Source organism: Antarctobacter sp. (assembly GCF_034670325.1).
GTDB lineage: Bacteria > Pseudomonadota > Alphaproteobacteria > Rhodobacterales > Rhodobacteraceae > Antarctobacter.
The window spans coordinates 1-57,099 of record NZ_JAXMNR010000009.1 but is presented as its reverse complement, the minus strand read 5'-3'; the positions used below and the strand labels follow the sequence as shown (position 1 = coordinate 57,099).

Annotated in this window: 53 protein-coding genes, 2 tRNA genes and 1 pseudogene (1 of these 56 only partly in view); 28 read left to right on the top strand and 28 right to left on the bottom strand. The window is 60.6% G+C overall.

What is annotated here, in order from left to right; genetic code table 11:
• A protein-coding gene (locus tag VOI21_RS20220; RefSeq protein WP_323771768.1) for an NAD(P)-dependent oxidoreductase crosses the window boundary here: on the top strand, positions 1–654 show its 3' portion. It extends 336 nt beyond the left edge of the window; only the last 654 of its 990 coding nucleotides appear in the window; the start codon falls outside the window, past its left edge; it ends in the stop codon at positions 652–654.
• On the opposite strand, the gene VOI21_RS20215 is transcribed toward VOI21_RS20220, so the two are convergent.
• A complete protein-coding gene (locus VOI21_RS20215; RefSeq protein WP_323771767.1) occupies positions 620–1,561 on the bottom strand; it encodes a LysR family transcriptional regulator in 942 nt (313 codons plus the stop codon). The genes VOI21_RS20220 and VOI21_RS20215 overlap by 35 nt on opposite strands.
• Positions 1,562–1,623: 62 nt before the next feature.
• Between VOI21_RS20215 and VOI21_RS20210 the strand changes: the two genes are divergently transcribed.
• Together VOI21_RS20210 and VOI21_RS20205 are read left to right on the top strand one after the other, a co-directional pair.
• Positions 1,624–2,379 (top strand): sulfite exporter TauE/SafE family protein, encoded by a 756-nt coding sequence (locus VOI21_RS20210; protein WP_323771766.1) that lies wholly within the window; start codon positions 1,624–1,626, stop codon positions 2,377–2,379.
• Positions 2,380–2,498: 119 nt separating this feature from the next.
• Positions 2,499–3,503 (top strand): transporter substrate-binding domain-containing protein, encoded by a 1,005-nt coding sequence (locus tag VOI21_RS20205; RefSeq protein ID WP_323771765.1) that lies wholly within the window; start codon positions 2,499–2,501, stop codon positions 3,501–3,503.
• A gap of 595 nt (positions 3,504–4,098) precedes the next feature.
• Here the strand turns inward: VOI21_RS20205 and VOI21_RS20200 are convergent.
• Together VOI21_RS20200 and VOI21_RS20195 are read right to left on the bottom strand one after the other, a co-directional pair.
• The gene (locus VOI21_RS20200) at positions 4,099–4,425 is read right to left on the bottom strand and encodes a hypothetical protein (protein ID WP_323771764.1); all 327 of its coding nucleotides are present in this window, start codon (positions 4,423–4,425) and stop codon (positions 4,099–4,101) included.
• Between the two features lie 132 nt (positions 4,426–4,557).
• Positions 4,558–4,626: transfer RNA gene (locus tag VOI21_RS20195), tRNA-Ser, on the bottom strand.
• Positions 4,627–4,734: 108 nt separating this feature from the next.
• Between VOI21_RS20195 and VOI21_RS20190 the strand changes: the two genes are divergently transcribed.
• The 3 genes from VOI21_RS20190 (at position 4,735) to VOI21_RS20180 (ending at position 10,280) form a co-directional block, all read left to right on the top strand.
• Positions 4,735–5,880: a tyrosine-type recombinase/integrase gene (locus tag VOI21_RS20190; RefSeq protein ID WP_323771763.1), complete on the top strand. Its 1,146-nt coding sequence runs from the start codon at positions 4,735–4,737 to the stop codon at positions 5,878–5,880.
• A 62-nt stretch (positions 5,881–5,942) separates the two neighbouring features.
• Positions 5,943–6,140, top strand: coding sequence for a helix-turn-helix transcriptional regulator (locus VOI21_RS20185; RefSeq protein ID WP_323771762.1), 198 nt, complete (start codon positions 5,943–5,945; stop codon positions 6,138–6,140).
• 201 nt (positions 6,141–6,341) lie between these two features.
• Positions 6,342–10,280: a VWD domain-containing protein gene (locus VOI21_RS20180; protein ID WP_323771761.1), complete on the top strand. Its 3,939-nt coding sequence runs from the start codon at positions 6,342–6,344 to the stop codon at positions 10,278–10,280.
• Here the strand turns inward: VOI21_RS20180 and VOI21_RS20175 are convergent.
• The 3 genes from VOI21_RS20175 to VOI21_RS20165 all read right to left on the bottom strand — a co-directional run bounded on the left by VOI21_RS20175 (position 10,262) and on the right by VOI21_RS20165 (position 12,582).
• Entirely contained in the window at positions 10,262–11,041 is a 780-nt protein-coding gene (locus VOI21_RS20175; RefSeq protein ID WP_323771760.1) for a glycosyltransferase family 2 protein, read from the bottom strand. The genes VOI21_RS20180 and VOI21_RS20175 overlap by 19 nt on opposite strands.
• A gap of 108 nt (positions 11,042–11,149) precedes the next feature.
• Positions 11,150–12,034 carry a replication-relaxation family protein gene (locus VOI21_RS20170; RefSeq protein WP_323771759.1) on the bottom strand — a complete coding sequence of 295 codons (885 nt, stop codon included), beginning with the start codon at positions 12,032–12,034 and terminating at the stop codon, positions 11,150–11,152.
• Between the two features lie 20 nt (positions 12,035–12,054).
• Positions 12,055–12,582: a hypothetical protein gene (locus VOI21_RS20165; protein WP_323771758.1), complete on the bottom strand. Its 528-nt coding sequence runs from the start codon at positions 12,580–12,582 to the stop codon at positions 12,055–12,057.
• 206 nt (positions 12,583–12,788) lie between these two features.
• Here VOI21_RS20165 and istA point away from each other — a divergent pair, with 206 nt between their 5' ends.
• Positions 12,789–14,327, top strand: a complete 1,539-nt coding sequence (istA, locus tag VOI21_RS20160; protein ID WP_323771757.1) for an IS21 family transposase — start codon at positions 12,789–12,791, stop codon at positions 14,325–14,327.
• A 13-nt stretch (positions 14,328–14,340) separates the two neighbouring features.
• Entirely contained in the window at positions 14,341–15,105 is a 765-nt protein-coding gene (gene istB / locus VOI21_RS20155) for an IS21-like element helper ATPase IstB (RefSeq protein WP_323771756.1), read from the top strand.
• Positions 15,106–15,192: 87 nt separating this feature from the next.
• Here the strand turns inward: istB and VOI21_RS20150 are convergent, their stop codons facing one another.
• From VOI21_RS20150 to VOI21_RS20120, 7 genes are all read right to left on the bottom strand, one after another.
• Positions 15,193–16,704, bottom strand: a complete 1,512-nt coding sequence (locus tag VOI21_RS20150; RefSeq protein WP_323771755.1) for a helicase HerA domain-containing protein — start codon at positions 16,702–16,704, stop codon at positions 15,193–15,195.
• Between the two features lie 35 nt (positions 16,705–16,739).
• A complete protein-coding gene (locus VOI21_RS20145) occupies positions 16,740–17,099 on the bottom strand; it encodes a hypothetical protein (RefSeq protein WP_323771754.1) in 360 nt (119 codons plus the stop codon).
• Positions 17,100–17,265: 166 nt separating this feature from the next.
• Entirely contained in the window at positions 17,266–17,925 is a 660-nt protein-coding gene (locus tag VOI21_RS20140) for a hypothetical protein (RefSeq protein WP_323771753.1), read from the bottom strand.
• Between the two features lie 186 nt (positions 17,926–18,111).
• Entirely contained in the window at positions 18,112–18,603 is a 492-nt protein-coding gene (locus VOI21_RS20135; protein WP_323771752.1) for a hypothetical protein, read from the bottom strand.
• Positions 18,593–18,943, bottom strand: a complete 351-nt coding sequence (locus VOI21_RS20130; RefSeq protein ID WP_323771751.1) for a helix-turn-helix transcriptional regulator — start codon at positions 18,941–18,943, stop codon at positions 18,593–18,595. The genes VOI21_RS20135 and VOI21_RS20130 overlap by 11 nt, the downstream gene beginning before the upstream one ends.
• 367 nt (positions 18,944–19,310) lie before the next feature.
• Complete coding sequence (locus VOI21_RS20125; protein ID WP_323771750.1) at positions 19,311–20,018, bottom strand: DUF932 domain-containing protein; 708 nt, start codon at positions 20,016–20,018, stop codon at positions 19,311–19,313.
• Between the two features lie 80 nt (positions 20,019–20,098).
• Positions 20,099–20,626 (bottom strand): DUF3768 domain-containing protein, encoded by a 528-nt coding sequence (locus VOI21_RS20120; RefSeq protein ID WP_323771749.1) that lies wholly within the window; start codon positions 20,624–20,626, stop codon positions 20,099–20,101.
• A 196-nt stretch (positions 20,627–20,822) separates the two neighbouring features.
• Here VOI21_RS20120 and VOI21_RS20115 point away from each other — a divergent pair, with 196 nt between their 5' ends.
• A complete protein-coding gene (locus VOI21_RS20115) occupies positions 20,823–22,001 on the top strand; it encodes a hypothetical protein (RefSeq protein WP_323771748.1) in 1,179 nt (392 codons plus the stop codon).
• Between the two features lie 205 nt (positions 22,002–22,206).
• Positions 22,207–23,757, top strand: a complete 1,551-nt coding sequence (locus tag VOI21_RS20110; RefSeq protein ID WP_323771747.1) for a recombinase family protein — start codon at positions 22,207–22,209, stop codon at positions 23,755–23,757.
• 605 nt (positions 23,758–24,362) lie between these two features.
• Here the strand turns inward: VOI21_RS20110 and VOI21_RS20105 are convergent.
• From VOI21_RS20105 to VOI21_RS20085, 5 genes and pseudogenes are all read right to left on the bottom strand, one after another.
• Positions 24,363–27,506, bottom strand: coding sequence for an AAA family ATPase (locus VOI21_RS20105; RefSeq protein ID WP_323771746.1), 3,144 nt, complete (start codon positions 27,504–27,506; stop codon positions 24,363–24,365).
• On the bottom strand, positions 27,503–28,198 hold the full coding sequence (locus tag VOI21_RS20100; protein WP_323771745.1) for an ABC-three component system middle component 1: 696 nt from the start codon (positions 28,196–28,198) through the stop codon (positions 27,503–27,505). Before VOI21_RS20100 ends, VOI21_RS20105 begins: the two co-directional genes overlap by 4 nt.
• Positions 28,195–30,699: an ABC-three component system protein gene (locus VOI21_RS20095; protein ID WP_323771744.1), complete on the bottom strand. Its 2,505-nt coding sequence runs from the start codon at positions 30,697–30,699 to the stop codon at positions 28,195–28,197. Before VOI21_RS20095 ends, VOI21_RS20100 begins: the two co-directional genes overlap by 4 nt.
• A gap of 557 nt (positions 30,700–31,256) precedes the next feature.
• Positions 31,257–31,433: pseudogene (locus VOI21_RS20090) on the bottom strand (transposase); the annotation flags it as partial.
• Positions 31,434–31,781: 348 nt separating this feature from the next.
• On the bottom strand, positions 31,782–33,203 hold the full coding sequence (locus VOI21_RS20085; RefSeq protein WP_323771743.1) for an IS1380 family transposase: 1,422 nt from the start codon (positions 33,201–33,203) through the stop codon (positions 31,782–31,784).
• A gap of 104 nt (positions 33,204–33,307) precedes the next feature.
• On the opposite strand from VOI21_RS20085, the gene VOI21_RS20080 reads away from it, so the two are divergent.
• Complete coding sequence (locus VOI21_RS20080) at positions 33,308–34,666, top strand: IS5 family transposase (protein WP_323771742.1); 1,359 nt, start codon at positions 33,308–33,310, stop codon at positions 34,664–34,666.
• Positions 34,667–34,696: 30 nt separating this feature from the next.
• Here the strand turns inward: VOI21_RS20080 and VOI21_RS20075 are convergent, their stop codons facing one another.
• Positions 34,697–35,305 carry a helicase-related protein gene (locus VOI21_RS20075; protein WP_323771852.1) on the bottom strand — a complete coding sequence of 203 codons (609 nt, stop codon included), beginning with the start codon at positions 35,303–35,305 and terminating at the stop codon, positions 34,697–34,699.
• A 10-nt stretch (positions 35,306–35,315) separates the two neighbouring features.
• On the opposite strand from VOI21_RS20075, the gene VOI21_RS20070 reads away from it, so the two are divergent.
• Positions 35,316–35,639 carry a hypothetical protein gene (locus VOI21_RS20070; protein WP_323771741.1) on the top strand — a complete coding sequence of 108 codons (324 nt, stop codon included), beginning with the start codon at positions 35,316–35,318 and terminating at the stop codon, positions 35,637–35,639.
• 202 nt (positions 35,640–35,841) lie between these two features.
• On the opposite strand, the gene VOI21_RS20065 is transcribed toward VOI21_RS20070, so the two are convergent.
• Positions 35,842–35,917 (bottom strand) — tRNA-Thr (locus VOI21_RS20065).
• 185 nt (positions 35,918–36,102) lie between these two features.
• Here VOI21_RS20065 and VOI21_RS20060 point away from each other — a divergent pair.
• Positions 36,103–36,990, top strand: coding sequence for a hypothetical protein (locus tag VOI21_RS20060; RefSeq protein WP_323771740.1), 888 nt, complete (start codon positions 36,103–36,105; stop codon positions 36,988–36,990).
• 25 nt (positions 36,991–37,015) lie between these two features.
• Here the strand turns inward: VOI21_RS20060 and VOI21_RS20055 are convergent, their stop codons facing one another.
• Positions 37,016–37,231 (bottom strand): hypothetical protein, encoded by a 216-nt coding sequence (locus VOI21_RS20055; protein ID WP_323771739.1) that lies wholly within the window; start codon positions 37,229–37,231, stop codon positions 37,016–37,018.
• Positions 37,232–37,375: 144 nt separating this feature from the next.
• Here VOI21_RS20055 and VOI21_RS20050 point away from each other — a divergent pair, with 144 nt between their 5' ends.
• The 5 genes from VOI21_RS20050 to VOI21_RS20030 all read left to right on the top strand — a co-directional run bounded on the left by VOI21_RS20050 (position 37,376) and on the right by VOI21_RS20030 (position 41,808).
• Positions 37,376–37,633, top strand: coding sequence for a DUF2312 domain-containing protein (locus VOI21_RS20050; protein WP_089279990.1), 258 nt, complete (start codon positions 37,376–37,378; stop codon positions 37,631–37,633).
• 161 nt (positions 37,634–37,794) lie between these two features.
• Positions 37,795–39,228: a circularly permuted type 2 ATP-grasp protein gene (locus tag VOI21_RS20045; RefSeq protein ID WP_323771738.1), complete on the top strand. Its 1,434-nt coding sequence runs from the start codon at positions 37,795–37,797 to the stop codon at positions 39,226–39,228.
• 6 nt (positions 39,229–39,234) lie between these two features.
• Positions 39,235–40,176 (top strand): alpha-E domain-containing protein, encoded by a 942-nt coding sequence (locus tag VOI21_RS20040; RefSeq protein ID WP_323771737.1) that lies wholly within the window; start codon positions 39,235–39,237, stop codon positions 40,174–40,176.
• Between the two features lie 42 nt (positions 40,177–40,218).
• Entirely contained in the window at positions 40,219–41,016 is a 798-nt protein-coding gene (locus VOI21_RS20035) for a transglutaminase family protein (protein ID WP_323771736.1), read from the top strand.
• A gap of 48 nt (positions 41,017–41,064) precedes the next feature.
• A complete protein-coding gene (locus tag VOI21_RS20030; protein ID WP_323771735.1) occupies positions 41,065–41,808 on the top strand; it encodes a peptidase in 744 nt (247 codons plus the stop codon).
• A 116-nt stretch (positions 41,809–41,924) separates the two neighbouring features.
• Here the strand turns inward: VOI21_RS20030 and VOI21_RS20025 are convergent, their stop codons facing one another.
• Positions 41,925–42,143 (bottom strand): hypothetical protein, encoded by a 219-nt coding sequence (locus VOI21_RS20025; RefSeq protein ID WP_323771734.1) that lies wholly within the window; start codon positions 42,141–42,143, stop codon positions 41,925–41,927.
• Positions 42,144–42,177: 34 nt separating this feature from the next.
• The gene (locus VOI21_RS20020; RefSeq protein ID WP_323771733.1) at positions 42,178–42,498 is read right to left on the bottom strand and encodes a TraR/DksA C4-type zinc finger protein; all 321 of its coding nucleotides are present in this window, start codon (positions 42,496–42,498) and stop codon (positions 42,178–42,180) included.
• Between the two features lie 141 nt (positions 42,499–42,639).
• Here VOI21_RS20020 and VOI21_RS20015 point away from each other — a divergent pair, with 141 nt between their 5' ends.
• From VOI21_RS20015 to VOI21_RS20000, 4 genes are all read left to right on the top strand, one after another.
• Positions 42,640–43,503, top strand: coding sequence for an MBL fold metallo-hydrolase (locus VOI21_RS20015; RefSeq protein WP_323771732.1), 864 nt, complete (start codon positions 42,640–42,642; stop codon positions 43,501–43,503).
• 108 nt (positions 43,504–43,611) lie between these two features.
• Entirely contained in the window at positions 43,612–44,037 is a 426-nt protein-coding gene (locus VOI21_RS20010; RefSeq protein ID WP_323771731.1) for a YeeE/YedE family protein, read from the top strand.
• Between the two features lies 1 nt (position 44,038).
• A complete protein-coding gene (locus VOI21_RS20005) occupies positions 44,039–44,476 on the top strand; it encodes a DUF6691 family protein (protein ID WP_323771730.1) in 438 nt (145 codons plus the stop codon).
• Between the two features lie 9 nt (positions 44,477–44,485).
• The gene (locus tag VOI21_RS20000) at positions 44,486–44,911 is read left to right on the top strand and encodes a TIGR01244 family sulfur transferase (protein ID WP_323771851.1); all 426 of its coding nucleotides are present in this window, start codon (positions 44,486–44,488) and stop codon (positions 44,909–44,911) included.
• 33 nt (positions 44,912–44,944) lie between these two features.
• On the opposite strand, the gene VOI21_RS19995 is transcribed toward VOI21_RS20000, so the two are convergent.
• From VOI21_RS19995 to VOI21_RS19975, 5 genes are all read right to left on the bottom strand, one after another.
• Complete coding sequence (locus VOI21_RS19995; RefSeq protein WP_323771729.1) at positions 44,945–46,147, bottom strand: FliM/FliN family flagellar motor C-terminal domain-containing protein; 1,203 nt, start codon at positions 46,145–46,147, stop codon at positions 44,945–44,947.
• A 110-nt stretch (positions 46,148–46,257) separates the two neighbouring features.
• Positions 46,258–48,942 (bottom strand): ATP-binding protein, encoded by a 2,685-nt coding sequence (locus tag VOI21_RS19990; protein ID WP_323771728.1) that lies wholly within the window; start codon positions 48,940–48,942, stop codon positions 46,258–46,260.
• Positions 48,939–49,256 carry a hypothetical protein gene (locus VOI21_RS19985; protein WP_323771727.1) on the bottom strand — a complete coding sequence of 106 codons (318 nt, stop codon included), beginning with the start codon at positions 49,254–49,256 and terminating at the stop codon, positions 48,939–48,941. Before VOI21_RS19985 ends, VOI21_RS19990 begins: the two co-directional genes overlap by 4 nt.
• Positions 49,253–49,621 (bottom strand): response regulator, encoded by a 369-nt coding sequence (locus VOI21_RS19980; protein ID WP_323771726.1) that lies wholly within the window; start codon positions 49,619–49,621, stop codon positions 49,253–49,255. The genes VOI21_RS19985 and VOI21_RS19980 overlap by 4 nt, the downstream gene beginning before the upstream one ends.
• 238 nt (positions 49,622–49,859) lie before the next feature.
• Positions 49,860–51,170, bottom strand: coding sequence for a short-chain fatty acyl-CoA regulator family protein (locus tag VOI21_RS19975; protein ID WP_323771725.1), 1,311 nt, complete (start codon positions 51,168–51,170; stop codon positions 49,860–49,862).
• Positions 51,171–51,392: 222 nt separating this feature from the next.
• Between VOI21_RS19975 and VOI21_RS19970 the strand changes: the two genes are divergently transcribed.
• The 6 genes from VOI21_RS19970 to VOI21_RS19945 form a co-directional block, all read left to right on the top strand.
• Complete coding sequence (locus tag VOI21_RS19970) at positions 51,393–52,739, top strand: substrate-binding protein (RefSeq protein WP_323771724.1); 1,347 nt, start codon at positions 51,393–51,395, stop codon at positions 52,737–52,739.
• Between the two features lie 125 nt (positions 52,740–52,864).
• The gene (locus VOI21_RS19965) at positions 52,865–53,872 is read left to right on the top strand and encodes a branched-chain amino acid ABC transporter permease (protein ID WP_323771723.1); all 1,008 of its coding nucleotides are present in this window, start codon (positions 52,865–52,867) and stop codon (positions 53,870–53,872) included.
• Between the two features lie 6 nt (positions 53,873–53,878).
• Positions 53,879–55,078, top strand: a complete 1,200-nt coding sequence (locus VOI21_RS19960) for a branched-chain amino acid ABC transporter permease (protein WP_323771722.1) — start codon at positions 53,879–53,881, stop codon at positions 55,076–55,078.
• Positions 55,079–55,090: 12 nt separating this feature from the next.
• Positions 55,091–55,849: an ABC transporter ATP-binding protein gene (locus VOI21_RS19955; RefSeq protein ID WP_323771721.1), complete on the top strand. Its 759-nt coding sequence runs from the start codon at positions 55,091–55,093 to the stop codon at positions 55,847–55,849.
• 245 nt (positions 55,850–56,094) lie between these two features.
• A complete protein-coding gene (locus VOI21_RS19950; protein WP_323771720.1) occupies positions 56,095–56,850 on the top strand; it encodes an ABC transporter ATP-binding protein in 756 nt (251 codons plus the stop codon).
• A gap of 83 nt (positions 56,851–56,933) precedes the next feature.
• Positions 56,934–57,099 (top strand): acetyl-coenzyme A synthetase N-terminal domain-containing protein (locus tag VOI21_RS19945; RefSeq protein ID WP_323771850.1); only part of this gene is annotated, 166 nt, incomplete at its 3' end.

Here is a 57,099-nt window from a genome sequence, read left to right as displayed (position 1 = left end):
GGTCTGATCATTACCGCCCTGCGTTATCTGCCCGAACAGATCACATCGGCACGGGCCGGAGCGTGGCAAGGGGACGCCCCGCTGGGGCGCAATGTGGCGGGCAAGACACTTGGCCTTTACGGGTACGGCGCGATCGCGCGGGTCGTGGCCGGTTTCGCGCGCGCCTTTGGCATGCAGGTACAGTTCTGGGCTTCTGACGACAGCCGCGCCCGCGCCGTCGCAGACGGAGAAACCGTGCCCAACAGCCGCGCAGAATTCTTTGCGACCTCTGACGTCGTGTCGATCCACAAACGCCTGACATCCGACACGCGGGACGAGATCACCCGGGCCGACCTGATGGGGATGACGCCGGGTTCGGTGCTGGTGAACACCTCACGCGCCGGGCTGATCGAGGCGGGCGCAATCCTCGATGCGCTCAATTCCGACCGGATCGGGCGAGCCGCCCTTGACGTTTTCGCGGGCGAACCCGTCAGCGATCCTGCGGACCCGCTGTTGTCCCATCCGCGCGTCATCCCGACACCGCATGTCGGCTTTGTCACCGCCGAGGAACTCGACAGGCAATTTGGCGATATCTACGCGCTGGTGAACGCATACAGCAGCGCAAAACCCGTGGAGATGATCAATCCCGAGGTCTGGACGACCGGTCAGAGCTAGTTGCAATATGGGTGCGGAACTTGTCCAGCATTTCGCACTCGAGCAATTCGAGCAGAGCGCTTGCGTTGTTAGACAGCGGCACGCCGCGTCGGGACACGATCCCCAGCGTCCGCTGCAACCGCACCCCTCGGAACGGGAGCGCAACGAGCATCACCGGTGCCATTGCAATGGCGCTTTCAGGCAGGATTGTCAGTGCCACGCCAGCACGTACGAGGCGCATCGCCATCGTGGCATTCTGAACCTCGAACTGCCACTGGATGCGGTCGCGCATGTCTCCGAATGCGGCATCCAGCAACTGGCGGTTCTTGGACTGCGACCGGATGCGGGCCAGCTTTACCCCCACGATATCGTCCAGCGTGACATGATCCCGAGCGGCAAGAGCGTGCCCCTGCGGCACGAAGAGGTGGTAATCCTCTTCGACCAGTGGTCGCAAACGCAGATCCGACAGTTCCGCCGACACGATGGTCACGCCGAATTCCGCCACGCCGCTACGGACCGCACCGGAAATGCGGTCCACCGGGATATCGAACACTTCGTAAGCGATATCGGGCCGCTTGGCGCTCATCACCCCCAGGACCGACGGCAGGACAGCATTGGCAATCGAGGGCAGACAGGCAAAGGCGAGCTTTCGCGCCTGTCGCTGCGCCCCCGCACGCACCGACTCGTAGGTGTCGTGCAACGCCTTCAACAGCGCCCGCGCCTCAGGCAGCAACCCCTGCCCGGTGTCGGTCAGCGACACTTCGCGGCTGGACCGGATCAACAGCGCAGACCCCAGATCCTCTTCGATCTTGCGCAGCCTGTGAGACAGCGCCGCCTGACTCAGGTTCAGCGCCTCGGCCGCCCTTTGGAAAGAGCCGTAGTCGGCAATTGCCACAAACGCCTCAAGCCCCAGATAGTCCACGCGCATGTTAACCCCTCCTACGCGGTCGCGCCAAGGCTACAGCCCCGCCGGTCAGGAGCAAGCCCCGGATGATTCCGCCCCTTTTGCTGCCCGACGGGATGACAGAGATTGTCTTTGCCGTCCTCATTTTCACCAGCTTTGCAGCCTCCTTTATCACCGTCGCATTCGGCATCGGCGGTGGCGGCATCCTTCTGGCGGTCATGGCTACACTTGTGCCACCCGCCGCGCTGATCCCGACCCACGGCGTTATTCAGATCGGTTCGAACCTCGGGCGTGCCTTGCTGACATTTGCGCATGTCTACTGGCCTGCCCTTCCGGCCTTTGCGATTGGCTCTGTTGTCGGTGCGGCAGCAGGCGGTGCCATTGTGGTCAGCCTGCCGCCCGCATGGGTGCAGATCGGTGTCGGCGGCTTCGTCATCTGGAGCGTTCTTTCCAAGCCGCCCAAGGGCCTGCGGGATTGGCCGCTACTGGTGGGCGCGATATCGAGTTTCCTGACCATGTTCTTTGGCGCAACCGGGCTGTTTGTCGCCACCTACACCAAGTCCCACAAGCTTCCGCGCCATTCGCATGTCGCCACGCACGCCGCACTGATGACCGTTCAGCACGGCGTGAAAACCATCGCATTTGGCCTTTTGGGTTTCGCCTTTGCGCAGTGGTGGGCATTTATCATAGCGATGATCTGTGCGGGCTTTATCGGAACGCTGGCCGGCAAGCTGATGCTCAACCGGATAGATGACCGCCGCTTTCGGCTGGCGCTGGATACCATCCTGATCCTGTTATCGGTGCGGTTGATCTATGGTGGTCTGCGCGACCTTTTGTGGTAATCCGCCGCAAGCGGCGCGTCATATTTAGCGGCGCTGCCCCCCCTCAACGCCGTCACCCGTCAAAACCCGCGCGCCACCGCGGGATACAGCGTCAGCAGAAAACGTAGCACGGGCCCAAGATGCCGCGCCAAAAGACCACCAACCCACGCGGTGCCGGTCACAGCGTGTTTCACCAGACCTCTAAACCCCGCAAAGTACAGCGGCCCGTGAGGGGCCAGAATACCAAAACCATAAGGCAGGATCGTGCCACCCGAGGGCGCCCCGAAACACAACGCGAACCGCCAAGGCACAGTCGGCCCCTGCCCCGCAAAGCAATAGTCGGCCCCCCGATGCAATCTTGTCAATTTGCGCTGGCCCGCCCCATGCAGAGTTCAGCTTGCCAGCAGCGGTTTTCGCTGATGAAACTGCCAAAACCAGCCGTCAAACAATCGCACACAAAAAGGATCATCATGAGTCAGGCTTTAGAGGCGATCGCGCCCGGTTCATCTCTTCGGGCAGCTATTAATCTGGGCAACAGGGCGCTGGTGCAACAAGAAAACGGGACGCTGAAGGGGATCACGCCCCAGCTTGCCCGCCGGCTGGCGGAGGAGATCGGCAAACCCGTCGAATTTGTTCTCTATGAGGGCGCTGGCAAAACGTTCAACGATGCGGGCAAGGGGCTCTGGGACGTGGGCTTTTTGGCGATCGACCCTGCGCGCGCCAAAGCCGTGTCCTTCACCCGTCCCTACAAAGAGATTGTCGCCACCTACGCTGTGCGCAATGACAGTCCCGTCACCGCAATCGAAGACGCAGACATGCCCGGAACCAAGATTGTTGTCGGCGCGGGGTCTGCCTATGACCTTTACCTGACAAGCGCACTGAAGCACGCTGAATTGGTGCGTGCGCCGGATCCCGGCGCGTCCTTTGAACTATTTCGAGACGGCGTCGGAGATCTGGTCGCAGGCGTCCTGCAAAGTTTGCAGCGCAATTTTCCCGCTGGATCCGGCGTGCGGATTATTCCCGGCCAGATCACCGCCGTGAGACAGGCGATGCTTTTGCCTTACCATGACGCCGACCGAACCGCCGCGCTTGACGCATTTGTCGAACGTGCCATCGAAAGCGGGTTTGTGGCTGCAAACACCTGAGCGAAACCGTGCTGACATCAATCACACCGGTATCGAGGTAACGAGGCGACGCATCCATCGTCCGCGGTCAGACAGGACCACAAGGCGTCGCGGTCCCCAGATTGGCGCAGTTGGTCGGCAGTTTTTACCCCCTCAGCTGACAGCGGGAACTGTTCGTTCAGATAAAAAAGTCGGTTTCGTCCGCAACCGACCAGTTCGCGGTACGCGCGGCCAAGGTCTTCTTTCGCGGTCTCGCGCCGGTCGAGATGCTTCCGCTTCGGTGAAGGATTTTCGATGCGGGCCTTGGTGCAACGGTGCCGCGTGGCGCCTCGTCGGCCCGCGTTGGAAATCCTCCCAATGTGGAAGCAGCGGTGGCCAGGCGCTGTCTATGGGGAAAGTGAACTGAGGTTTCCAGCGACGGTGGAACGTGACTGACGGCTCGAAGGAAATCGACGGCCTTCAAGGGCGTCCTGATCTGCGCTGGTGATGATATTCGGCCTCGTTCGGCGCATTTGGTCGGCGGCTCGCGGGCCACTTGCGACTCGGGGCAAGCCCGGAGCCATCGGGGACGGGTAACCGATCCAGAGTGGTTTTTGTGACAGTGACGGGCGGTTCGTCATGCGGCCTGCTCCCGTGGTGGTGCGCGCGACGTCGGTTTCTGGCCTAAGCGGAATATCTCGACGATGCGCATCGGGCTGCCGCAGGATGGGCATGGTTCGCGCAGGGTGAACGGGATGATCTCTGCCTCGGGTTCCGGCACGGTGAACGGTTCCGGCATCGGGACGCTGAGCAGCGCACGGCTCCTGTTGATATGCGCCCGCTGCCTGATGGTGCGCGCGGATAACGGTGCTGTCCACTGCCCGGCAGTGGCTTGCATGCAAACCATGAGGGGGATCATCTGCAGGGCGTCCGGCACCACCCCACTCTGGTTCAGCGCCTCCATGAGGTCTTCCCACACTCAAAGCCGATCCAAGCAGATCTGCTGTGCCCGCGGGCATCACACAGCAATCCTACAATTCCGGTGAAAGCCATGTGAAGGGCACAAAGCCCAGAACTCGTAAGTTATTGAATTTTATGGTGCCCCCACACGGACTCGAACCGCGGACCTACTGATTACAAATCTGTTCTACCACCTTCTCATGGCGCCACATGTCTGAAATAATATAGTTGAAAAACAGCTTGATACAGCTCGAGAGTTGAACATTGCCGACCATCGATAGCCGCCATTGCGCACGTGATTTGAGAGCCTAAGATGAGCCTAACGGACCTACAGATTAGACGTCTGAAGGCCCCGGAGATGGGGCAAAAGACGTACTATGACCCTGGATTGCCCGGCTTCGGCGTGCGTGTTTCGCAAGGCGGCAGCAAGACCTTTGTTGTCGTTTATGGCAAGGATCGCCGCCGCCGCAGTCTCGGGCGCTATCCAGAGCTTTCGCTGTCAGATGCCCGCATCCTGGCAAAGCGCACACAGGCAGACTTCGCGCTTGATGTGGTTTCGCCTTCTCAAGACTTGCCCGCCATTCCCTTCGAGGCCGCGCGCGAGAAGTTTCTGGCAGACACCGAGACCAGGACGAAGACCCGGACAATCGACGAATACCGTCGCCTCCTGTACCGGCATTTTCATTTTGATTGCGCCTTGTGCGAACTGACCCGCGATCAAGTTGCATCCCCAATTGAAGCGCTGAAAGCCACGCCGTCGGAGCAAAAACACGCCTTCGTCGCCATCCGCACCATGATGAACTGGTGCGTCAAACGCGGGTTTCTACACGTATCACCGGTCCCGGCGTTCACCTTCAGATCAAAGCCAAGGGAACGGGTCTTGAGCGACCTGGAACTCGCGGCTGTCTGGCACCGCGCCGAAGCTTATGGATGGCCATTCGGTCGGATCGTCCAACTCCTCATTCTGACCGGGCAGCGCCGCGGTGAGATCGTCGGCCTTCGCAGAAGCTGGATCGACGCGAAATTGATCTGCTATCCCGCCGAGTTCGTGAAGAACCAGCGCTCGCACACCATTCCCCTCGGGAATTGGTCTATGAAGATCATCGAAAGCCTGCCCGAAACCACCGACCTGCTGTTTCCCTCCCGCCTGGACGAGACCAAGCCTTACAACGGGTTTTCCAAATCCAAGGTCGCCTTTGACCGCGCGTTGAACATCGCCCCCTACACACTTCACGATCTGCGCCGGACGTTCAGCAGCTCGATGGCCCGGCTGGGCACGCCCCTCCATGTGACAGAGAAGATGCTCAACCATGTCTCGGGCACGATCAGCGGGGTCGCAGCCGTGTACAATCGCCACGCCTATCTCGACGAAATGCGACAGGCCTATGCCGCATACGAGGCCCATATCCACGAAATAGTCGAAAAATATGGACCCAACGGTGATTCGCTCATAGGCTGAGGTGACCTAGGGACTGTCGAAACCTGGGCATCGCGATGCTCTTCATTCATGGAGAGATCGTGATGAGGATACTGTCAAAGCGTCAGGTCAAGGAGTTGGTCCTATACTCGCCGCAACACATAGCTCGCCTGGAGAAAGCAGGCCAATTCCCGAAACGGGTACAGCTGGGCGTGAACCGGGTTGGCTGGGTGGAAGCGGAAGTGCTGGATTGGCAGGAAGAACGGCTTGCCCGCCGCGACGTCCAAGACGAACGCTCCTGACCAGGGAGCCGGGTGACCGGGGTTGCAAACTCGGTCACCTATTTGAATCCAAATCGACGAAATATCGGAAACTCCGAGATGCCAAGTAACATTTGGCCTCTAACAGTACGCCAAAATTCAGACGAATCGTGTTCGCGTCACTCCCCGCACATAAATTTAAAGCAACAATTGAACGAAAACTAAGAGTCTTAGAGGTCCAGAATGTCCCGCTACTCTGTTGCCCCCATTTACACATCCAATGCTTCTAACATCGCTGCAGCCTTAGAGATTGATATTTTTTCAGGTGGTCAGTTTTACAATTGGGCATCAGGGGTAAGCATTGGCGGCGGATTCGCCCTTACCGCGGGCCATGTACTATTTGACCCCAATCTGCCTGCGGCAGGCCTGGAGATATCATCAGCCGCTGGTACAAATTTGGAGTTTGGCATTGGATCATTTTTGGCAATGCGCGGTGAGAATACATTCAACATTGGTGACTTTTCTCCTTTCGGAACCGGAGTAGACATAGCTCTAATTTCTGGGATTGGCTTCAATCACCCAACCCCAATGTTGGTATGGCAGGATCCAAGCATGGCGCACGGTGATATCTACGCGCTCGGCTATCCCGGCTATAACTATGGCGGCGAGCAGCTTTACTCCACATCAGGCACACTCAGCCCGGGGAGCTACGGCGAATACCAATTTGACTACGAGAAAGAGTTTTTTGGCCTCGCGGGAATTGATCTTAATTATTCAATGATGGGATGGGACGCGAATGATGACTTTGGATCGATTGGAGGCTTTAGCGGATCTGGCGTTTGGATTTCTCACCAGATCCTTTCCGGTTACGATCTTCGCCAAGACTTATTGATCGGCCTTGTTTCAGGCGCAAATACAAGCGTTCGCGGGGAGCTTGCGCCAGGTATTATTGCACCAATAAGCTCAGTATATTGGGAACTCGCCGACGCATTGACGATAGCCAATGCTGACGCTGACAATTTTGGCGTAAACGTTCTGATTTCCAGTGAAAATGAAACGGAATTTTCCGGCACATTCTTTCATGAGATCATTCATGGCAGCTCTAGCGCAGATCGCTTGTATGGCCTGGGAGGGGATGATGAGATTTTTGGAAAAGAGGGCTCAGACACACTCGTTGGCGGGACAGGAAACGACTCTCTGCATGGTGGAGACGGCTACGATACCGTCTTACTGAAAGGGGACATGGCGGATTATCGGATTTCGGCAAATGACGATGGTTCATTTTCTATATCGCACGTTCATTCCGACAAAAGTGATGGAGTTGACCAGCTTTTTGAAATTGAATTGGTACGATTTGGTGACGGTCAGGATATTGAGCTGGACGGGTTAACAGTTCTGGAAATTCCATCAGATCTTGTTCGAGGCGAAGGCAACATCATCGCGCAAGATTGGATGCGCAGTGGAGATTTGAGCTTTTCAGTTACCTTGTTTGCGGATGGAACGATTGTTCGGCCCTCCGACGGTATATTTAATGATGGAACCTTCACACTCAACGCAGGCTTTTCTCTGTACCCAGATCAAGGTGTCATCCCCGTAGGCAGAGCCACGTTTGATGACGATGAACTGAGTTCGGTCACATATACCATTCAGGACAATCCCGCTGTCGAAGACGCTGTATTTTTTTCGATCAACGGAGGCCCGCTGACCAAAGAGGTGACGATCGAATACCTCTCCATCGGGGATGGCGTTGATCGCATTGGGGGGGGATTGTGGGGCGATCCCCACCTGCTCACCTATGACAATGTCGGCTATGACTTCCAAGCTGCGGGAGAGTTCGTGCTGGTCCACGCCAAGACCGGCGATCCATACATCGTGCAGGCTCGTTTTGTCCAAATCTCTTCGGCTGTGTCGGTAACCGAAGCGATTGGCACGCTCGTCGACGGCCACACTGTCACCGTCGAAGTCGACGGCGCCGGCGGCAAGATCACGGTCAATGGCGTGGTCACAGAGGTCGCCGATGGCGCCTCGGTCAGCGTCGGTGCCGGGACAATCTCTCGCGACGGTGACAGGATTCAGATCGACCACGGCAATGGAGACATCACCCTTGTCGCGGCTTTCACGACCTTCCTGTCCGTCGCGCCGCAGCCTTCATTGGCGCGTGATCCTGGTTCGCTAGAAGGACTGCTCGGGAACGGCAACGGAGACCCCACGGATGATCTGCAACTGGCCGACGGTACAGTTCTGACGACTCCCGTGCCTGTCGAGACGCTCTACGGCGATTTTGCAGACAGTTGGCGGGTTCAGCCCGGAAACCGCTACTTGCCCGGTGACCCCGAACCTTTCAAGGCGCCGGACCGCATCATCACGATTGACAGCCTGCCGCAAGAACTCCGCGCGGAAGCGGAGGCTGCAGTGGATGCCATGGGGATCACCAACCCCATCCTGCGCGAGGCTGCCATTCTCGACTATGCCCTCACCGGCGATGAGGAATTCATCGAGACGGGTCAACTCGCAGAACAAATCTTCGATCCCTTGGTCGATACCGTCGCCGTTGATCCGGTCAGCAACCCCGCGATCATTTTGCAGGCCGCGACTTTGACCGTGGATGAAGATGATCCGGCTGCGCGCGTCGTCGAGTTCACGGTGTCGAGGGCGGCGACCGTCGGCGATGTGACGATCGACTACACGGTATCCGGCACCGGAGCGTCACCGACCGATGCTGACGACTTTGTCGGCCAGATCGTTGCGGGGTCCGTGCTCATCCCGGATGGCGTCGAAAGCCAGACCTTCACAGTCGAAATCGCCGATGACGCCGTCTTCGAGGGGACCGAGACCTTCTCCGTCAGCATTGCCGTCGAACCGGACCAAGCCGCCAACTACGAGGTGCTGGTTTCCAGCGTCAATCTTTCGATCACCGACAACGACAATGCAGCTCCGACAGATATCGCCCTTTCGCCGGGGGACGTGGATGAAAACTCCACCGGAAATACCGTGGTCGGCGCATTGCTGGCGACCGACCCGAATGCCGACGATACACATACGTTCACATTCTTGGATGACGCGGGTGGCTTGTTTGCCCTGGACGGCAGCAACATCATTGTGGCGCTCGGCGCGCAGTCGGATTTCGAGGCTGCCAGCGAGCATACCATCGAAGTCAGGGCGATGGATTCCGGTGGCTTGAGTTTTGACAAGACACTGAATGTCACTGTGAACGATTTGCCGGATAGCTTCCTCGGCGGCCCGGGCAACGACACCATTCTTGGAGATGCCGGTGACAATACGATCGAAGGGTATGCTGGCCACGATATCATCTCGTCCGGTCGTGGGGCTGACGTCATTGGCCTAGGCCAGGGCAATGATCTTTTGACCGGACCGTTGGGATTCTTCTTCGGCGACACAGTCAAGGACTTCGGTATGAATGACCGGATGTTCTTTGAGGGACTGCAGTTGACGCGCGATGGCATCGGCGTGACGCACGGATCTGCCATTCTGGATATCGACGACGATGGCGACGGGTCATCCGACGGATCGTTTACGCTCGAAGGCGACTTTTCAGGCGGGGACTTCATGGCCGCGCGCCTCGAAACTGGAACGCAGGTCACATTCGAGAATTTCCTGGCGTCCTTGCAGAACAAGCAGGCGGTGAACGGGAGCGATATCAACGGCATCATCAACGCCGAGTTCCTCAACGGCCATAATGTCACCGACATGACAGTCACCTTCGAGGCCAATGCATCCGCCGGTTTTGACAACACCATCGGATATTATGAGATCGACCCCTCGGGCAATCTGCTCAACGTTACAATTCTGGCGGTGAATGCGAAGACCACGTCCGGTCCAATTGATATCAACGTAGGCGACCCCAACAACGACATCGGTTTCTTCCTTGTTCAGGATGGCGCAAACAAGATCGCGGGTTCAGAATTCTTCGCAGACGACTTCGAGTTCGTAAGCGACGGAACGGGTGGTTTCGACTTAGCTAGCCAAGGGGCCGTGCTGACCGGCGTAAATGTTTTTTTCTCGCATGATGCAACATTGAACCCTGACGGCATGGAGCATGTACTGTCTGGTGTGTCTGACGACGGAGAAGGTGCGCTACGTATTGGGTTCGAGGACCTTATGCGTAACGGCAAGAGCGACGACGACTTCCAAGACGTTATCCTTTATGTCGATATTGCATGATCCCAGACGCCATAGTTCTGTTGGAAATACGAGATGGCTCTCAGGTTTGAGCCATCTCGATCAATACCCGAGAACGTGCTGTTGCGAAGTGCGGCAACATGGTCGTTTTCCGACCGCTGGCAGATCTCTCGCCTTTTGGGGAGCCAGATAGGAATGTTCCGTCGCGCCAAATGCCCGGACAGCCAGATATCATCGACCATCCAGAGATCGTTGGGGATCTTGTAGAATAGGGCATCGATGAAAGTTGGCAGTACTAGCACACCGCCATAGCCTTGGAGTAGGTCGACGTAACCCGCTCGAGCAACTAAGCGCCGGGCCGGTTTCGGGCCTTTAGTCACAAGGCGCTTTTCTTGCCATTGCTGTCGTACCCTTCGATACCGATATACTGGATCGAAATACTCCTTGCCTATTTTTGCTCGATCGCAGGTGTTATGTGGTTCCGGTGTAGGCAGTACGTCATGTAGGTGTCGACCGGCAATAGCGATGCACTCATTGGGGCGCTGGTAGTGGGCTTCAAGCAATCCCTGACTCCAGTTCTGTGGGTATATCCGATCATCATCACAGAATAATATTGGCGTGTCATCGCCCGATAGTTCGGAGGCTGCGTGCAGCACTTTTGAGGCAGGTCCGAAATCATCTTCAACGATTACAATGCGAACTGATTTTGGTACCTCTGGCAACTGTCCGTCAAACTCCGGGAAACGTCGATATCGACGCGGCAGATATAGCCTTATCTCCTCGATAGGCGCTACCTGCGACAACAAGCTATCCACAACTGGTTGCAGCGCCTTGAACCGTGGTGGAATGGACGTGAGAGAGATTATTGCCATATGCCGCCTAATGAAAACCAGGTCGCATTCCAACCTGCATCAATTTTCTTGATGGATGGTCATACTACTAAACCCGGTGCGTTGCCATGGTCTCAAATAGCATTCCGAATCGAAGTGCGACATAATACCAGATTGATTGGCCGACTGTGTAAGAACCGACTGTCGAACTCGTTCTGAGTACGGGCGTATTAGATTGAGGAACTCAATGTGCCGCTTGTTGCTGGTGAAAACCAACAACACCAGCAGGTTCGCCTTCAGCCCATAATGCTCGTGATACAAACCCTGTTCAATAACCTCCGCATATTGAGAAATCGATCGGGCATAGGATTTCCGGGCCGCTGCCGAGGTCTGCGGCTCAGTCCCCCGATCCACTTCCAGTGCAAATGCTCGAAAGCGCCCACCATAGTCGAGTGCAAACAGTTGGTCGGGGATCAATTTTCCTGAGGACGTCGGGATCGCCAAGGGCGCATTTTTCTTTTCGAGGATCACATGTCCGGGAATATACCCGACTCCTTGCCGCTTCGCTGCGATATCGATGGCACTGGTGACGCACGACGTCATATACCCATGCCACCAGTGTCCTGTCGGACGCAGCGTTGTTTCCTTGATGCCGAGTTCTTCGAGGTAGTCGAGGCCTTTGGGGCCGAGATCGTAGATGTACGGTTTGCACTCGGCCCGTTCGGTGGCCCGTTGTTGCGACGGCAATCTGAGATAGCTAGACGCCCGCAGTTTCTGCATGGCGCGCAGCGCCGTGTCTTTGCAACGATGCGTGTCACAGGTCAGCTCAAAGAGATATTGCGAGGACTGCGGCCCATGGCGCTCGATGTGTTTCAGCCATCGAATCTCGCGCTCGGTCAAACGGACGCGTGCGACCGGGGCGATGTGGTAGAAAGTGGCGCGACCCAGTTTGTCTGTCTGTTTCATGAGCTGCAGGATAGCTGGTCTCACAATTCCGGCGAAGGTTTGGTTGGATCGTCGTCGTCGAATTTTTCTTCTGGTTCAGAAAGTTCCGGCTCATCTGAGGCGCTATGTTCCGTCTTGCGCTGGAGTGGTTCGGCGTAGCATTCGCGGTTGTGTTGCCGGATCGCATCGATCTCGTCTTTTGTGGCGCGCGGTAGTTTCTCCAAAACAAAAAACGGAAAGCTGATCGGCACGGCCCTTTCCGTCAATCCACGTACAAAGGTTGCGAAAGTGCCCTTTGGTTGACGCTGGATGGTATCGGGGTCGCAGGACATTTGCCCCGAGAGGGCACGGGCATCGCGTGCCGAAACACCGCCCGCCAGCTTGATTGAGGTGTTGGCTTCAAACGCTTCCTGCAAGCCATTGGAAAGCTGTCCGAGGTACTGGTGCGCCATGACCATGCCGACCTTGTATTTCCGGGCTTGGCTGAGGATCACGCCGATGTTCTGGTCGAAATAGTCCTGCGCCTCATCGATGTAGACAAGGGCCGGAAGGCGGTCAAAATCGGGCACTGTGGCGCGTTCCTGGGCAGCCTGGGCGATAAGCGTGCGCGTTTCGCGTGATCGTGGGCACTGATTTCATCTGATCGTGGGCACCCATTTCACGGGAAGCCGGGCACCGATTTCACGCCATCTCGGGCAGTGATTTCGCGGGATCATGGGCAGAACTGGTCGACGAACTGAGGATACTCCCCCTCCGGATCAACAGGAGGGGCCGAATGCCGACAGGACGTCTGACCATGCGCCGTATACGGGACGTATTGCGATTGAAGTTTGCCCAAGGGCTGAGCGAGCGGGCGATTGCCACCTCGCTGGGGCTTGGGAAAGGGAGCGTCGGGGCGTATTTGAGACGTGCCCGGGAAGCGGGGCTGAGCTGGCCGCTGCCGGATGACCTGGACGACGACAATCTCGAGTTGTTGCTGTTTCCGGCGTCCCCGACCGTGCCGGACCCGAACCGTCCCGTTCCCGACTGGTCGGTGATCGACAAGGAGTTGCGCAGGCGCGGGGTCACCCGAATGCTGCTGTGGCAGGAATACCGTGCGCAGCACCCTGACGGTTTCGGCTATACTTGGTACTGCACGCATTTCGATGCCTGGAAGGGGCGCGTGCGGCCAAGCATGCGGCAGACGCATGTCGGCGGCGAGAAAGTCTTCGTGGATTTTTCCGGCGACACGATCGACGTCGTCGATCCCGATACCGGTGAGGTGCATGCGGCGAAGCTGTTTGTCGCCGCGATGGGCGCGTCGAGCTACACCTACGCCGAAGCCGTCGCCTCCGAGGGGCTGGAAGACTGGATCGGCGCGCATACGCGCATGTTCCGCTATCTCGGCGGTGTGCCAAAAGCCGTGGTTCCTGACAATCTGAAGTCCGCGGTGATCAAGCCCGATCGCCATGATCCGGGTCTGAACCGCACCTATGCCGAACTGGCCGAGCACTATGGTACAGCGATCCTTCCGGCGCGCGTGCGCAAGCCGCGCGATAAGGCGAAAGTGGAGGTCGCAGTGCAGGTGGCGCAGCGCTGGATTCTGGCGCGGCTGCGGAACCGGCGGTTCTTCTCCCTGGCCGAGCTGAACGCGGCGATCCGGCCCTTGCTCGACGATCTGAACACGCGGATCATGCGCGATTACGGGGCCAGCCGCGCCGATCTTTTTGCCACGCTGGACCGCCCGAACCTGCTGCCGCTACCTGCCGAGCCTTATGTCTTCGCCCGCTGGAAACGGGCCCGTGTTGCGCCAGACTATCATATAGAGGCGGATGGCTGCTGGTACTCGGTCCCCTTTGGCCTGATCCGCCAATTGGTCGATCTTCGGATCTCTCAGACGGCTGTGGAAATCTTCCATCGCGGCAAGCGCGTGGCCAGCCACGCCCGCAATCCCGGGCGGCGCAGCCATGTGACGGTGCCCGATCACATGCCGTCCGCGCACCGGCGCTATGCCGAATGGACCCCGGCCCGCATCCTCGCCAGCGCCGAAAAGCTGGGGCCATCGGTCGCCGCGTTCTGCCAGATCGTCATGGAGGACCGCCCCCACCCGGAACAGGGGTTCCGCACCTGCCTGGGCGTGCTGTCGCTGGCCAAGAGCTTTGAGCCGGACCGCCTCGACGCGGCTTGCCGCCGGGGCGTGACGATCAAGGCGCGGTCGGTGTCCTCCATTCGCTCGATCCTGAAGACCGGCCTCGATCGGGCCTTTCTGAAGCCCGAAACCGAAGAGCTTCCCCTGCAACACCCCAATATCCGGGGTCGAAATTACTACCACTGAGAAGGAGACAACATTGCTGACACATCCCACATCCGACCGGCTCGAGGCCCTTGGCTTCACCGGCATGGCCAAGGCGCTGGACGAACAGCGCCGGGCTGGCGCCACGTTCGAAAACCTCAGCTTCGAAGAGCGGCTGGGCCTGCTGGTGGATCGAGAGGCGACCGAGCGCGACACCAAGAAGCTGGCAACACGGCTGAGGTTCGCCGCGCTCCGGCAGGCCGCATGCGTCGAAGACATCGACATGCGCAGCCCGCGCGGCATCGACAAATCGGTCATGGCCCATCTCATCGACGGTGGCTGGATCGACCGGCACGAGAATTTGCTGGTCACTGGGCCAACAGGCCTGGGCAAGAGTTGGATTGCCTGCGCGCTCGGTCACAAGGCCTGCCGTGACGATCGCCGGGTCATGTATCACCGCGTGCCTCGGCTCTTCCAGGCGCTGGCCATCGCCCGGGGCGACGGCCGCCACGCCCGCGTCCTGAAATCCATCGAACGTACCGAGCTCCTGATCCTGGACGATTGGGGCCTGTCGGTGCTCACTGCCACCGAACGCCGTGACCTCCTGGAAATTCTGGAGGACCGGCAGGGCCGCGGCTCGACCATCGTCACAAGCCAGTTGCCAGTCGACCAATGGCACGAGGCCATCGGCGATCCGACCCTCGCCGACGCCATCCTCGACCGCCTCGTTCACAACGCCCACCGCCTCACCCTGACCGGAGACAGCATGCGAAGAAAGATGAGCGCCACGAAACCGCTTGACCCAACAGGTCGGGCCTGACTCAATGAACCTTGTCGACCAGCCTGCCCACATCCGTGAAATGGCTGCCCGAGATGGCGTGAAACGCGTGCCCGAGATCGCGTGAAATCACCGCCCATGTTCCGCGAAATACGCGATAAGCGCGATAAAGAAGCGTCCGAAGATCTCGGTGCCCTGTTCTTTTAGCAGTGACTTGCTGGTGTTGATCAAGATCAGTTTGCCCGCGTTCATCTCGGTGAACATGTCGAACTTCGACTGCGGATGGGAAAACATCCGTTCAAAGGTCTGGTTCTCCAATACGCCATAGAGACGGCGCAGCACCTGCGTCTTCGTATTGGTGAATTCCCTGCTGTCGAATTCGGTCTCGAAGAACCGGCGTGGCGTGCCTTCAAGCTTGGCGATCTGGTCACGGTATTTTTCGGTGCCGCCGGGTTCCATCAACTCGCGAAGCGTATGGATGGTTGCATCCGGGATATGAAACATCAGCCGCGTCACGTAGCGGAAGACCACGTTTTGCTTGGCGGTCATCCCGGCAGACAAGAGCGAGCCCAGCACAAAATCGTAGAGCTCGATGATCGAATTGGTCAGCCGTTCACGTTCCAGGTCGCCGTAGTCCGCCAGCCGTTCCTGGCCGACGGAAAACAGGTTCAGGCTGACCGGGTAGCCGATGTCCTCGGGATCGATCAGTACGATCCGTTCCGGCGGCAGCGTCCGGGCGCGCAGGAGGTTGCCGATCAGATCACCCTGACTGTCGATCACGATGACCGTCTTGTCGGCGCGTGCCACCTCTTCGAGATCGCGCCCAATGAAATACTGCAGCGTCTGGGATTTGCCGTGACCAGACCCCGCGACGATGTGCGTATGCTCAAACCGCCGGTTTTCAGGAATTTCAAAGGGCGTCCGCAGCCGAAAAAGCTCCTTGAGCCGTGTGCCCTTGAGGAAGACCTCAACAACATCGTCACCTTTATAGTCGCGCGGGAAGATCGGTTGACTGCGATGTGTGCTCTGCAGATTGGTATCCAGCTGCGTTCTGAGCCGCTTGAAATGCTGATAGTCATTGTCGGCGAAGAAAGGTGCGATGATGGCTTCGACCGCTTGCCCGAGCGGATGCACAAACTGCGTGACTTCGACCAGCACGTCTCCCTCAATCGGCGGCGCAGATCGGGCAATAATGGCCAGGCTTTCTGAGATTGCATCGAGCGCGGACAACACCATGACCCTATCATTGCGGGCTTGTCCAAACCGGGCCAATTGATCGCGATACCGCGCGCCCTCAACCGTATTGCAGAGAGCGGGGAGCGGCGGGACTTCCGGCGTCAAACCCTCGTCGTCGAGGATTGCCCGCCCGATCTGCAGTAACTGCACACGCAGCGGATCAGGCACGTCCGGCGGCCAGTGGCGCATGAGGGCGTATTCGATTTCCTCATCGGTCAGTTGTGCCTGCCCGGCGAGCGCATGCCGGTAGAGGGTTTCTGTTTCTTCGCGGGCCAGCCGTTCGAGGCGGGCTGGGCTTTGCCGGTAGAGGCGGATGCCGATGTATGTCGGCACCACAACCAGAACGATCGGGGTCAGTACGATGGTCAGGAGCAGGACCATCGCCAGGGCAATCGACAGGAACAATAGGCTGTCCGCGATGTCGAATTCCCCGCGCCGCATTAGAGTTCAATCACCGTGCTGCTGCCGGTCTCGGCATTGTCGGAAAGCCAATGCTTCATTTGCTGCAGCATCAAGATCAAATTCTCCTCGTAAATTTTCGCCTTCGACGGCGTGGCGCAGAGGAAGCGATCGACCCGCCCATCCATCAAGTGCTCGACGCGCAGCTCGAACTTTTCATCTCGATCATCGTTGCGCGCGGTGGCCGGACGGCGGTCGACCAGTTTGGTCTTTTGCAGGTTCCGTTGCCGGATAATCTGCTTTTCCTCATGCGTCAGGGCAACCGAGAGCGTCACCTCGTAGTAGGTGGTTTTGAAGAGGAACCCCTTCCGGATCGTGTTGTGTGAAATCGAGACGCGCATCGGCTCATCCGGATCAGGTACTGAGGGTGGGTGCGGTGGGTTCAGCTGCGAAAGCAGGTGAAGTCACGGTCGAGGTGGCGGTGTTTTGGTTCAGGTATGAGCAGCAGCATTCCTCCATGTTTCCCCATACTGGACCCCCATACGGGTTGGGGGTCCAGTATGGGGGTCAGCGGCGTCGGAGATTTCTCGACGCCAAGGCGGGGTTGAGGCCAAGGGAACCATGTGCGGAAGAACGAAGTATCTTATCTGCCAGAACTTCATCAACTTTGGCTTTGGCTGCTTCGAGGGTTGGAAAAGGCTCTTCACCGTAGACATAGCCGTCTTCCGTCACCTCGATCTGCTCGGGTCCGTGTTCTATCGATGTCCCGACCAAGTGCTCGAGTTGGACTGGTGACGGAGGCTCGGTCGTGCTTGGCGAAATTGCTTGTTGGTAACTCCCGTCCGCGGCAGACACGACTGGTTCAGGAACTTCTTGCCGCTGTGCTTCGAAGCTTTTTCTGGGGACCCCAGACTGCTTCAGCGATTGCTTTGACACCTCCAATTGATCACGCGCAATTTTGAGCATTTGCTGAGTATATTCCGCCGTATCGACCCCGGCGCGTCCCGTCTGCACCTGCGCCAAGGCTAAGAAGCCAAGAAACGCGAGTATAAGGCCCGGCATGGCAGCCACCATGCCTGCCATCGCACCACCGCTCACGCCAAAGCTACGCGTCTGACTGACTGCTGATCCGGCACCGATGGCAACCACAACCCCACCGACAATCGCGCACCAAGCCAAGAATCCGAGAAAGCCCAATAGGCCACGGGCCGCTTCATATGATCTCATGGTGAGATCCTCCTTCTCAAACAAGAACAAGCTGCAACCGTGAGGTGCGGCTTGTCAAATGAAAGGACTTTTTTGACGATCTGAAGCAGCCTCTTTCGAGGCGTTTTCCGGGACTTGGCACACATCCTCATGGCCCGGCGTCGTACGTTCATGTTGGCCGCGCGGATTGTACGCGAAGCGGAGAGGTCACACAGCTCGGTCCTCCAAACCGCCGAAGGGCCTCAACAAGCCGGCCTCTCGCATCAGGACCAAGGCCTCGAAGAGGACGAGGTTATAGGGTTCATTGCCCCAGATCGGTGGCTTTTTCGGCACCATCAGCGCGAGGTCCGGGAACTGTTCGGCGAGATCCACGGCCTCTTCGTAGGCGTTCTGGAACCGGCGGTGCCTGCGCACCACGAGATTGAGGATCGGCAGGTCCTGTCCTACGGCGGCGAAGGTCTTGAGGATTCGGACCTGCTGCCCGTGCTTGCGTCCCGGCGCGTCCGGGTTTTCCGTGACCAGTACGTCCGGGTGGTATTCCGCGATCCAGGCCCTCAACTTGGCGGCGGCTTCAGAGGAGGAACCGGCGCCTTTCTCGGAGGTGTCCCAGATCACCAGGTCGCCGTCGTCGACCACGACACATCCCAGTCGTCCGGTGCGGGCGGCGACCGCCAGCGCCCGCTGGTTCCTAGCCGACATGGTCCGGGTCGGTTTCCTCGAGTAATCGACGGGCCAGACGCTCGACGGTCTGCTGTCTGCGGGCCGCGGCGGGCCAGTCCTTCGGCTCGGTCGGCATGCTTGCCAGCTTGTCCCGCAGATCCTCGCGGACCTCGCGCAGGACCTCGACATAGAGGCTTTCGAACGAGCGGCCGTAGATCAGCGACAGCGCGCACAACTCGCGGATCGTCGGCATCCGCTGGCCGCGCTCGATCTGGCTGATTGCGTCGTGGCTGACGCCGACCAGGTGACCGCAATCGGACTGGGTCAGGCCGGCGCGCTTTCGGGCGACCTTCAGGTCGCAAATGAACTCTTCAAACATGTTGGTTTGGCTTAGTTGAGTAATGCCTCCAGGATAGCGCACCCGCCCGGATCCGGGTACCGCCCGTCAATCGCATTTCCTGAAAACGGGTTTTGCCGAGGGCCGGGAGAAAGACCCGTGAGAGAGGCGGAGAGCGAAAGGGCAAAGCCCGTTTCGCCCCTCTCGCGGCCTCACGCCCCGTATCCGGCAAAACCCGTTTTCAAATCCTGGTAAGGGTATTTTCGCGAATTTCGCGCCGCCGTGCCAGACCCGGCACGGCCCGTCTGCGGCCCTGTGACCGGGACAAGAAAAGGCCCGCCCGGAAGGGGCGAGCCAGTCATCGTCAAGGAACTATCGTCCGGGGTGGATGTGCCGGTGCGCGGCGCGATCACGTCGCCACGGCATCGATGATGTCGTGCAAGTCGGTGGTGGCCCTGGGATTCTCGACCACCCGTCCTTCCAGCACGTAGGTCACGGAATTGAACAGCCGCCAGGCCGTGCGTCCGCCCCAGTCGAAGGGCGGGTTCTCGAAGTGGCCGAGGATCTCGGGGATCTTGGTCACCGTGATGACCCGCTTGCGATAGAGCTGCAGGATCAGGTGATCGGCCGCCTCGGGGCTCAATTCCGTCGCCTGGTAGCGGCTGAACTGCGCGTGTTGCGATGCCCGCTGGGCCTGCAAGGGTTCCACGACGCCCGCCACGATGCCCGGAAGGTCACGCCTGGCATGCACCGTGTGTTTCCGCCGGATGACCGTGTCGCCCGAGAAGGCGAGGTTGTCACAGACGAAGACGCGGCTGCCGAAGCTGATCCCGATCGGGAAGGTCTTGTCGTGGCTGTTCCTCAGGCCCACCGTATCGGTGTAGCCGCCGTAGGGGCTTTGCAGCGACAGGACGCCGAAGAAGCGCATCCCGTCCGGGGTCACCCCGAAATCCTCCTGGGTGATGTCGTGGCCGTAGTAGCCGAGGGCATAGCGGACCATGTCGACGACGGCGCTATGCGCAATCGGGACATGGGTCTCGGTGGCCTCGGGCGTGGGCATCAGGTGCAGAGCGTCATAATCGATGCGCTCCGCCCCGGCATGGAGCATGAGTGACATGGGTCCTCTCCTTTGGTTTGGGGGATGTTGGGGCTGACAAGGCGAACGGCTCAGCCCGTTTGGGGCGACGGCGTCGCGCGTCAGTATTCGCTGGCCAACATGATGGTCAGCACGCGATGGGTGACATCGCGATTGGCCGGATCGGGGGAATGGTGGGTCAACGCCAGGTCGAAATAGTCGATCTTCCAGAAGATCTTCTGGTCGGCCACTTCCAGGGCGCCGAAGTCGTGCTCGCCATGCGGGTCGTTGTCTTCCGTGAAGATGTCGAAGGCGATGACGGCCTGGGCGACCTTCTCGAGGAAGGTCTCACCCCAGGCCCTCACGCCCTCGGTGACAACCACCGTGGCATGGTTGAGATCGCCATGCCGGACGAGGTCATTGAGCCGCCGGATGCGTTGTTGCCGGAACGCGTCGTCGATCTGCCAGACAAGCGTGCAGCTCGCCTCGCAGTCGAGGCAATAGGCGCTGTCGAAACTCTCCGCGACCTGCCACTGACGGGCCTGGAGGTCCCAGGCCGCCCAGGCATCGCAGCGGACACATTGCCCGCCGCAGGTGCCGCAGGCCGGATAGGCGCCGACCTGCGCCGAGATGTCAAAATCCTTTCCCATTGCTGTCTCCTTCCGCAGGGTGGCCGCCCGAACCAATTCGGACGCACCCCTCGGCAGAAGACAGCCGCGGTCACCCTCCAGTTTGCCCCTCTGACCCGCAGGTCAAAAGACCCGGTCATTCGCAATATTTGCGACCGGTTCTTGCGCCGTCTCACCCGGCCTGGCCTCGCGAACGAGGGTGCGGGAGAATGTCGGCATGATCCCGACGCGCCGCCCGAACTTGACCCTCGGTCTGGCTTATCGCCACACCGGCGAATTTGCCTTTGGCCTGCGCCCCTCCGACCGGCTGCTGCATTGCTACATCGTCGGCCAGACCGGCACCGGCAAGTCGACCCTGCTGGCCAACATGGCCCTGCAGGACACGGCTCAGAGCACAGGCTTCTGCCTGATCGATCCGCATGGAGACCTGGCGCAAAGCCTTGCACGCGACCTCGGCGACCGCGCCCTTTACTGGAACGTGGCCGATCCCGAGAGCCGATTCGGCTACAACCCGCTGACCCGGACATCGCCAGCCCTGCGCCCGCTGGTGGCCTCAGGCCTGATCGACACCTTTCGTAAGCAATGGGCCGACGCCTGGGGCGTGCGCATGGAGCACCTGCTGCGGCAGGGCCTGCTGGTGCTGCTGGATCAACCGAGGGCGGATCTCTCGGACATCCTGCGCCTCTTCCTCGAACGTGACTTCCGCGCCGAGGCGCTGACCCGCGTCACCGATCCGCAGCTCCTGCAATTCTGGCAGAAGGAATACCCGGCGATGAACTACAAGACCGCGGCCGACGGCATCGCGCCGATCGCCAACAAGCTGGGCGCCTTCCTCTCGCACCCGGTGGTCCGGCGGGCGATCTGCGACCCGGACGAGCCGCTGCGTCTGCGGCAGGTGATGGACGAGGGCCGCGTACTCATTGTCAACCTCGCCAAGGGCCGCCTCGGCGCTGACATCGCCGATGTCCTCGGTGGCCTTCTCGTCTCCAGCCTGATCCACGCCGCCTTCACCCGAGAGGCGCTGGCCGAGCAGGACCGACGCCCCTTCTTCCTCTACGTCGACGAGTTCCACAGCTTCACCAGCGACAGCGTCGCGGACCTCTTGTCCGAGACCCGCAAGTACCGCCTTGGGGTCATCCTGGCCCAGCAGCACACGGCGCAAGGCCCACCTCCGGTCTTCAACTCGGTCATGGGCAACGTCGGGACGCTGATCGCCTTTCGCATCGGCGCTTGCGACGCCCCGATCCTCTCCGCGCAACTCGGCGGCGTGGATCCCCGCGATCTGGTCAATCAACCAAACCATCGCGCCTTCCTGCGCATGATGATCGACGGCGCGCCTTGCCGGGCCTTCAGCATGACAACCTTGCCGCGGGTGGATCGCGGGGCACGGGAATAGCCCCGTCTACGCAGATATCGCAGGTCCGATAAGCTTGAGGAATGACCAAGCCTCACCCCCAACTGGACCCGCATCTCGAACGCCACCTGGCGCTCTGCAAACGCATCTACCTGCGCATGCTGGCCGAGGGCAGCTGGCCATGGCCGGAGGCGGATTCGCCAGATCCCGGGAATATGGTAGAGTCCGGGGATAATCCCGAAAATCTATGAAATCATGTTTTGGCTACATCCGCGTCAGCACCTTGAAGCAGGGCGAAGGGGTCTCGCTCGACGCGCAGAAAGACGCCATCCTTGCCTTTGCGGAGCGCCAGTCTCTGACGGTCAGCAAATGGTTCGAAGAAAAGCAGACCGCGGCCAAGGGCGGCCGCCCGGTCTTCAACCAGATGCTGACCCAACTACGGCGCGGCCGGGCGCAAGGCGTCATCATCCACAAGATCGACCGCTCGGCCCGCAACCTGCGCGACTGGGCCATGTTCAGCGAGCTGCCAGACATCGGCATCGATGTCTTCATCGCCACCGAGAGCCTCGACTTCAACTCCCGCGGCGGCCGACTGACCGCCGACATCCAGGCGGTCATCGCCGCCGATTACATCCGCAACCTGCGCGAAGAGACGATCAAGGGCCTGAATGGCCGGTTGAAGCAGGGCATCTACCCGTTCCGCGCGCCGGTCGGCTATCTCGACCGCGGCAAGGGGCAGCCCAAGGTCCCGGACCCGCTCAAGGCCCCGCTGATCCGCGAGATGTTCGACCTCTATGCCTCGGGACAGCACTCGCTGCGCTCCTTGCGCGAGGATATGAACCGGCGCGGGTTGCGCAACCACGGCGGCCGCCCGCTCAGCCTCACCGGCGTCGAGACCATCCTCAACAACCCGTTCTACACCGGGCTGATCCACATCCGGCGCACCGGCAAGACCTACGAGGGGCAGCACGAGCCGATCATCCCGGCCGGGCTCTTCACGCGGGTGCAGGACATCAAGTCGGGGCGTTATGGCAAGGTTAGCAGCCGCCACGACCACCTCTATCGCGGGCTGTTCCGCTGCGGGGTCTGCGCCGGGCCGATGATCCCGGAACGGCAAAAGGGCCGCGTCTACTATCGTTGCCACACCTCGTCCTGCGCAACCAAGACCATCCGCGAGGACGGCCTGGAAGCCGCGATTCAATCCACGCTGTCCAGCCTCGAGATCACCGAGGAACAGGCCAAGGCTTTGGAGCACGCCTGGGCCGAGGACAGCTGCGCCGAAGAACAGGCCCGCCGCCGAGAGGCCTTGAAGCTGCAACTGGCCAGCGAAACTGGCCGTCTCGACCGTCTGACCAACCTTGCCATCGACGGAACGATCGACCCGGACACCTTCGCCCGGAAAAAACGCGACCTGACCCTGTCGATTGCGGCCATCGAAGAAGACCTCGCCGGACTGCCGGATCCTGCCGAAATCGAGTCCAACCGCATGGCGTTCCTCGAACTCGCGAAAAACCTTGCCCTGCTTCATATCCGCGGCACGGAGGCCGAAAAGCGCGAAATCGTCGAAAACGCCTTCTCGAACCGCAAGGTCACCGGCAGAAACGTCGAACTGGAGCCATATTCATGGCTGCACCCGGGGCATCATGCCCAGGGTGTCCTCTCTGGTGCCCATTCTCGGGACACATATCGAACTCCGGAGCTGGAAGGAGGTGCTTCCGGCCAAGGCCCCGAAGGTCTCAAGCGACTGCTTGCGCTATCCAAACGCGGTTTTGCTACACGTCCAGAGCCTTCAATGTAAGCAGGCTCTGCAGACTAACCTGCGCCCCAGCTCTGTCACTACCGGCCCTTAGCGGCCGTTCGCTCGGGTCCGTCAGGCCCGGACGATAGTTCTGCGTTGCAGCCTGCCAAAGCAGACACTTGCATGGGTGCAGGTGTTGCAATTGTAGCCGTACTTCCTACCTCCTACATGCGTTGAAGGAGGGCGCTCATTATGGGTCGTTTGATAGACGTGTTGCATAGCTCAGGGGCAGAGCGCCCGTGAAAAACCGGCGAGGTCTCCCGTTCGAATCGGGATGCAACCATTCAACTCCTTCAACGCAATCACTCCCGGCCCAAAGCGGACGGCCGCACGAACTCAGCGCAAGGTCTTCTTCGCGCCTCCATAACGGACGTTTAAGCGTTTTCTGAGTGGACCTTAAAGCGGACGATAATTTCGCTTCTGTTTGAGAATCTGTAGACGGCGCGCTACGAGCTCATCCGCCACATTCTGCTCAGCGCGCGCACCGCAACTACGACTGCTCGACCGACATTGTTGCCGGGATCGAGTCGAACATGCGTCGGCACGAATGCCGATCGTCTTCGACGAGCTGATCGCACTTAATCCCGAGACATAGTCACCTTCGCTTAAACCGCGTCAGGCGCTGCTGACGCTCGGGGGGGGGCATCCTCACGCAATATCCGTGTCGCGGCCTTGTTATGTACCGGCGCGTTCCAGACTACGCCTTTGTCCGACGGCGCCGTTAACAGGACCGTGGAGCAGGGCAGACCGGCCGCATCGAACTTGCGTGCGATGAACTCACTCTCGCCACGGTCATGGCTCGACATTATCAGCTGATAGCCGTTCAATTCGACCATATTGCGCATCACATCGACAAAGGCGGCGGTGTGGATGATGTCGTTATGCTGCAGCGGATCGTCGAGCAGTAGCGCGCGCCAGCGTGACCAAGGATAGGCGGTGCTCGCCGCGCACAGTATGCTAAAGCCATTCGCCGCAAGCTGGCCCTCGCTGAGCACGACCTGGGGCGGCAAATCCTTCTTCGTCTCGATCGCATTGTCGACCTTCTCCCGGTAGCGCAGCGCCATGCCGAAGCTGGTCGCATCGACCCGCGTAGCCGCCTTGAACTGAATGCTTTCAGCGGGCGTGCTCAGCATCGCCTCGTTGAAATCGTCGATCACCGTATTGAGCGGGTCGAGCACGCGCGCCGAAAAATCGTCGGCTTGCTTCTGAAGGTCCTCCGAGTAGCGCTTTACCGCGTTGCGTGCCGTAGTGGTGAGTTTCACTGCCGCCCGAGCGGCCTCGATCTTTTCCTTCAGTCCGGCCAGGTAAGCTGCCGGATCCCGGACGCCATCGTCATCCCCAGCCGCCCGCATCGATGCGACGATCTCGTCGATCTCGCTTTGAAGAAGCGCATCCTCATTGTCGCGGGCAAGCTCCCGCTGGCGTTCGGCCAGTGATCGCAAACCCGCCAGCGCCGCTTCGATTGCGGAGAGTCCACGATCATACTCAGCCTCGCTGGGAATGTGGTTAAGACCGGCGCGTGTCCACCGCTGCTGCATCTGCCGTGCGGCTTGTTCCGAGGTTGCACGGGCTGCCTCGACCGCCGCAAGGTCGCGCAGCGCGAGGTCGAGAGCCGCCTGCTCACGCTGAACGTCCGCAGCTGCGTTGGCGGCCGCCTCGTTTAGCTGTGCCAAACGAGCCCGCGCATCTTCGCCGCGCTCGCGCTCCGCCGTCAATCTCGCCTCAATGTCGCCGATCGTCGTATTCGACAGATTGCGTGCGGCGATGCGATCGACGCAGGCCTTGTCCTCTGCCTGATACTGCGCCAGCCGTGCGCCAAGCTGATTGTCGCGCGCGATTAGCTCGTCGAGATCGGCTGCCACGCTGGATCGCTGTTCGGTTGCCGCCGCCGCGTTCGCCGACAGCAGTTCCAGCGCTGCCACTGCCGCCGCAAGTGCGGCTTCCGCATCGCGTGCTCGAGTTGCTGCAAGCCCGGCGAGATCGCTCTCCGGTGCGGCAGCAAGGGTTTGGGCAATGGCGGCGCGTGCATTTGTCACGGCATCAGCGGCCGCCCTAGCGACCCGTTCGAGCCCGTCGACCGCCGCCACGACCGCTCGAAGGCGACGGATTTCATCGCTGAGCGCGGGTCGGGTGCTCCGCAAGGCCTCCAGCGCGTCATGGGCTTGCGCGAGGCGATGGTCGCTGCCTGATGCCGCAGCATCGGCTAGCGCCTTGAGCGCGCCCGGTTCGAACGACGTCTGGCAAACCGGGCAGTCGGTGTCGTCCTGATGGATATGGCTGGCAAGCTGCGACAAGGCCGCGCTGATCGTCGACGCGTGGCGGTCAGCTTCGGCGCGTGCGCGTTCGGCATAGGCAATTTTGCTGTCGAGATCGGCGAGTCGCGCTTCGAGCGGCGCCAGTTCGGACGCGGCGCGCGCAGCGGCTTCGCGTCCGTGCACCAGTTCGGCTTCAGCGGCCCCGGACTCGCCTTCCAAATCGAGATAATCTGCCATCGACTCGTTAATCGCGCGCGCGGATGCTGCGAGACTTCGCAAGCGCGCGACTTCGGCACTGGCCTTGCCATGCTGGCTGATCGCAGCGTCGGCTTCCGCGATCGTCGTGTGGTGCGCCGCGATCGCCTCGTTAAGCGACGCCCGATCCTGCTGCTCAGTCGAGATCCACGCGCCCAGCTGGTCACGGCGGACGAGATCGGCACGCGCGGCGTCGAGCACGGAAATGTTCTGGTCGATCGCGGCGATCGTGGCGTTCTGCGCGGTCACCGCGTCGCTGGTCGAGCCGATCAGCGGGGAGGCCCGATCGCAGCGCGCCTGCGCATCGTTCACCAAGCTGCGCAACCGCACGAGACTCGGATGATCGAGCCGAGCTTCGGCCTGGCTGACAAGGAACTGTGCCGGCAGCGTCGAGAGCCCCTCGAGTTCTGCCTTACGTTCGCTGGTGGTACGCAGCGCCTCGCCGATCCGATCGCCGAGCGCGGCGAGGCGCTGCCCGATGCCGTCACTGGTGACCGCAAGTGGCTGGCCCGCTGCGAGCTGCTGAAGGTCATGCTCGAGCAGCACGATCCGCGCAGCGACTTCGTCGGCCGTGAGTACTCCGGTGGCGCGGGCAGCAGCGCGGAGCCGCTCAAGGCGGGCCATCCATCCTTGCCAGTCCGCGATTCGCCGATCAAGCGTGGCGACCACACCTTGTTCGGCGTCGAGCCGGCGCGTGAATGCAGCGATGGTCGATCGTCCTCGTAGGCCCGAGCGAATACGCTCGAGCCGATCGATGCCGCTCGGCCCCTTGAGCGCTTGCCACTGGTCCTGCGGGTCGCGGCTGGTGAACCGCTGCTGCGCTGCCTGGCCGAGGAAATGAGTGAGGGCGAGATAGGTTCCGAGATCGTTGACCGTGCGGCGGTCGGGCTGCGCAAGTTGCGCGACGATGTCCGCCATCGGCGTACCGCCGGTTGCGCTGCGCTTGACAGCATCGCCGTCCGAGAAAGTCAGCGCCACGCAATGCGATCCCGGCTCCGCCCCCCGGCGCGTAAGGTAATCCTTCTCGGCGAGCTTCTTGCGGCCCTTGTTGATATACGGTTCGAACCGGCGGATCTTGTTGGTTAGTCCCCATTCGATCGCATCGAAGAAGCTGCTTTTTCCCAAGCCGTTCGTGCCGGTGAGCAGAACAAGACCGGGCGCCGCCGGAATGTCGATCACGAAGCCGCCGAAGGTCCGGAAGTCTTGGATAGCGATGCGGGAGAGGAAGATTGCGCTCATGCCTGCCCCCTCCGACCCCAGGATTTGACTAGCGCCGCGACAATCTCATCCGGCGTCTTCTTCTCGTCGAGCGCGATCCGCTCCCATTCGTCCGCCGTCGTCCGCGGTAGACCCGGCGCAGTCGCACCGGTGCCGCTCAGCTGATCGAGCGCCACATCCTCGAACTGGCCCTCGGCATGGACCCATGGCCGCGCGAGGAAGGTGCGTTTAAGGAAGTCGGCGAAACTCACTTCGTCATTCAACGAATCTTCGGGTCGCAGCCACGCCAGCTTGCGAGCGACACGGTCATCGCGCTCGACCATCAACGCCATCGCACGCCAAGCTTCCTGTTGCTCGCTTGCGCGTGGCCCCAATAGCATCAGCTGTAAGTCTAGCGTCTCGTTCGCCCCAAGAAACGAGCGCGCGACGACGCATTGGTTGCGGTAGCGTCGCAGCGTCTCGACTACCGCTTCTATGGCGGCAACGTCAGGGAGGATGCCAAGGACGATATTGAAGCGGTCGATCCGGATCGCATGGCTATCCGCCGGCAGATCGGTCGGACTGAGCGTCGTCGACTTGGTCGATCCGCCGTTGAAGGTCGCGCTCGCCAGTTCGGGCCGGTCCTCGACCTTGAGTTCGAGCTTCAGCGCCGCGTTGCGCAGCCGGTCAGCGAAATCAGCCAGTCCGGGTGACAGAGCCGCACTATCCGTCATGCCACACCTTTCATGATCGTCTTTTCGAGCGCCTCAAAGTGTCGCGCCTCCGCCGTTGCAAGCAGGGCTCGTAGCTCAGCTAAGCCCGCAGCCGCCGCGTCGATGAAATCGCGACTGATCGACATGATCACCGGACCAGAGCCACCGGTATCGCTGAGCCCCGGCTGCTCGGTGTCGAGTTGCGCGAACGGCCGCTCGGCGATTCGGCTGAACTCAATGGCGCTCTTGACGACGAGGATCACGAACTGAGTTCGCCACATAAACGACGCGGCACACAACGACATCTCGTCACCGTTAATCATATCGGCTGCGCAGCCATGACCGGCCCATTCGCTATCGCCATCGCGCAGGCGAACCAGATTGCCCGGCCGAGCGCCTTTCGGAGACGTCGCGTCCCAAGCCGCGGCAATGGCGAGCGCGACTGCGGTGCCGCGCAGGATTACGGGCCATTTGCTAGGGCCAACGAGAACCTGCGCTGCGTCGCGATGACCTTCCTCATCGACCGCACAGATCATCAAGCGCAGGAAATGATTCAGCAGTGCCGGATCGTCGGTGAAGGACGCATGCCAAACCGCCCAGGTCGTGGCCATGGCCGCTCGAAGATCCTGCGCGATCCTTACATTTATTGGGCGGCCGGGATCGGCATTGCTGGCGAAGAACGGCTGGAGGTGCGCGTCCAGCCGCTGAAGAAGCCAGCTGTCGAGCGACCGGTGAATCCGGCGCGAAAGAATATCAGGCGGCAGTGCAACTGGATCCTGGGCAGCGCCCCCGGGATTGCCGGCAATGATCGCCGGCATCGCCATGCCCTCGGCGTGCGGCGAATCCAGGCTGAGTTCTCGGACAAGCTCGCTCCACAGCCCGGGCGCGGCGTGGAGTCGGCAATTGGTGGTGTGGCAGGCGACCCGCAGCACGGCACCCGCAACGGCACCAAGCGCTTCGGGACCATCCGGCAAAATGATCTCGAAAGGCTGTTGCTCGCTCCAAGACTGGATGAGTTGGTTCGCCGCGATCGCGCCGGACCAGCGAATGTTGGCGCCTTCGCGCAACAGCTGCAACGATATGGGAAGCTGGTTGGCCGCTAGTCGCTGCAGTCGCGGCGCGAGGATATTCGCACTGCGCGCTGCCTCCTTGAACAAAGAACGTGCCGATGCTGACAATTTCGGGACAAGCGTCGCCTCGCCGTGGCGGGCGAGCCATTCCTTGTGGGTCACATCAAAGCTGGCCAGGTGTGGGGCAAAGGGTGCCCGCACCACATCACGCTGCGGACCGCGCCGGACGATCACCGCATCCGCCTCAACCCTCTCTCCAGCGCAGTCGAGCCAGAAGGGGGCGTCGCCCGGCGCAGGATCCGGAGCGTCGACCCGGGCGATGACGCCGCAGTGAACGTGCCGGAAGGAGCGCAGGGCGTCGCCCGCGCAGGCCTTGATGGTGAGATAGGCGGCGAGCCGGTTGAGCGTTGCCGTCGAGACGTCGAACAGCTCGGCGTGCTGGGTCTGGAACGTCAGTTGCACACCGGGACGGAGTTGCTGTGCGACCGCAGCGACTAGGCCGATGTTGGTGAGGGGCTGTAGAAGCTCGGCGTCATAGGCCGCCATGAAATCAAAGCGGGCGCCCTTAGCATCCTCAGCGCGAGCGCGCACATCGATTGCTGTAAGGATCGACTTCAACGCCGCGATGCCAGGATGTTCGGAGATCAGCCGGATCATGCCGGCGTGATCGAAATCGCGGGTTCCGGCGGCCACGAAATCGATCAGTCCGCCATCACCCGCGCCGCTGACGAAGAACCGCGGGGTCGGCCGACCTGCGAACTCGGCAACCGGGACCCCGGCATCGGTCCAATAGCTTGCGCTCTGTATCGTTGGCACCGGTTCGCCCGGTTCGAGCCCGAACCCGACGGCGAGGAACACCATGTGGAATTGTTCGCGTAGCTCTGCGCCTGGCTGTGGCGGTGGAGCATTGAGATCGGTGATGTCTAGCTGATAGCCGTCCGCCGTCCGTGTCAGCGCGGTAACCTGATGGCGCAGTCGTCGCTCCAGCCGCGGCGCGAGCCTGACGGCGATGTCTTCGAACCCGAGCAGGATATCGTCGCGGACGGCGCGACACGTCCCGGATTCCCAGTCGAGTATCGGCAGGTCGGCGATGGGATCGGTCGTGTCGTGCGCCGGCCAATCGTAGATATGCGGATCGAGCCGCCGACGATCGGTCGTCGACTGAAGGGGCAAAAGCGCATCGGCAGATTCGAACAGTACAACCTGCGATCCGGTGACCAGCGCGGCAGCTGCGGCTGCTGTAACGCCGGCCGCCCCGCCGCCGACGACCGCTATCCTCGGATCGGCGTGGAGATAGCCGAGTTCCTTGAGCGCGTGGACCAGCGACAGCGCCCTGACCTGCTGGGAATAGAAGGTGATGCGCCGGTCGAAACTGCCGATCACGAACAGATTCGGTCGATCGCGAACAGCCACGCCGTCTAGAATATCCTGGGCAAGCAAGGCATCAGCCAACGACGCGCACTCCCGTAGTCGCTCGGGTTCGCCGTTGCGGCACCATGGTTGTGACGTGAACTACTGCGCGCATGTTTGACAATCAGCTCCCCTCCAGCCACGTCGCGACGACAGCCGGTGCATTAGCTTATGGAGAAGAAGCGCGGGTGCCGCAAGATTCTGACAGGTCTTGCGAAGTCGCTTTCAACAGGGTTCGCTGCTCGCCGCTCAACTTCATTAATTCGCCCTTCCGCGCAGCGTCTCCACCTACACCGTAACGGGCGGTTATCAGCGGCAGCCCAAAAAGGTCGATGTTGCCACACGAATGATGTCCGAAGTTGGATGGAGCGGGAACGGTTCGGGATGAGCATTTATGGATCTTACCGGCTCTGCAGGCATCCTGAATAGAGGTTCACTTTCCACTTCAAGCCGCTTAGAAGCCGCCGGTACGCAGACGGCCCAAAACCGGTCGTTCGTTCTCGCCGCAGCGACCGACCGCTTTCCGCCGATTCTGTGGAAAAAGAGGCGTTTGCGATCGCAGAATGCACAGCTCCCATGAAGCTCGAACGCTCTGGGGTTCAGGTGCTTGCCAGTTTCTGCGGTGCAGGAAAGATCTTCGCCAGTTTCCTGAGGTTCTGGGCGGTGGCGACGAGCAGGAATTCGTCGTTTGCGCCGCATGGGCCGCGCAAACGAAGCCGCCCCAAGCCGAGGATGCGTTTGAGGTGCGCAAAGAGCATCTCGACCTTCTTTCGTTCGGCTTGAACAACTGCCATGTGGCTGAACAACCGAGATAAATCGGATATTTTTCTGGCTTCAAACTGCAGGAGTTCGTAGAATCCAATTGAAAAGGCTGCAGTTTGGATCCTGCCATGAACCCGCATTATTCACCGAGGACGGCCCCCGGCGCTCATGAGGCAAGCTGAGGTGGTTTCTGCCGGCTCCCGGGCCTGAGCTTGTAGTGCGTGATCGCCGCGCTTCGCGGATTGAGTGCATGACGAGCGGTGCCAGCAGCCATTCCGGTAGCTGCGTGGGTGGATCGGGCACGATTGTTCGGCGCCCTTGGGCGTTCCTCCGGTCGGCGGTGTTGGCGAGCATTCGCGGGACTACGGACTGGCCCCGCGCAGCATCTGGATCTGTGGCCAGATGGAGGCCCAGAACGGCGCAGCGGCTTCGGCAAGGATCAGGGTCATGCGTCGGGCAGAGATGACGAGGCGCGCGCCGGCGCGGAGGACACGTTCCCGCAAGCGACGCAGGCTCCATGCCGATCCGGTCGCGCGCGCCATGGCGCGTCGTGCCACGTGCATCACCTGATAAGCCAGCATCGCGATCAGCAGACGGACCTCGTTGCAGGCGAAGGCATCGACAGCGGGCGCCGCCGTCTTCGGCTTTTTGCCACGCAGGTGGGTTTTGGGGCGATTGGTCGAAGACAGGGTTGGCGCAAGCACATCCATCAACTCGCCCATATGCCCTTCGGCCTTGCCGCGCTGGCGGTAATGCTCCAGCAGGGCCAGCCCATTCATCTTGCAGCGCGAGATCGACGTGACGAGGAAGAAGCGGTCGAGCAGCAGGTCGCCCGGGCGCTCCTTGACCACGAGCACGACGCGGCGGGGTTCGTCCCAGGTGCTGGCCTGGTATTCGAGTTCATGGGTCCAGAGGCGGGGGTCTGCGGGACGCCGTCCCGCAGGCCGCTTCATGTGCGGCTCAGCCAGCCGGTGGAGCAAAGAGTTTGCACGCAGCCGGGCGACGTGATGGACACCGCGTGCCTCGAGACCAGCGAGCAGTGCGCCGGACGGAAAGCCCGCGTCGATGCGCACATGGGTGATCTTGCACAGGCTGGCTTCGGCGCGGTCGACAACGTCGAGAATGACGTCCAGCGCACCGTCCGCTGTGCCAACATTGCCCGGCCGCAAACGGGCATCCAGCATGTCGCCAGTCTCGGCAATAGAGGTGATGAGCGGATGGTAGATCCGAGCCCTGTAGTGTCCATTCCACTCCGCCTTCGGCTGATGGCCATGCACCTCGATCGGCAAGCTGTCCACGTCGAGCGTGATGCGGGTGCGCCGCGCGCCATCGTTCTCGGCGCGCAGGTTGCGGCCGGCGAGTTCGAGGGCCGCCTCGCGCAGAACCTTCAGGTTCCCGGGGCGCGCCAGCATGGCCGTGCAGCGCGACAGGGTTGGCTGCGATGCAAGTCCGGCCCCTGCTGTCACAGGCGCCAGCCCGGTCGAGGAACTGACCGCCAGGCGCATCGCCGGATCGTGCCGCAGGGCGTCGGCATCGTCATGGTCCTGCCACCCTTGCGCCGCCAAAAGCATCATGGTCCGAAGCAGACACGGCAGGTCGTGGATGACGTCGGCTTGGCGTCGATCATCCTTCATCCGCGCCGCCATCCAAGGCACGATGCCGGTCGCGTCGATCACTTCACGCAGCAGAACCGCACCCGGATCACCGGTCAACCGTTCCGCCCGCGTTTCGATGGTCAGAGATCGGTTGAACCCGGCCGCAACCGGTCGTAGCGTTTCACCCATGCGTGCGTCCGTGGCTGCCGGCGGATTTTCGTTTAGCAGCTTGATTCTACGGTGCTTTCAGACGCACGCAACCGCCCCTCACCGATTTGGATGAATAAGGCGGGATGAAGCACCGTTCGCGTCCTGAGGAACAGGATGACCTCCTCCGCCCCCGATTGGTCGACATGATCGACATGCGCCACGAGCTGGTGAAGCTGGCGGACCTGATCGACTGGGAGTTCTTCGAACGGGAGTGGGCTGATTTGTTCCCGTCGGCGACAGGGCGGCCTGCGACTCCGCCACGGCTGGTGGCGGGCCTCATGTATCTGCAGCATGCCTATCGGCTCTCGGACGAGGCCGTGATCACCCGCTGGGTGGGCTCCCCGTACTTCCAGTATTTCACCGGCGAGACGTTCTTTCAGCACACCCCGCCGATACATCCGTCGTCACTCAGCCGCTGGCGCGATCGCATCGGCGAAGAGGGCGCGGAGTGGCTGCTGACCAAGACGATTCAAGCGGGCCAATCTGCCGGAGTCATCGATGACGACAGCCTGGCCCGCGTCTCCGTCGACACCACCGTGATGGAAAAGAATATCGCGTATCCAACCGACGCTCGGCTCTACGAAAAGGCACGGGTGAAGTTGGTCGCGCTTGCGAAGGAGCTTGGCCTCGACCTGCGCCAGACCTATGCGCGCAAGGCGCCGCGGCTGGCGATGCAGATCGGCCGGTATGCGCACGCGCGCCAGTTCAAGCGGATGCGCAAGGCACTGAGAACGCTGCGCGGATACGTGGGCCGTGTCATGCGCGATATCCGTCGGCGGCTGGACGACACCCCAGCGGGTGCAATGCGCGACAGCGTGGCCGAGATGCTGGCCCGGGTTTCGAAGCTGCTGCACCAGGCCCCCAAGGGAAAGGGCAAGATCTACGCGCTGCACGAGCCCGAGGTCGACTGCATCTCCAAGGGCAAGGCGCGGGTACGCTACGAGTTCGGCTGCAAGGTCAGCCTCGCCATCACGATCGACGAGGGCTTCGTCGTCGGCATGCGCGCCATGCCAGGTAATCCTTACGACGGTCACACCCTGGCCGAGGCCCTTGAGCAGGTCGAGACGCTCACGGACCGCCGTCCGGATCTCGCCGTCGTGGACCGGGGCTACCGCGGACATGGCGTCGGAAAAACCCAGGTTCTGATCTCCGGGATGCGCCGTGGCCTGACGAAGGGGCTGAAGGCGCAGCTCCGGCGGCGCAGCGCGATCGAGCCGGAGATCGGCCACATGAAGACGGATGGCCGCCTCGCGCGCTGCCCACTCAAAGGGATCAAGGGCGACGCGATCTTCGCTGTCCTGTGCGGCTGCGGGCACAACATCCGCAAGATCCTGGCCCGGCTCCGGGCGTTTTTGGCCCTGATCGTCGCATGGATCGCCGACGCCTTGCGGCCTTCAGCCCCCGTCCACGGCGTTGGCCGCTACCCGGAATTGCCCGCGTAGGCGTTGTTCAGACCCGACTCTTTCGGAGCTTCATCGAGATTTCGTATTGCTTGGTTTTGGCGATTTCGCGCGCGACCTGGCGGGCATGTCATTGACGAAACCGAGCCAACCCGCGTGGCCTGTGCGGCCCGGGTTGAACCCTGCATGTTGAACTTCTGAGGCCGTTGGGCGCGTCCCGTGCCGGTCGCGGAAGTCGCGGTAAAAGGCTGTCAGTTCCTCGCCATTGCGGGGCTGCCGGATCAGCGACCGCAGGATGTCGAGCGCTTCGAGGTCGTAGGTGACTTCGCACCCCGCCGGAAAGCTGATCTCATGGCGTGCGAATTTTTCCAGCGCGATCCGCAGCGCGCCTTCGCCTGCTCCGATGCGCAGCAGGGTCCGCGCTTTGGTCAGGAAGATCTGATGGTTGCCGATATAGTCGATCACAGCCAAATGCGTCTTATCGGCTGATTGTCGCAGGCCCCGTCCAAGCTGTTGAAGCCAGATGACCGGTCTTTCGGTCGGGCGCAGCATGAGGACGGTGTCGATGGAAGGCACCTCGACGCCCTCGTTGAACATGTCCACTGCGAAGATGATGTCGAGATCACCGTCTTCAAGGGCTTTCAGGGCGCTGGCGCGTGGGGCCGATGTTTCACCGGACAGGACCTACCTCATGCCAGACTTGAGCCAGGTGTTCATCGACTGGGCCGGGCGGCTGCGGACAGGCGATGCCAGTCTCGACGCAATTGCCCAGGCACGAACGGGTGACCCCGTCACTCTGAGCCAGCAGAACGGGCGCTGGTGGGTGAAAGACCGACAAGGGCGGAGGCTGATCGCCTTGAAAGGCGGATGGACAGTGCCTGATGGGCAGCGTGTCGTCTCGGCAGTCATCGGGGCTATCGTCGCGCGCCAAGAGCATGAAAGCAGTGAGGAGCATCGCGTGAAGCTTCAGAAGGACCGATGGGAGGTTGTTCTGCCGGAGATCGTGCTGGAGTGAGCCCATCCACTTTGGTCGATAGTCTGATCTGGTCGGCGACGGCAGGAGAAAACCGGCAACGCTGCGGCACGCATACTGACGACATCCAAAAGTCTTCGCTACAACCGCTAGCCAACACGCTGTGGCGATCCGAGATCAACCCGCTCGGAGCCTAAAATGAGCCTAGAGATGAACGCTGCGACTTCTAAGTTATTGATATTAATGGTGCCCCCACACGGACTCGAACCGCGGACCTACTGATTACAAATCAGTTGCTCTACCAGCTGAGCTATAGGGGCATCCAACCACGCTCCGACTGACGCGGCGCGGCGGCGTGCGGGGTGTTTAGCTTGTCTTGCAGCCCAAAGGAAGACTCGAAATCGCGATTTTCGGTTATGAAAGCGCCTCTTTGCCGGCCCGTCCGGTTCCTTTGTTCGAACACCCGGCTATAGTGCCGCCAGAGCAATCAAAGATACCGAAAAACATGCAGGTCATCCTTCACACTGGCGCCCATAGTACCGACGAAGATCGGCTACTCAAAGGGTTGCTCCGCAACGCAGAAGCTTGGCGGCACGAAGGTGTCGCCATCCCCGGCCCGTCCCACTACCGGGTCCTGTTGTCCGAAGCGCTCAATAAACTGCGTGACGGCACGCCCGACCCTGAAACCCGCGATGTCCTTCTTGATGCGATTCTTCAGGAGGACGCAGGGCAACTTTCCCGGCTTGTTCTTTCGAACGACAACTTCTTTTCCGTGCCTAAACTGATGTTTCAGAACGGCATGATCTATCACCGGGCCGAAGAGCGCCTGGTGACGCTGTCACAGATCTTTCAAGGGGGGGAGTTGCAGATCTTCATGGGGTTGCGTGATCCGGCGAGCTTTTTGCCAGCCGCCTATGCCACTACCCCGCACAAGGATTTCTCCGATTTCATGGAGGGTCTGGACCCGATGCGGTTCCGCTGGTCAGATCTGATCCGCAGGATGAAAGCCGCGCTGCCGGATTTGCCCATAACCCTGTGGTGCAACGAAGATACGCCGTTCCTTTGGGGGCAGATCATCCGTGAAATGGCCGGTATCGCCCTCAGCCGCAAAATTATCGGGGCATTCGATCTGTATTCCCAGATCATTTCCCGCGAAGGGATGCAGCGGTTCCGGGCGTTTCTAAAGGAAAACCCCACAATCACGGAACGCCAGAAGAGGCGCGTCATGATCGCCTTCCTCGACAAATACGCATTGGACGACAAGATCGAAGAGGAACTGGACCTGCCGGGTTGGGACGGTGCCTATGTGGATATGCTGACAGAAATCTACGAAGACGACATGGAGGTCATCTCGGGCATTGAGGGCGTTCGGCTTCTGACGCCGGACGCTTAGACCGTCACAATCGGTGACGATCGCGTCAGCCAAGGAAGATCCCGAGGATCACCATCATCAGTCCCAGCACAGACAGCATCAACGCGCCCATGTTCAGCGGAACGACCTTGCGCACGACCTCGCGCAGGTCATCGTCGGACAACCCGGCGCGGCGTGCCCGCCAGACCCGCACGATGCACCAGATCAAACCGCCCAGCCCTGCCGCTGACAGCGCAGCGCCTCCCCAGATCAGTCCTGCCATGTTCCGGATCCTTTCGTTGTCTATCGCCGTCGCGCCTAGCGCACCCTCGGGCTTTGAGGCAACCCCTGCCAGCATGCCCTTGATGCAGGATACAGCCCTGGGGTATCGAGAGGCCCAAACGGTCACGAGGCTGAAGAGGCAAACATGCAGGATACCCCAACCGACAGCTACGGCGTCGCCGCCGGCGAGCTGAAACAGTTCATCGAACGCGTAGAGCGGCTCGAAGAAGAAAAGAAAGAGATCGCCGAGCAGATCAAGGAGGTCATGGCAGAGGCCAAGGGCCGCGGCTATGACACCAAGGTCATGCGCAAAGTGATTTCGTTGCGCAAGCGCGACGCGGACGACATCGCCGAAGAAGAGGCGGTGCTCGATATGTACAAGGCCGCTCTTGGCATGTCCTGACGGTATCGGCGGGCAGGCGGGGTGCCGGTGCACAACCCTGCCCGATTATTCAGCAATTTTCACCCGGCACATTCACCGAAGCCTTTCACCACCGTTGCATGCCCTGCAACACCCCGCTAGCGTGGGGGTCACAAATCAGTGACGGGGTGGGCCACACAGGAATGAGTGATCAAGTCTATTTTGACGAGATGTGGGGCACAGGGGGCCCGGATGGCACAATCCGTGCGCCGTACAAGCCGTTCAACACATGGCTCGACGGGGAAGATCCAAAGCATCTTCGCGCCAAGCAACGCGAAGCAGAGGACCTCTTTCGGCTGACAGGAATCACCTTCAACGTCTACGGGCGCGCCGAAGCCGAAGAGCGTTTGATTCCTTTCGACATCATTCCACGCATCATTTCTGGCCGTGAGTGGCAGAAGCTGTCCCGCGGGATCGAACAGCGCGTCCGCGCCATCAATGCCTTTCTCTATGACATCTATCATGGGCAGGAGATCGTGAAGGCAGGACGCCTGCCGCAAGAGATGATCGCGCGCAACGATGCCTTCCTGCCTGAAATGATCGGCGTGCGACCGCCGGGCAGCGTCTACACACATATCGTCGGGATCGACCTTGTCCGGACTGGCCCCGATCAGTTTTATGTGCTTGAGGACAATGCGCGCACGCCTTCTGGCGTCAGCTACATGCTCGAAAACCGCGAAACCATGTTGCAGATGTTCCCCGAACTCTTCTCGGAGAACCGGGTGCAGCCGGTCTCGACCTACCCGACCGATCTTTTCAATTCTCTTGCCGCTTGCGCGCCAGAGGGACTGGACCGCAAGCCGACCGTGGGCGTTCTGACACCCGGCATTTTCAATTCCGCCTATTTCGAGCACAGCTTTCTGGCGGATCAGATGGGTGTCGAGCTTGTCGAGGGCCATGACCTGCGGGTGCAGGACGGTTATCTGAACATGCGCACCACGCGTGGCTACAAACCGATTGATGTGCTGTACCGCCGGGTCGATGATGATTTTCTCGATCCGCTGTCGTTTAACCCGGAAAGCACGCTGGGCGTTCCGGGCATCATGGATGTCTACCGCGCCGGCCGCCTGACCATTGCCAACGCGCCGGGCACCGGCATTGCCGATGACAAGGCCATCTACAGCTACATGCCTGAGATCGTTGAATTCTACACAGGCGAACGGCCGCTTCTGGAAAACGTGCCGACGTGGCGTTGCTCCGAAAAAGAGGCGTTGGCCTATGTGCTCGACAACCTGAGCGATCTGGTGGTCAAAGAAGTCCATGGCTCTGGTGGCTACGGTATGCTGATCGGGCCGACCGCAACCAAGAAAGACATTGCCGAGTTTCGCAAGAAACTAGAGGCGCGGCCGTCCAACTATATTGCTCAACCCACGCTGAGCCTGTCTACGGTGCCGATCTTCACACGCGCGGGCCTTGCCCCCCGCCACGTAGATCTGCGGCCTTATGTTCTGGTCAGCCCCAAGGGGATCAACATCACACCCGGCGGACTGACTCGGGTTGCGCTCAAGAAAGGGTCGCTCGTCGTGAATTCGAGCCAAGGCGGAGGCACCAAGGACACTTGGGTGCTGGAGGACTGACGCGCGATGCTGGGGAAAACTGCAAACGGCCTGTTCTGGATGTACCGCGGGCTTGAACGGGCTGAAAACACCGCCCGTCTGATCGAAACCGGCCAGCGCATCGCGCTGACCCGGCTGGGCAGCACCGATGATGAGTGGCGGTCTGTCCTGCAAACCGCTGGATCACTGAACGGCTTCGAACAACGCCACGATCAAGTCACCAAAGACGCCGCAATCAACTGGCTGCTCCGAGAAAGGGAAAACCCGTCTTCGGTCCTGTCCAGTGTGGAACATGCGCGGCATAACGCTCGGATGGTGCGCACCGCGCTGACCGGTGAGGTCTGGGAAGCGGTTAACGGCGCTTACATGACGGTCAAAGAGGTCCTCGCCCGCAAGATCAGTGAACGCGACCTGCCCGGCGCGCTGGGTATGATCAGACAACGTGCGGGGCTTGTGCGCGGTGCGACGCATGGCACGATGTTGCGCAACGACATATACGACTTTGCCCGTATCGGCACCTTTCTGGAACGGGCGGACAACACCGCGCGCATCATCGACGTCAAATATTACGTTCTTTTGCCTTCTGTCACTTCTGTTGGGACGTCCCTAGACAATGTGCAGTGGGAAACCATCCTGCGCTCTGTCTCGGCCCGTGGCGGATTTCGCATGGAATATGGGGCCTCGACCGAACCGCGCGATATCGCTCAGTTCCTGATCCTCAATCGCCGGATGCCCCGCTCGCTTGCCTTTTGTGCGCATAAGCTGCGCGACAACCTTGGGTATCTGGCGTCGGAATACGGCCACAGCGCCGCGTCCTACGCCAAGGTTGATCATATCGAACGCGCTTATCTGAGCTTCGACATAGACGCTGTGTTCGACTATGGTTTGCATGAGTACATCCAAAAGATGCTGGCCATGCTCAGCGAACTTGGGCAGCAGATCGAGCTGGACTATCGATTCTACGAATGATCCGTCTTTCCCCATTCCCAGCGTGAGTCACTTGAGAATCATATGCATCTGACCATCAGCCACACCACCCACTACAGCTTTGAAGAGCCCGTGACGTTCGGTCTTCAGCAGTTGCGCAAGACGCCGAAGTCACGTCACAACCAGAACGTTGTGAAATGGGACACGAAGGTCACGGGCGGGCAGAAGGGTCTGACCTACGTCGACCACCACCTAAACACCGTCGACCTGATAGAGATTGATCGCGGCGCGCAGGAACTGATCATCACCTGCGAGGGTGAGGTCACGATCGGCGAATCCAACGGCGTCGTCGGTCGTCACCAAGGCCCGGCACCTCTCTGGCTATATGAGCGGGTGACGCCGCAAACTCGCCCCGGACCCGGAGTGCGGGCGCTGATTCGTGAGGTGTCCGGCGGCTCGGAACTGGATCAGGCGCATGCGCTGATGGCCGCCGTCGCAGAGGCTGTGTCCTATGAGGTCGGCGCGTCGGATTCCACGTCGACCGCCGAAACCGTGCTGGCCGAAGGCCGCGGGGTTTGTCAGGATCATGCCCATGTCTTCATCGCCTGCGTGCGGGAGATGGGACTGCCGGCGCGCTATGTTTCCGGCTACCTTTTGCTGGACGACAAGGTTGAGCAGGATGCCATGCACGCATGGGCAGAGGCACATATTCCCGGGTTGGGATGGGTCGGGTTCGACTGCGCAAACTGTATTTCACCAGACAACCGGTATGTTCGGGTTGCCACCGGCATGGACTACCACGATGCCGCTCCTGTCCGTGGAACACGACAGGGCGGGGCCGATGAATCACTGGATGTGGCAATAGAGGTGGCACAGCAGTAATGTCCCCGACGAATCGGGCGTGACCCGTATGTAACTCGGGGACGTTAGATGACCTATTGCGTGGGAATGATGATGGATCGGGGGTTGGTCTTTATGTCCGACACTCGGACCAACGCCGGGATGGACAACATCTCGACCTTCAGCAAAACCAAGATTTGGGAAGCTGAAGGCGACCGCGTGATCACACTGCTCAGCGCCGGAAACCTTGCCACCACGCAGGCGGTGGTGAGCGAACTCGACGAGCGTGAAAAGGCCCGGGAAGACCGCCATCCTTCAATTCTAGATGTGCCTTCCATGTATCAGGCGGCGCGAATGATCGCGGACACGCTCCGCGACGTGATCGCACGCAATTCCGATACCGGACAACGCGCCTCTTCGGTGTTCAACGCCACGCTTATTCTAGGCGGCCAGATCGCCGGAGGCCCGCCGCGGCTGTTCCTGATCTATCCAGAGGGCAATTTTATCGAGGCCGGCCCCGACACGCCCTTCTTTCAGATCGGCGAGATCAAGTATGGGCGCCCGATCCTTGTGCGCGCCTATGATCCGGCATTGAGTTTTGAGGACGCTGTAAAACTCTTGCTTGTCAGTTTTGACAGCACCGTAAAGGCAAACCTCACCGTGGGTGCCCCGTTCGACTATCATCTCTACGCGACCGATAGTCTGGTGCAGGGCGAAACCGGACGGATCGAACTGGAAGATCCGTATTTCCGGACAATTAGCGATGGTTGGAGCAAGGCGCTCAAGCAAGCGCTCGACAGCCTGCCCGCTTTCAGAGCCCCCACGCAGACCTGACTGCGCGCTGACAACTCTGTGCTTGGTAAATGAACCTCTTATGGAGAGTTGTTAGGCCGTGTTTGGCCCGACAGCACTCCATAATGCCTCAAATCCTCTGGAACTCAGACAAGTGATCAGAGCGGCATGTTGTCAAAGCCGTCTTCGGCTTCATCCTCATGCATGGCTTCCAGCACCTCTTGCACCCACGCGGGCACGGTTCCGCCAGCGCTCTCCAGACCCATTGCCGCCTGTTCGAGGTGCTCCATCAGATCCTTTCGCGCCGCGCCTTTTGACGCGGCGATTTCCTTTCGCAGCGAGTCGATGCGCGCTTCGAGATGTTCGTGTTCCGACATGGTCCGTTCTCTCCTGAAATGAATCTCCGATGCCTCAGACTTGGGCAGCACAGTCTTTGCAAAGCGGGGCCTCTGGCACTGCGGCCAACCGCTCTGCCGAAATCTCACCGCCGCAGCGCGTGCAAAACCCGTATTCGCCCTGCGCCATCCGCCCAAGCGCGGCCTTGATTCGGGCGATTTCGGCCTGACCGCTCTCGCCTAAGCGTTCCAACACCTCTTCGCCCTCGCGCTCTATGGCCATTTCGTCCCAGTCCTTCGAGTGCGGCGATTCAAGCGCTGCTTCGATTTCGTCCAGTCGCACGCCCAAGGCGCGCAACCGTTGGAGAAGAACACGTTTTTGGGCGTGGTGGGACATGATCTGGTGCCTCCTTAACTGCAATTCGACTTTGTCAAAGTGAGGCGGTTGCGGCCTTGATGCATATCAACCATGCCTTCCCTCTTGAAACATATTCACCTTTACGTATATGAATGACCAAACCGCTTGGAGGGAACTGCCATGAAACCTGAAGTCACCGCCTTCTTCGACGACGCGACCAACACGATCTCTTACGTGGTGCGCGATCCCAATGGCATGTCCTGTGCCATCATCGACAGCGTGCTGGACTTTGACTATTCGTCCGGTCGGACCGATACGAAATCGGCTGACACGGTCATCGCCTTCGTGAAGGACAAAGGCTACACGGTCGAGTGGTTGCTGGAAACACATGTCCACGCCGATCACCTGTCCGCCGCGCCCTATCTTCAGGAACGGCTGGGCGGCAAAATCGGCATCGGCGACCGCATCAAGATCGTGCAGGATACCTTTGGCAAGGTTTTCAACGAGGGCACCGAGTTCCAGCGCGACGGGTCGCAGTTCGATCAGCTTTTCCAGGAAGGGGACAGCTTTCACATCGGCCAGATGCGCGGCGACGTCCTGCACACGCCCGGTCACACTCCGGCCTGCCTGACCTACACAATCGGCGACGCGGCCTTTGTCGGCGACACGCTGTTCATGCCCGATTTCGGCACCGCGCGCTGCGATTTTCCCGGCGGCTCATCCGAGACGCTGTTCGACTCGGTTCAAAAGATCCTCGCCCTGCCCGATGAGACTCGCATCTTTGTCGGCCACGACTACAAGGCACCGGGCCGCGACGACTATGCATGGGAAACCACAGTGGGGGCGCAAAAGACCCAAAACGTGCACGTCGGCGAAGGCAAATCGAAAGAACAATTCGTCGAGATGCGCGACACGCGTGACGCCACGTTGGCCATGCCCAAGCTGATCATCCCGTCCTTGCAGGTGAACATGCGGGCTGGCCAGATGCCGCCTGCGGATGAAAAGGGCGACGTGTTCCTAAAGGTGCCCGTCAACAAGCTCTGACTTACTGGACTGGCTCTTGCGACTGATGTCGCAGAGCCGATTTTTCGGCGAAAAATCGTCCCGATGCGAACCGGGGATTTCGCCTGCGCAAACAAAGGAAACACTCATATGCCTATCGACTGGATCTGGGGGCTGATCGGCGGCTTGCTGATCGGAACCGGCGGTGCCGTCTACCTCCTTGGCAATGGCCGTATCATGGGTGCCAGCGGGATCATTGGCGGCCTTGTCGATGGATCGGGTTGGTCCACCGCTGCCGAACGCATCATATTTCTGATTGGTGTGGCGCTGCTGCCGGTTCTGCTTGCGCCCTTCTACCGCGATGTGGATCCGCACATCACTGACAACTATGTTGTCCTGATCGCCGCCGGTCTTCTAGTCGGGGTCGGCACCCGCTTCGCAAACGGTTGCACCTCAGGACACGGGGTCTGTGGCATGTCGCGGCTGTCGGTCCGCGGGTTTGTCGCCACCTTCTGCTACATCTTCGCCGGCGGTGTCGGCGTGGTTATTTTCCGTCACATTCTGGGGGTGATCTGACATGGCAAAGCTGATTATTGCCTTCATAGCGGGCGGGCTCTTTGGGGCCGGACTCTTTGTATCGGGCATGACCGACACAACCAAGGTGCAGGGCTGGCTGGATGTCTTTGGGGCTTGGGATCCGACACTTGCGTTTGTCATGGGCGGTGCCATGATCCCCATGGCCATTGCATGGCTGATCCGCAACCGACGCACGACATCGCTGACGGGCGAAGCGCTTCCACCGCCGCCGTCGAAAGAAATTGACAGTAAACTTATCCTAGGATCGGTGATGTTCGGTATGGGATGGGGTCTTGTGGGCCTGTGCCCGGGACCGTCCATCGCATCGCTTAGCTATGGCGGTCCGTCGCTCTATGTCTTTGTCGCGGCCATGCTGGGTGGGATGCTGATTGCACCGATCGCGCGAGCCCGACTGGACAGAATGGTTCCGGCGGAATAAACGATGTCCATGCATCCAAGCGCCCTGACAGACCGTTATCACGTATCGCCGCAAATCGACCCGCAGGATTGTGTGGCGATCAAAGAGGCGGGCTATGTTCTGGTCATAGACAACCGGCCTGATGCGGAGGTTCCGCCATCGCATCAGACAGAGGTCATGCGCCAGGCAGTTGAGGCCGCCGGGCTGCGTTTTGCCGCGCTGCCCATCACTCATCAGACGATGACCGCCGAAAACATCCTCGCGCAAGCGGAACTTGTTGCGGCCGCCGACGGCCCCGTTCTGGCCTATTGCGCCTCTGGTACGCGTTGTTCGGTGATCTGGGCGCTGGGCAATGCCGAGGCGTTGGGCGCGGATGCGGTGATCGAGGCAGCAGCCAAGGCAGGCTACAATTTGGCAGGGCTTCGCCCGACGCTGGAAACTCTGGCCAAGCCCTGAGCGTCAGCGTAGCGCCTTTGGGCGCCGCGCATTCTATTTTTCTTCGAAATCAAAGTCCAATGGTGCCGAGGCGAATCCATCGCTGACGTCAATCTCGGGCAAGGCCTCCATCGGTTGGCCATCGCCGATATCGGCGAGATCCTCACCCAGATCGCCGAAATCGAAATCACCCGCGTCTGCCCCAAAATCCATTGGAGGCAGGTCAGGCAAATCGTCTGCCCCACCGTCATCGACCGCAGGCACGTCCGGAATTGCAGGCAAACCCGCCACCGGAGCGGCATTCATATCGTCGAACGCAGCGCCCATGTCCGCCTTGGGCGGGACCGCCGCTGACATTGCCGCAGGATCAGCCTTGCTGGATGACGCCGTTTCGTTCCCCGGCCATGTCAGACGCACCGCGCGCAACCCGTTAAGTTGCCCAAGACGGCCGCGCGCCACAAGGTGACCACGGCCCGCCATAACCTCAACCTTGGCCAACGCGTCCAGTGGCAGGTTCAGGACGTCGCCCGGTTTCAGCGCCTCGGCCTTGCTGAGGGGCAAGGTGATCCGAGCAAGAGCCGCGTCCAGTCGGGCAGGCACCCGGCTCAACCGCTCTTCGTGCGGGCCGGCACCCTGCACTGCACCCGACGCACTACGCTTTGGTTTGCATTCGGGTAGAAAGAAAGTCAGCACACCGCGCCGCCGACCCAGCGCAAGATCGATGTCGGCCCGGAACGACCGATACCCCGCAGCATCAAGCAGCAGGCCCGCAGCGCGCGAATCCTCAATCATCGCGCCATAGCGATAGCCCGACAGTTGCGCGTGTAGTGGGTGATCCGTCAGGGTGTCAGCCAATCGCCCCAAGGCCCCGTCGAGCAACGGTGCCAGCATCGCGGCGTCAGTCTGCGTCAAGAGGCGGTCATCCTCGACCGGCATCTGGGTGACCTGCTGAATGGTCTGAACCTCGATCACGCCGGTCATCACCTGACGGTCGATAGAGGCGATCCCGACCGCCCCGTCCGGACCATCGAGAACAACCAGAAGGTCCCTTTTTCCAAGCGCCTCAACAACTTCGTCCTGATCCATCGTGTCGACGGTGACCGACTGCGTGACCAGAGCAAGGTCCCAGAGCACATCCGCAGTTCGCGACAACGCGCGGCGCAGCGCTTTGGCCAGCGACATGCCACGCGCCTCATAGGCCCGTTGAGCCGCTAGGGCCTTTTGACCCATGACGTCATTTCGCGCACCGTCAGCCATGCAAATGAATGCCCATCGAAAACTGCCTCCGGCTCCCGTTATCGGCCGATTTGGTTACCAAGGGCTTTAACACTCTGTGATTTGCGTAAATAATCGGGCTTAGGACGGGGTTATTGCGCCGCCAAGATTTGTCGCAATGGCAGTGACACACGAAACGCCGCTCCGTCACGGTCGGGGAGATAGCTGATTTCACCCCCCAAACGCGCCACGATCTGGCGCGAAATCGCCAAGCCCAACCCCGCACCGCCTGCTTTCTGATCACTCACACGGGCGAATTTTTCAAAGATCACATCCTGCGCCTCGGGTGCCACCCCAGACCCGTTGTCGATGAAATCCACCAATAAATCGTTGCGCGCCTCTGTCACGACAATGCGCAACTCCGGCTCATCAGCGTCGCAATACTTACGCGCGTTGGCGATCAAGTTGATAAAGACCTGCGCCAGCCTTTCGACATCCGTCGACAGAAAGACCTGTTCGTTGACCCTGCGCCGGACCACCCGGATGCCCGACCCCGCCTCATCCGCCAAGGCCGCTGAGACGGCTCTGTCCAGCACATCCTCCAGCCTGCCTTCCGTCAAGTTCAGGCTGACCTGCCCGTTTTCCAGCACTGACAGGTCAAGCAGATCGTCCAGTAGGCGGGTCAACCGCAGCGCCTCGTCGTGCATGATAGAAGCATACCGGTTTTGCTCGGACCGCGTCAGGCCTTGCGCGTCGCGCAGGATCTCTGAAAAGGCGCGGATAGAGCTCATCGGTGTGCGCAACTCATGACTGATCTGGCTCAGGAACGCATCCTTCTGCACGGACAGGCGCGTCAGCTTTTCATTAGCGCGGCGCAGTTCGCCAGCCGTGCGCGTCAACTCTTGTGACTGCGCCTCAAGGCGCGCGGAGTATTCCATCATCTGCGCCGTCTCATCGGCCACCGCCATGAGGTCTTCGACGGACACCATGGCTCCGCCGACGATTTGGCCAACCATCGCATGCGCCGTCGCCGCCCCCACAGAGCCGCCCAGTTCGCGTTCCAGACGTTGCAGGAACTCCGGTGTCGGAGCGGGCAGATCGCCCTCCACTCCCTGCGCCCGGGCCTCACGCAGGAACAGCGCCTGCGCCTCTTGCGCGCCCAGAATGCGCTGGGTCATGACCATCAGGTCTTCGCTTTCTGCCGTGCTTTGCAACCAGCTGCGGGGACCGGCACCGGCCTGTTGAGCAGACACGAACTGCGCCCCTTGCAGACGTTCCAGCGGCGAGGCTTCACTCATCAGTGATGCGGCGACAAAGGTCAGCGCATTGAGCAGCAGACTCCAGAACATGGAATGCAGCAACTTGTCGTCAAAGCCGATGCCAAACAACGCCTCGGGTCGCAGCGCGGCGATGTTGAACGGCCCAGTCACGAACCATGCGTCGGGCAGGACGGTGCCGGGGCCGAAGCTGGGCAGATAGAGAGTATAGAGCCAGATCCCGAACCCCGCCGTCAGCCCCGCCAGCGCGCCGATGCGGGTGGCCCCGCGCCAGAATATCCCGCCCAGAAGCGCCGGCAACACTTGCGCCACGCCCGTAAAGGACACCAATCCGATCGCGGCAAGCTCTGTCTGGCCGCCGGACAGGGCGTAATAGAGGTAGCCCAGCAACAACACCCCGGCGATAGAGATCCGCCGGGAAACCAGAACAACATGTCGCACATCGCCGGACACGCTGGCCGACCCCACCCGCAGCCGCAACCAGACCGGCATGACAATGTGGTTCGATACCATGGTCGACAGGGCAATGGCCGCCACGATCACCATCGAGGTGGCCGAGCTGAACCCGCCAAGGAAGGACAGCATGGCCAGCCCTTCCTGCCCCTGACTGAGCGGAATCGTCAGCACAAAAAGATCGGGGTTAGAACCAGGAGGCAGCAGGTCAAGCCCGGTGACCGCGATCGGCACCACAAACAGGCTCATCCCCATCAGATACAAAGGAAAGGCCCAGGCAGCCATCCTCAGCTGCGCGTCGTTGTCATTCTCGACCACCAGCACCTGAAACATTCGTGGCAGACAGAGGAACGCCGCCGCCGACAGCAACATGATCCCAGCCCAGCGGGCATTGTCGACCGACCAACTGCCCAGTGGGGATGCGTCGATACGGGCCAGCGTTGCAGACACCCCGTCCGACAGGCCCCAGACCACAAATACCCCCAAGGCAAGCAAGGCCGTCAGCTTGACCACCGCCTCTACTGCGATGGCCATGACGACTCCGTGATGGCGCTCATTCGCGTCAAGGTTCCGCGTGCCGAATATGACGGTGAAGACCGCCAGCCCCGCCGCCACCCAAAGCGCTGTCAAACCCGGTGCGCCCTCAGCGCCAACCTGTGTGGGCGCAAAAACTTCGACCGACAGGGTCACGGATTGCAGTTGAAGGGCAATATAAGGAGTTGTCCCGACAACGGCGAGAATGGTGACGCCAATGCCCAGCAGGTTAGATTTGCCGTAGCGGGACGAGATAAGGTCGGCGATGGAGGTGATCCGCTGATTGCGCCCGATACGCACCAGTTTGCGCAGGATCCACCACCACCCCAGCATCACAAGGCTGGGGCCAAGATAGATCGTCAAATACTCGAACCCGTTGCGGGCGGCACTGCCGACCGCGCCGTAAAACGTCCATGCGGTACAGTAGATCGACAGCGACAGGGTGTAGACCAAAGGGGCGCGCAACCACCGCTCGCGACCGCGCAGTGCGGCGCGTTCGGCAAAAAAGGCGACCGAAAACAGCAACGCGACATAGGCGACAGAAATCACCGCCAGCATGTTGAGCGTGCTCACCGCCCGCCCCCCTTGCCCCCGGCCCCGCCGGGTCGGCTGCGATTCAGCAGGTGGACAAGCCGCCCCGCTCCGATGGCAAGGGCGATCCAGACTCCGAAGATATAGATCAACACTTGGGACGCGGGCACATTCACCTCGGACCCGGACCAGAGCAACGGCAACCACCACAGGACCCAGCCCAGCAGCGGCAACGCGCAGGTGGCGTCAATCAGGCGGCGACGGCGGAATGTCTGGCGTTCGACATGGATCGGCACAACGCCTGCGGGAGGTTTGCCCGGTGGACGCACGGGCAAGCCGCCGGCAGAGCCGCTCATTGCGACGACAACGCTCGGACCGCGTCGAGCACTTCGGCGTTGGAGAAAGGCTTGGTCATGAACCGGCTGGCCCCCGCGCGCTCGGCCATTTCGCGATCCTTGCTCTGCCCGCGCGCCGTCAGCATCAGAACCGGCAGATCGGCATGGGCCGGATCTTCGCGCAATTCACGGAGGATGTCATATCCCGACCGTCCAGGCAGCATGACATCAAGGATCACCACATCCGGATCCCGATCGCGCACGATCTGGACGGCGTCTGTCCCGTTGGAATGGGTGTGTACCTGCCATCCGTCCCGGGACAATATGAACCTGATCGCCTCGATTATATTCGGCTCGTCCTCGATCAGCAGAACTTGTCCGCCCATTCTTTCCCCCCGCATTCCGCCTCCCGGGTCTTTTGCGCCCGTTCTCCAGCAGATGGGGGGATTTTAGGCGGTATTTTCCGCCCGTGTCAAAAAACTGTTGCCCTTCGGCACAGGTTTTCTTGAAACCTTGTCCGCATCTCCGACCGGATGGCGTTGGCGACCCTTCTCGCAAGAGGGTATCGGCGGAACTCCTTTGCGTCGTCAGAGACTTATAGCGACCAATGATCGCGGACCGCAGTCACCCCCGACTGGCAGAGGCGAGAATTGACGGCTCGCGGCGGCCCTCACAGGCCTCGCGTGGACAAACGCGACACGCCACACCCAGTTGCGGCAGTGCGGCGGGCGCCTCTATACCCGCTGGAAGTGGCCGAACCATCATCTGCGCCTGATAGAGCGGGTCGGCGTTCACCGCCGGACCACCAAGAGGGGTGGCCAGCGCCTCGGCCCAAAGCGCCGCGCTACTGCGGCCAGCCTGCATCACGGGTCCGGACAGGATGACATGCGGCCTGCTCAGGGCGCGGTAAAGCGGCCACAGCGGACAGGCCGCGCCAAACCGCGGCATCGGGAATTCCGGCAGTGGCTTGCGGTAGGTCAACACGCCGGACGCATCGCAGATTGCCAGCCCGACGGGCGTTGGCAGGACATCCAATGGCATGGCGGCCAGACGCCGCATGACGCGTGCCGGATCGGCCCCCAGCTTGGCGGCCAAGACCGCCGGATTGGGGCCATGTTCCGCAATTTCCGGCTGTAGCGCCGACAGCGGCAGCGCCCTTGCATCTGCCGCGTAGCGATCCAGCCAAAGCCGGAACAGACCCTTTGCGGGCTCTGACAGACTACGGCCCAGCCGCGATAGTGCCGCATCCGTGCCCTCCCCCTCTTCGATCTCGGGGATGGTATGGCCTGCGCCCTCAAGGACGGCGTCCAGCTCTTCTTGCGGCGTACCGGTTTCCAGCGGCGATGTCTCATCGGCTTCGAGATAGCTCACAAGCCCCCGGCTGGTCTCGGCCAGCCTTGCGCTGTCTTCGTAGATGTTTCGGTGAAAACGCGCCTGCCACTCTGCGTCCACCTCGCCGGGTTCGGCAAGGATCGAGGCAGCAGACCGGATCGCCGTCACCGTTGACAGCATTTCGTGCAGCGAGGCGGCAAGGTGCGGATCATGGGTCATGCGATCGTTCAGGGTTTCGAGGCTGCGCTCCAGCTGGGTGATGCGCGCACGACTGTCCGCCACCAGTTGCGCCCACCCCGGAAAGCGCCCGGCGAATTCGTCGACCCTGTCCAGTTCTGCTCCGACTTGCGGCCTGTCGGCCGAGGCTTCGCGCAGCGAGGCAATCAACGCCGCCCCTGCGCCTTCGGTCAGGGCCGCCGGCTCGACCCTGAGAATATCGGCGATGGCCAGCAGCAACTTCCCGCCGATTCTACGCCGGTTATGCTCGATAAGGTTGAGGTAAGAGGCCGAAATTCCCGCCTGTCGGGCCAGATCGGCTTGCTTGAGCCCACGCAGAACCCGACGTTCGCGGATTCGCGATCCTGTTAAGGTGTCGCGGGGCATTGCGCATTCCCTTGCTGTTTCAATGGGTTTCTGCGGCGCAATATAAACACCTTTACAGAATACCACGGCATCCTTTTCAGACGTTGACAAAAAAACCGTTATACGTAAAGCGGTTGTTGCGCAATTTTCCGTCTCACTGCCATACTGCATTTGCACAGATGTGCGATCGCCCCACGTGCTGAGGAGAATGTGGGGCGGCTTTCTCGAAACGGGAGGATTTTCATGTCCATAAAGAATGTGACACGCCGTGGCGTGATCCAGACCGGCGCAGTAGCCGGTGCCGGCCTTGCGCTGCCGACGTACCTGTCCGCCGCAAGCCACACGGGTTTCACGAACGCGCCGGGCAACGACAAAGTCACGCTGGGCTTCAACGTTCCGCAGACCGGCGCTTATGCCGACGAAGGCGCGGACGAACTGCGCGCCTATGAACTGGCGGTTGAGCACCTGAACGGTGGCGGCGACGGCGGCATGCTGGCGACGTTCTCGTCTAAGTCGCTTGAAGGCACCGGCATTCTGGGCCGCAAGGTCGAGTATGTGACCGGCGATACCCAGACAAAGTCGGACGCCGCGCGCGCATCGGCCAAGTCGATGATCGAAAAAGACGGTGCGGTGATGATCACCGGCGGCTCGTCCTCTGGTGTGGCAATCGCCGTGCAGGGTCTGTGCCAAGAGGCAGGCGTCATCTTCATGGCTGGCCTGACCCACTCGAACGACACCACCGGCAAAGACAAGAAGGCGAACGGTTTCCGTCACTTCTTCAACGGTTATATGTCGGGTGCCGCGCTGGCCCCGGTGCTTGCCAAGAACTACGGCAACGACCGCAAGGCCTATCACCTGACCGCCGACTACACCTGGGGCTGGACCCAGCAAGAGTCGATCGCGGCCGCCACCGAGGCGCTTGGCTGGCAGACGGTCAACAACGTTCTGACACCGCTGGCGGCAACGGACTTCTCGTCCTACATCGCTCCAGTTCTGAACTCGGGCGCAGACGTGCTGGTCCTGAACCACTACGGCGGAAACATGGTCAACTCGCTGACCAACGCCGTTCAGTTCGGCCTGCGTGAAAAGATCGTCGACGGCAAGCAGTTCGAGATCGTTGTTCCGCTGTACTCGCGCCTGATGGCGAAGGGTGCTGGTGCCAACGTCAAGGGCATCTTCGGCTCGACCAACTGGCACTGGTCACTGCAGGACGAGGGTTCCAAGACCTTCGTGAAGTCCTTTGGCACCAAGTACGGTTTCCCGCCGAGCCAGGCTGCGCACACCTGCTATGTGCAGACCCTGCTGTATGCGGATGCCGTTCAGCGCGCCGGTTCGTTCAACCCCTGCGCCGTCGTCGAAGCCCTCGAAGGGTTCGAATTCGACGGTCTGGGCAACGGCCCGACCCTCTACCGTGCGGAAGACCACCAGTGCTTTAAAGACGTGCTGGTCGTGAAGGGTAAAGAGAACCCGACCTCGGAATTCGACCTTCTCGAGATCGTGGAAATCACCCCGCGTGGGCAGGTTGAGTACGCAGCCGATCACCCGATGTTTGCGGGCGGCCAGCTGGGGTCCTGCAACCCGGGCGCATAACGGACCGGTCCCGACGGGACCGTCTGTAGGGGCAGGGCCGCGCGCCCTGCCCCAGCCTCTCCACTCCCCTCGGCCCGTCTGACGGGTCCCGTTTTCTCCGCACTCCGACCGCAAAGGGTGGGACAATGGACGCTATAATCCTCCAAATTCTGAACGGGCTCGACAAGGGCTCTGCCTATGCACTGATCGCGCTGGGTCTGACACTCATCTTCGGCACGCTGGGTGTGGTCAACTTCGCGCACGGCGCGTTGTTCATGATCGGCGCCTTCTGTTCGGTGACGCTACAGCGTATCCTGAACTCGTCTTTCGAAACCGTCGATCCGTCACAAACCGACTTTCTCGGCAACCCGCTGAAGGTCAAGACGCCCTACGTCGAAAGTTGGTTCGGGCCAGAAGTCGGGTCAAGTATCATAGAATGGTCCGTCCCGCTTGCCATCCTGTTTGCCATCCCGGTCATGATCGGCATCGGCTTCATTATGGAGCGCGGGCTGATCAAGCATTTCTACAAACGACCCCACGCCGACCAGATCCTTGTGACCTTCGGTCTGGCGATCGTGCTGCAGGAAATCGTCAAATACTACTTCGGCGCAAACCCGATCCAGACCCCCGCCCCCGAGGCGCTGTCCGGCATCGCGCAGCTGACTTCGACCATTGTCTACCCGGTCTGGCGGATCGTCTACTTCTGCTTTGCACTGCTCATCATCGGCGCGGTCTTTGCCTTCCTGCAGTTCACCACCTTCGGAATGGTAGTCCGCGCAGGCATGGCCGACCGTGAAACCGTTGGCTTGCTAGGCATCGACATCGACCGCAAGTTCACCATCATGTTCGGCATCGCCGCCGCTGTGGCGGGCCTTGCGGGTGTAATGTACGGGCCAATCAACGCGCCAAACTATCATATGGGCATGGACTTCCTCGTCCTCAGTTTTGTGGTGGTTGTCGTCGGCGGTATGGGCTCATTGCCCGGTGCCGTACTCGCGGGTTTCCTGTTGGGCATCCTTGAGAGTTTTGCGTCCATGGAACAGGTCATCACCCTGATCCCCGGCATCAACCAAATCATCATATACCTTGTCGCCATTGTCATCCTTCTGACCCGTCCGCGCGGTCTGATGGGTCGCAAAGGCGTGATGGAGTAAACCGCCATGCTTGGATTGGACAAGAAAGACAGCACACTGCTGATCATCGTGGTGGCGCTGACTATGCTCGCCCCCTTTATCCTCAACCCCTTCCCGACGGATAGCGGTCTGGCGCAGTTCAACGCCGGATATCCGGATCTGATGCAGCGTTTCGTGATCTTCGGGATCTTCGCCATCGGCTTTAACATCCTGTTCGGCCTGACTGGCTACCTTTCTTTTGGTCACGCGGCCTTTCTGGGGGTCGGGTCTTACTCGGCCGTCTGGATGTTCAAGCTTTTGTCGATGAACATCGTCCCGGCGATCCTCCTGTCGGTCGTCATCGCGGGTGTCTTTGCTCTGGTCATCGGCTTTGTCAGCCTTCGCCGTTCAGGGATCTACTTTTCGATCCTGACGCTGGCCTTTGCGCAAATGTCCTTTGCGCTGGCTTACTCGGTGCTGACGCCGCTGACCAATGGTGAAACCGGCCTGCAACTGACGCTGGACGATCCGCGTGTTCTGGGTGTGTCGCAAACCGCAGACGGCTCGATTCCGGTGACCAACCTCTTCGGCATCGAGATGCGAGGTGCCTATGACATGGTGGTTGGCCCGTGGAGCTTTACCTTCTCGGCAGGCTACTACGTCTGTGCCGTGGTCATGCTGCTTGCCTTCTACCTGTCGATCCGCATCTTTCGCTCGCCCTTCGGGATGATGCTGCGGGCGATCAAGTCGAACCAGCAACGCCTGAACTACACCGGCCTGAACCCGAAACCCTACACGCTTGCGGCCTTCGTGATCTCCGGCATGTATGCCGGACTGGCCGGTGGCCTGATGGCCGCGATGGACCCGCTGGCAGGTGCAGAACGGATGCAGTGGACCGCGTCTGGTGAGGTTGTGCTGATGACCATTCTCGGTGGCGCGGGCACGCTGATAGGCCCGGTACTGGGCGCAGGCATGATCAAGTACTTCGAGAACATCTTTTCGAAGATCAACGACAACGTGCTGCACAGCTGGTTCAGCTTCATGCCTGACGGGCTGGAGGATTCGGTGGTGTTCATCATCCACCCCTTCGTCGGCAAAGGCTGGCACCTCACGCTGGGCATCATCTTCATGCTGGTGGTTATCTTCCTGCCCGGCGGTCTTGTCGAAGGTGGACAACGCATTGCGCGCCTCTTCCGCCGCAAGAAAACCGAAGAGCCCAAATCGGCCAAGACCGAACCCGCGGAATAAGGAGAAAAACCCATGGGTATCCTTGAAATCAAAGACGTGGGCAAACGGTTTGGCGGCCTCAAGGCGCTTTCCGATGTGAACCTCTCGGTGCAGGAAAACACCTGTCACGCGATCATCGGGCCGAACGGCGCGGGCAAGTCCACGCTGCTGAACTGCCTCGTGGGCAAGCTGATCCCCGACACCGGATCGGTCATGTTCCAGGGCCAGTCAGTTCTGGGCCGCAGCCCGCATGAGATCAACCAGATGGGAATTTCCCGCGTCTTCCAGACGCCCGAAATTTTTGGCGATCTCACGGTGTTCGAGAACATGATGATCCCGCTTTTCGCCAAGCGGGACGGCTCATACCGCCTGCATGCCTTCGAATCGGTCGCCAATGAGCGCTCGCTCATAGAAGAGGCCGAAAAGATGCTGGAAGAGGTCAACATGCTGGACAAGCGCCACATGCACTCGGCCTCGATGTCGCGTGGCGACAAACGGCGGCTGGAGATGGCCATGTGCCTAGTGCAGGAGCCGAAACTCCTGCTTCTGGACGAACCCACCGCCGGGATGGCGCGCGCCGACACCAACAACACCATCGACCTGCTCAAGCAGATCAAGGACCAGCGCGACATCACCATCGCCATCATCGAACACGACATGCACGTGGTCTTTTCCCTCGCCGACCGGATCACGGTTCTGGCGCAGGGCACACCCCTGGTCGAGGATGCGCCAGAGAACATCAAAGGCCATCCAAAGGTGCAAGAAGCCTACCTCGGCGAAGCCCACACCTGAACAAAACGGAAGGAACAAACCGGATGAACAGCAATTTGTTCCTTTTGGTTTTTGTCGTTCTCTCTCCCTCGGACACCGTGGACATCATCGAGACGCAACGATTTGAAACGAAAGCACAGTGCGAGGCGGCAGAACATGCCGTTCGTGTGCGGGTCCGCAACAATGTTTCTCGAATAGAGTCTGAGTGCGTCCAAATCCAATGAAGCCAACTGCTTGACGACAAACCCTCCAACGGAGTCACAACAATGAACGTCCGTCCCGATTTTTCCAAGAACTCGAACATGGCCGAAACGGCCCCCGCCTTCCTGTCGGTCTACGACATGCATTCCTACTATGGCGAAAGCTACATCGTCCAAGGCGTCAGCTTTAACGTACACGAGGGCGAAATCCTCGCGCTGCTCGGCCGGAATGGCGCTGGCAAGACCACGACGCTGCGCTCTATCGCGCGGCTGGACGACCCGCAGGTGAACCAAGGCGAAATCTGGCTGGACCATCAACCGCTACACCTGATGAAGTCGCATCAGGCGTCCATCGCGGGGCTGGGCCTTGTTCCCGAAGACCGCCGCATCATTCCCGGTCTGACGGTCGAGGAAAACCTTCAACTGGCGCAGATCGCCCCGCCGATCGGCTGGTCGCTGGACCGCCTCTATGACCTCTTCCCGCGCCTCGGTGAACGCCGCAAACAGGAAGGCGTGACGCTGTCGGGCGGCGAACAGCAGATGCTGGCCATCGCACGGGCGCTGGCGCGCGACATCAAGGTGCTGTTGCTGGATGAGCCCTATGAGGGGCTGGCCCCGGTTATCGTCGACGAAATCGAAAAGACCCTGCGCCACGTCAAGGAACAGGGCATGACCACGGTCATCGTCGAACAGAACGCCGTGCGCGCGCTGCAACTGGCTGATCGTGCGGTGATTCTGGATACCGGATCGATTGTCTTTGACGGAACCGCCGCCGAAGTGCTGGAGAACGAGGCGCTGCGCGCCGAATATCTGGCCATCTGATCCCCCACGCGACTTAGGAACCACTTGATTTCGGGGGCGGGGAGGTTTTCCCTGCCCCCAATCACATTCTGGAGGAGAGCCCGATGAGCAAGACCTACCCCCCGTCAGACGAACAAGTCAAAAACGCCCACATCGACGCGGCGCGCTATGACGCGATGTATGCGGCGTCGATCAGCGACCCCGAGGGGTTCTGGGCCGAGCAGGCGCAGCGGCTGGACTGGATGAAGGCCCCGACCGAGATCAAGAACG

Excerpts from the sequence above, each read along its gene's own strand:
- VOI21_RS20215 (WP_323771767.1), bottom strand. The coding sequence starts at position 1,561 with ATGCGCGTGGACTATCTGGGGCTTGAGGCGTTTGTGGCAATTGCCGAC.
- VOI21_RS20210 (WP_323771766.1), top strand. The coding sequence starts at position 1,624 with ATGATTCCGCCCCTTTTGCTGCCCGACGGGATGACAGAGATTGTCTTT.
- VOI21_RS20205 (WP_323771765.1), top strand. The coding sequence starts at position 2,499 with ATGCCGCGCCAAAAGACCACCAACCCACGCGGTGCCGGTCACAGCGTG.
- VOI21_RS20200 (WP_323771764.1), bottom strand. The coding sequence starts at position 4,425 with ATGGAGGCGCTGAACCAGAGTGGGGTGGTGCCGGACGCCCTGCAGATG.
- VOI21_RS20190 (WP_323771763.1), top strand. The coding sequence starts at position 4,735 with ATGAGCCTAACGGACCTACAGATTAGACGTCTGAAGGCCCCGGAGATG.
- VOI21_RS20185 (WP_323771762.1), top strand. The coding sequence starts at position 5,943 with ATGAGGATACTGTCAAAGCGTCAGGTCAAGGAGTTGGTCCTATACTCG.
- VOI21_RS20180 (WP_323771761.1), top strand. The coding sequence starts at position 6,342 with ATGTCCCGCTACTCTGTTGCCCCCATTTACACATCCAATGCTTCTAAC.
- VOI21_RS20170 (WP_323771759.1), bottom strand. The coding sequence starts at position 12,034 with ATGAAACAGACAGACAAACTGGGTCGCGCCACTTTCTACCACATCGCC.
- istA (WP_323771757.1), top strand. The coding sequence starts at position 12,789 with ATGCCGACAGGACGTCTGACCATGCGCCGTATACGGGACGTATTGCGA.
- VOI21_RS20145 (WP_323771754.1), bottom strand. The coding sequence starts at position 17,099 with ATGCGCGTCTCGATTTCACACAACACGATCCGGAAGGGGTTCCTCTTC.
- VOI21_RS20140 (WP_323771753.1), bottom strand. The coding sequence starts at position 17,925 with ATGAGATCATATGAAGCGGCCCGTGGCCTATTGGGCTTTCTCGGATTC.
- VOI21_RS20135 (WP_323771752.1), bottom strand. The coding sequence starts at position 18,603 with ATGTCGGCTAGGAACCAGCGGGCGCTGGCGGTCGCCGCCCGCACCGGA.
- VOI21_RS20130 (WP_323771751.1), bottom strand. The coding sequence starts at position 18,943 with ATGTTTGAAGAGTTCATTTGCGACCTGAAGGTCGCCCGAAAGCGCGCC.
- VOI21_RS20125 (WP_323771750.1), bottom strand. The coding sequence starts at position 20,018 with ATGTCACTCATGCTCCATGCCGGGGCGGAGCGCATCGATTATGACGCT.
- VOI21_RS20120 (WP_323771749.1), bottom strand. The coding sequence starts at position 20,626 with ATGGGAAAGGATTTTGACATCTCGGCGCAGGTCGGCGCCTATCCGGCC.
- VOI21_RS20115 (WP_323771748.1), top strand. The coding sequence starts at position 20,823 with ATGATCCCGACGCGCCGCCCGAACTTGACCCTCGGTCTGGCTTATCGC.
- VOI21_RS20110 (WP_323771747.1), top strand. The coding sequence starts at position 22,207 with ATGAAATCATGTTTTGGCTACATCCGCGTCAGCACCTTGAAGCAGGGC.
- VOI21_RS20105 (WP_323771746.1), bottom strand. The coding sequence starts at position 27,506 with ATGAGCGCAATCTTCCTCTCCCGCATCGCTATCCAAGACTTCCGGACC.
- VOI21_RS20100 (WP_323771745.1), bottom strand. The coding sequence starts at position 28,198 with ATGACGGATAGTGCGGCTCTGTCACCCGGACTGGCTGATTTCGCTGAC.
- VOI21_RS20085 (WP_323771743.1), bottom strand. The coding sequence starts at position 33,203 with ATGGGTGAAACGCTACGACCGGTTGCGGCCGGGTTCAACCGATCTCTG.
- VOI21_RS20080 (WP_323771742.1), top strand. The coding sequence starts at position 33,308 with ATGAAGCACCGTTCGCGTCCTGAGGAACAGGATGACCTCCTCCGCCCC.
- VOI21_RS20070 (WP_323771741.1), top strand. The coding sequence starts at position 35,316 with ATGCCAGACTTGAGCCAGGTGTTCATCGACTGGGCCGGGCGGCTGCGG.
- VOI21_RS20060 (WP_323771740.1), top strand. The coding sequence starts at position 36,103 with ATGCAGGTCATCCTTCACACTGGCGCCCATAGTACCGACGAAGATCGG.
- VOI21_RS20055 (WP_323771739.1), bottom strand. The coding sequence starts at position 37,231 with ATGGCAGGACTGATCTGGGGAGGCGCTGCGCTGTCAGCGGCAGGGCTG.
- VOI21_RS20050 (WP_089279990.1), top strand. The coding sequence starts at position 37,376 with ATGCAGGATACCCCAACCGACAGCTACGGCGTCGCCGCCGGCGAGCTG.
- VOI21_RS20045 (WP_323771738.1), top strand. The coding sequence starts at position 37,795 with ATGAGTGATCAAGTCTATTTTGACGAGATGTGGGGCACAGGGGGCCCG.
- VOI21_RS20040 (WP_323771737.1), top strand. The coding sequence starts at position 39,235 with ATGCTGGGGAAAACTGCAAACGGCCTGTTCTGGATGTACCGCGGGCTT.
- VOI21_RS20035 (WP_323771736.1), top strand. The coding sequence starts at position 40,219 with ATGCATCTGACCATCAGCCACACCACCCACTACAGCTTTGAAGAGCCC.
- VOI21_RS20030 (WP_323771735.1), top strand. The coding sequence starts at position 41,065 with ATGACCTATTGCGTGGGAATGATGATGGATCGGGGGTTGGTCTTTATG.
- VOI21_RS20025 (WP_323771734.1), bottom strand. The coding sequence starts at position 42,143 with ATGTCGGAACACGAACATCTCGAAGCGCGCATCGACTCGCTGCGAAAG.
- VOI21_RS20020 (WP_323771733.1), bottom strand. The coding sequence starts at position 42,498 with ATGTCCCACCACGCCCAAAAACGTGTTCTTCTCCAACGGTTGCGCGCC.
- VOI21_RS20015 (WP_323771732.1), top strand. The coding sequence starts at position 42,640 with ATGAAACCTGAAGTCACCGCCTTCTTCGACGACGCGACCAACACGATC.
- VOI21_RS20010 (WP_323771731.1), top strand. The coding sequence starts at position 43,612 with ATGCCTATCGACTGGATCTGGGGGCTGATCGGCGGCTTGCTGATCGGA.
- VOI21_RS20005 (WP_323771730.1), top strand. The coding sequence starts at position 44,039 with ATGGCAAAGCTGATTATTGCCTTCATAGCGGGCGGGCTCTTTGGGGCC.
- VOI21_RS20000 (WP_323771851.1), top strand. The coding sequence starts at position 44,486 with ATGCATCCAAGCGCCCTGACAGACCGTTATCACGTATCGCCGCAAATC.
- VOI21_RS19995 (WP_323771729.1), bottom strand. The coding sequence starts at position 46,147 with ATGGCTGACGGTGCGCGAAATGACGTCATGGGTCAAAAGGCCCTAGCG.
- VOI21_RS19985 (WP_323771727.1), bottom strand. The coding sequence starts at position 49,256 with ATGAGCGGCTCTGCCGGCGGCTTGCCCGTGCGTCCACCGGGCAAACCT.
- VOI21_RS19980 (WP_323771726.1), bottom strand. The coding sequence starts at position 49,621 with ATGGGCGGACAAGTTCTGCTGATCGAGGACGAGCCGAATATAATCGAG.
- VOI21_RS19975 (WP_323771725.1), bottom strand. The coding sequence starts at position 51,170 with ATGCCCCGCGACACCTTAACAGGATCGCGAATCCGCGAACGTCGGGTT.
- VOI21_RS19970 (WP_323771724.1), top strand. The coding sequence starts at position 51,393 with ATGTCCATAAAGAATGTGACACGCCGTGGCGTGATCCAGACCGGCGCA.
- VOI21_RS19965 (WP_323771723.1), top strand. The coding sequence starts at position 52,865 with ATGGACGCTATAATCCTCCAAATTCTGAACGGGCTCGACAAGGGCTCT.
- VOI21_RS19960 (WP_323771722.1), top strand. The coding sequence starts at position 53,879 with ATGCTTGGATTGGACAAGAAAGACAGCACACTGCTGATCATCGTGGTG.
- VOI21_RS19955 (WP_323771721.1), top strand. The coding sequence starts at position 55,091 with ATGGGTATCCTTGAAATCAAAGACGTGGGCAAACGGTTTGGCGGCCTC.
- VOI21_RS19950 (WP_323771720.1), top strand. The coding sequence starts at position 56,095 with ATGAACGTCCGTCCCGATTTTTCCAAGAACTCGAACATGGCCGAAACG.